This is a genomic window from Pseudoalteromonas sp. NEC-BIFX-2020_015, assembly GCF_012952265.1.
GTDB lineage: Bacteria > Pseudomonadota > Gammaproteobacteria > Enterobacterales > Alteromonadaceae > Pseudoalteromonas > Pseudoalteromonas neustonica.
In genome coordinates this window covers 1-47,297 of record NZ_JABCJL010000033.1, presented here as the reverse complement: position 1 = coordinate 47,297, position 47,297 = coordinate 1, and the positions used below count along the sequence as shown (strand labels likewise).

34 protein-coding genes are annotated in these 47,297 nt (G+C 38.4%); 14 read left to right on the top strand and 20 right to left on the bottom strand.

Going from position 1 to position 47,297, the window contains the following annotated elements; translation table 11 throughout:
• Positions 1–174: 174 nt before the first annotated feature.
• The 5 genes from HH219_RS19165 to HH219_RS19145 form a co-directional block, all read right to left on the bottom strand.
• Positions 175–1,392 carry a M23 family metallopeptidase gene (locus tag HH219_RS19165; protein ID WP_054205491.1) on the bottom strand — a complete coding sequence of 406 codons (1,218 nt, stop codon included), beginning with the start codon at positions 1,390–1,392 and terminating at the stop codon, positions 175–177.
• A 223-nt stretch (positions 1,393–1,615) separates the two neighbouring features.
• On the bottom strand, positions 1,616–4,513 hold the full coding sequence (locus HH219_RS19160) for a ligand-binding sensor domain-containing diguanylate cyclase (RefSeq protein ID WP_169328356.1): 2,898 nt from the start codon (positions 4,511–4,513) through the stop codon (positions 1,616–1,618).
• 162 nt (positions 4,514–4,675) lie between these two features.
• Entirely contained in the window at positions 4,676–5,317 is a 642-nt protein-coding gene (locus HH219_RS19155; protein WP_054454151.1) for a CatA-like O-acetyltransferase, read from the bottom strand.
• 92 nt (positions 5,318–5,409) lie between these two features.
• On the bottom strand, positions 5,410–6,450 hold the full coding sequence (locus tag HH219_RS19150) for a Glu/Leu/Phe/Val dehydrogenase (protein WP_169328355.1): 1,041 nt from the start codon (positions 6,448–6,450) through the stop codon (positions 5,410–5,412).
• A 400-nt stretch (positions 6,451–6,850) separates the two neighbouring features.
• Positions 6,851–8,377, bottom strand: a complete 1,527-nt coding sequence (locus HH219_RS19145; protein ID WP_169328354.1) for a fumarate hydratase — start codon at positions 8,375–8,377, stop codon at positions 6,851–6,853.
• Between the two features lie 164 nt (positions 8,378–8,541).
• Between HH219_RS19145 and pabB the strand changes: the two genes are divergently transcribed.
• From pabB to HH219_RS19130, 3 genes are all read left to right on the top strand, one after another.
• Positions 8,542–9,888, top strand: a complete 1,347-nt coding sequence (gene pabB, locus HH219_RS19140) for an aminodeoxychorismate synthase component I (RefSeq protein WP_169328353.1) — start codon at positions 8,542–8,544, stop codon at positions 9,886–9,888.
• 5 nt (positions 9,889–9,893) lie between these two features.
• Positions 9,894–10,484 carry a CoA pyrophosphatase gene (locus HH219_RS19135; RefSeq protein ID WP_054205497.1) on the top strand — a complete coding sequence of 197 codons (591 nt, stop codon included), beginning with the start codon at positions 9,894–9,896 and terminating at the stop codon, positions 10,482–10,484.
• A gap of 100 nt (positions 10,485–10,584) precedes the next feature.
• A complete protein-coding gene (locus HH219_RS19130) occupies positions 10,585–11,961 on the top strand; it encodes an L-serine ammonia-lyase (protein ID WP_054205498.1) in 1,377 nt (458 codons plus the stop codon).
• A gap of 47 nt (positions 11,962–12,008) precedes the next feature.
• Here the strand turns inward: HH219_RS19130 and cysB are convergent, their stop codons facing one another.
• Positions 12,009–12,986: an HTH-type transcriptional regulator CysB gene (cysB, locus tag HH219_RS19125; protein WP_054205499.1), complete on the bottom strand. Its 978-nt coding sequence runs from the start codon at positions 12,984–12,986 to the stop codon at positions 12,009–12,011.
• A gap of 322 nt (positions 12,987–13,308) precedes the next feature.
• Between cysB and HH219_RS19120 the strand changes: the two genes are divergently transcribed.
• Positions 13,309–14,067 carry a hypothetical protein gene (locus HH219_RS19120; protein WP_054205500.1) on the top strand — a complete coding sequence of 253 codons (759 nt, stop codon included), beginning with the start codon at positions 13,309–13,311 and terminating at the stop codon, positions 14,065–14,067.
• A gap of 24 nt (positions 14,068–14,091) precedes the next feature.
• On the opposite strand, the gene HH219_RS19115 is transcribed toward HH219_RS19120, so the two are convergent.
• Positions 14,092–15,384, bottom strand: a complete 1,293-nt coding sequence (locus tag HH219_RS19115) for an NCS2 family permease (RefSeq protein ID WP_054205501.1) — start codon at positions 15,382–15,384, stop codon at positions 14,092–14,094.
• A gap of 128 nt (positions 15,385–15,512) precedes the next feature.
• Between HH219_RS19115 and HH219_RS19110 the strand changes: the two genes are divergently transcribed.
• The 3 genes from HH219_RS19110 to HH219_RS19100 all read left to right on the top strand — a co-directional run bounded on the left by HH219_RS19110 (position 15,513) and on the right by HH219_RS19100 (position 17,126).
• Positions 15,513–15,968, top strand: coding sequence for a sel1 repeat family protein (locus HH219_RS19110; RefSeq protein WP_054205530.1), 456 nt, complete (start codon positions 15,513–15,515; stop codon positions 15,966–15,968).
• 204 nt (positions 15,969–16,172) lie between these two features.
• Positions 16,173–16,607, top strand: a complete 435-nt coding sequence (locus HH219_RS19105) for a SulA-like leucine-rich domain-containing protein (RefSeq protein WP_169328352.1) — start codon at positions 16,173–16,175, stop codon at positions 16,605–16,607.
• Between the two features lie 39 nt (positions 16,608–16,646).
• Complete coding sequence (locus HH219_RS19100; protein ID WP_054205503.1) at positions 16,647–17,126, top strand: YchJ family metal-binding protein; 480 nt, start codon at positions 16,647–16,649, stop codon at positions 17,124–17,126.
• A gap of 134 nt (positions 17,127–17,260) precedes the next feature.
• Here the strand turns inward: HH219_RS19100 and HH219_RS19095 are convergent, their stop codons facing one another.
• Together HH219_RS19095 and HH219_RS19090 are read right to left on the bottom strand one after the other, a co-directional pair.
• Positions 17,261–20,542: a PAS domain-containing hybrid sensor histidine kinase/response regulator gene (locus HH219_RS19095; RefSeq protein ID WP_249118561.1), complete on the bottom strand. Its 3,282-nt coding sequence runs from the start codon at positions 20,540–20,542 to the stop codon at positions 17,261–17,263.
• Positions 20,543–20,569: 27 nt separating this feature from the next.
• Positions 20,570–21,799 carry an ABC transporter substrate-binding protein gene (locus tag HH219_RS19090; protein ID WP_169328350.1) on the bottom strand — a complete coding sequence of 410 codons (1,230 nt, stop codon included), beginning with the start codon at positions 21,797–21,799 and terminating at the stop codon, positions 20,570–20,572.
• A 206-nt stretch (positions 21,800–22,005) separates the two neighbouring features.
• Here HH219_RS19090 and HH219_RS19085 point away from each other — a divergent pair, with 206 nt between their 5' ends.
• Entirely contained in the window at positions 22,006–22,407 is a 402-nt protein-coding gene (locus HH219_RS19085) for a YkgJ family cysteine cluster protein (RefSeq protein ID WP_054205505.1), read from the top strand.
• A 117-nt stretch (positions 22,408–22,524) separates the two neighbouring features.
• On the opposite strand, the gene HH219_RS19080 is transcribed toward HH219_RS19085, so the two are convergent.
• Positions 22,525–23,283: an EAL domain-containing protein gene (locus tag HH219_RS19080; RefSeq protein WP_169328349.1), complete on the bottom strand. Its 759-nt coding sequence runs from the start codon at positions 23,281–23,283 to the stop codon at positions 22,525–22,527.
• 645 nt (positions 23,284–23,928) lie between these two features.
• On the opposite strand from HH219_RS19080, the gene HH219_RS19075 reads away from it, so the two are divergent.
• Positions 23,929–25,077 carry an extracellular solute-binding protein gene (locus tag HH219_RS19075; RefSeq protein WP_231659050.1) on the top strand — a complete coding sequence of 383 codons (1,149 nt, stop codon included), beginning with the start codon at positions 23,929–23,931 and terminating at the stop codon, positions 25,075–25,077.
• Positions 25,078–25,086: 9 nt separating this feature from the next.
• Complete coding sequence (locus HH219_RS19070) at positions 25,087–27,348, top strand: response regulator (RefSeq protein ID WP_169328348.1); 2,262 nt, start codon at positions 25,087–25,089, stop codon at positions 27,346–27,348.
• Positions 27,349–27,913: 565 nt separating this feature from the next.
• On the opposite strand, the gene HH219_RS19065 is transcribed toward HH219_RS19070, so the two are convergent.
• Positions 27,914–31,426 carry an ATP-binding protein gene (locus HH219_RS19065; protein WP_169328347.1) on the bottom strand — a complete coding sequence of 1,171 codons (3,513 nt, stop codon included), beginning with the start codon at positions 31,424–31,426 and terminating at the stop codon, positions 27,914–27,916.
• A gap of 48 nt (positions 31,427–31,474) precedes the next feature.
• Positions 31,475–32,407, bottom strand: coding sequence for a diguanylate cyclase (locus tag HH219_RS19060; RefSeq protein WP_054205510.1), 933 nt, complete (start codon positions 32,405–32,407; stop codon positions 31,475–31,477).
• Between the two features lie 152 nt (positions 32,408–32,559).
• Between HH219_RS19060 and HH219_RS19055 the strand changes: the two genes are divergently transcribed.
• Positions 32,560–35,016 (top strand): EAL domain-containing protein, encoded by a 2,457-nt coding sequence (locus tag HH219_RS19055; protein WP_169328346.1) that lies wholly within the window; start codon positions 32,560–32,562, stop codon positions 35,014–35,016.
• 61 nt (positions 35,017–35,077) lie between these two features.
• On the opposite strand, the gene HH219_RS19050 is transcribed toward HH219_RS19055, so the two are convergent.
• The 7 genes from HH219_RS19050 to HH219_RS19020 form a co-directional block, all read right to left on the bottom strand.
• The gene (locus tag HH219_RS19050) at positions 35,078–35,818 is read right to left on the bottom strand and encodes a hypothetical protein (RefSeq protein ID WP_169328345.1); all 741 of its coding nucleotides are present in this window, start codon (positions 35,816–35,818) and stop codon (positions 35,078–35,080) included.
• A gap of 228 nt (positions 35,819–36,046) precedes the next feature.
• Complete coding sequence (locus HH219_RS19045) at positions 36,047–37,117, bottom strand: porin (protein ID WP_169328344.1); 1,071 nt, start codon at positions 37,115–37,117, stop codon at positions 36,047–36,049.
• A 402-nt stretch (positions 37,118–37,519) separates the two neighbouring features.
• Positions 37,520–37,825 (bottom strand): hypothetical protein, encoded by a 306-nt coding sequence (locus HH219_RS19040; RefSeq protein WP_169328343.1) that lies wholly within the window; start codon positions 37,823–37,825, stop codon positions 37,520–37,522.
• Between the two features lie 105 nt (positions 37,826–37,930).
• Positions 37,931–38,305 carry a RidA family protein gene (locus tag HH219_RS19035; protein ID WP_054205515.1) on the bottom strand — a complete coding sequence of 125 codons (375 nt, stop codon included), beginning with the start codon at positions 38,303–38,305 and terminating at the stop codon, positions 37,931–37,933.
• Positions 38,306–38,453: 148 nt separating this feature from the next.
• Entirely contained in the window at positions 38,454–40,013 is a 1,560-nt protein-coding gene (locus HH219_RS19030) for a BCCT family transporter (RefSeq protein WP_054205516.1), read from the bottom strand.
• A gap of 87 nt (positions 40,014–40,100) precedes the next feature.
• Positions 40,101–41,093, bottom strand: a complete 993-nt coding sequence (locus HH219_RS19025; protein WP_169328342.1) for a dipeptidase — start codon at positions 41,091–41,093, stop codon at positions 40,101–40,103.
• Positions 41,094–41,107: 14 nt separating this feature from the next.
• On the bottom strand, positions 41,108–42,553 hold the full coding sequence (locus HH219_RS19020; RefSeq protein ID WP_054205518.1) for an aldehyde dehydrogenase family protein: 1,446 nt from the start codon (positions 42,551–42,553) through the stop codon (positions 41,108–41,110).
• 93 nt (positions 42,554–42,646) lie between these two features.
• Here HH219_RS19020 and HH219_RS19015 point away from each other — a divergent pair, with 93 nt between their 5' ends.
• The 3 genes from HH219_RS19015 (at position 42,647) to HH219_RS19005 (ending at position 46,598) form a co-directional block, all read left to right on the top strand.
• A complete protein-coding gene (locus tag HH219_RS19015) occupies positions 42,647–43,546 on the top strand; it encodes a LysR family transcriptional regulator (protein WP_169328341.1) in 900 nt (299 codons plus the stop codon).
• Positions 43,547–44,140: 594 nt separating this feature from the next.
• Positions 44,141–45,850, top strand: a complete 1,710-nt coding sequence (locus HH219_RS19010; RefSeq protein ID WP_169328340.1) for a hypothetical protein — start codon at positions 44,141–44,143, stop codon at positions 45,848–45,850.
• Positions 45,851–45,860: 10 nt separating this feature from the next.
• Complete coding sequence (locus HH219_RS19005) at positions 45,861–46,598, top strand: DUF3726 domain-containing protein (protein WP_054205521.1); 738 nt, start codon at positions 45,861–45,863, stop codon at positions 46,596–46,598.
• Between the two features lie 101 nt (positions 46,599–46,699).
• Here the strand turns inward: HH219_RS19005 and HH219_RS19000 are convergent, their stop codons facing one another.
• Entirely contained in the window at positions 46,700–47,023 is a 324-nt protein-coding gene (locus HH219_RS19000; protein WP_054205522.1) for a DUF2834 domain-containing protein, read from the bottom strand.
• Positions 47,024–47,297: the final 274 nt, after the last annotated feature.

Genomic DNA, 47,297 nt, shown 5'->3' with positions numbered 1-47,297 from the left:
TATATTTGTGATCTTCATGGCTATTGTTTTAAGTTGTTTTTGGCGAAGTAATTTGATCACAATTAGTCATGAAGGTCGATCCCCTTTACTCATCTTTTTTTAATTCATTTCGTGGGGATTCGTCAGGCTTGGGTATATAAGCGGTCTGTCGATTATTGCGCTAAACCCATAAACTTAACGATATAACGGTTGCCATGCACACGTGCGATAACCATAGCGCTCAAAATAGAAATTGTTGCAATTGCTATCATAATTGCTGTTACCAACATCAATACGATGACCACTTATATATTGATTATGCAATGATACTTGCTGGCCATTGTATAATAAAGTGAAGTGCACATGAGGGCCGGATGACTGTCCTCCTTCGCACAATGCCTGCCCCTTACTATTAGCATAACGGCCAAGCCATGCGCCTGGCTGAACATAATCGCCGCTGTTGTATTGCAAATTCGACATATGATAATAACTAGTTGAATAGCCACTTGAATGCGTCACACGGATATTACAAGAGGAAAAACGCGTAACGGTACCACCATGAGCCGCCTGCACATATGGTGTATTGCTACCCCAACCACCTGAGCCATTATTAAAATCAAGGGACGAGTATGGATACCCAGAACCGGTATTTGAATGTGCACCACCACTGTACCAATAACCAGATGGCCAAGGGAGGTTCATTGAAAAACTCGCTGCTGCTAACCGTGTATCATTATTTTGTACTGCGTGTATTGAAGGGGTTTGTAATTGCGCGTAACTATCTGGAAATAAACTATCAAAAGTAGTTAAAAATGCCGTGATTGCACTTTTCGAATTGCTTACTTCATCTTTATCCAACGTCAATTTTGAACGTTTTGCTAACACACTCACTAACGCTGCAGTGGCAGCAGTACTGCTACTTATGCTCGCGTTGCGAGTGATTTCAATACCTGTAGATTGCACATCTTGCCATTGTTTATACGCGTAGAAACGTTGAGCTAATTTAGTTACCACATCTTCTATTTGTGCATCAAACCCTTGTTTATCTGATAAGCCTCTTAATGGCTTATTGATATCTGCATCTAGGTTAGAAAGTAAGCCACTTTGCTGCTCAATCAAGGCTAAAATAATTTTAGGATTAATGCTCGCATAACCAGCCCAATGCAATATGAGCTCTTTTTTTTCGTTAAGCGCTGGCGCATACAGGGTAAAGAAACTATCCCAATCTTCATTTAATAAGGTGTTATTAAATACAAATTGAGTATCGTCGACAGCCACCAAAGAGTTTAACTTTAGCGATTTAATTGATTGTTCTGAAAAGCTAAAATCTGCATGTCCGTGACCTTTTGCTGATACTACAGACGAGATACCTAAAACACTCACTAATGCGATATTCATTATTTGATTTTTCATCTTTCATTTCCTTTTATATAGTAAAAAGATCCCAAAGAGGGAACAAAAGATATAGCACCAATGTTAATAAATAGTTAATTATATGTTTTTATGTTTGTATTAATAAAATTTATGTCCCTTATATAACCTCGTGTGTAGGTTGTTTTTCACTCCAACAATTTGTACAAAAAACAAACTAAAATTAAATTATTGATAAAATGTAAAAATCAATGAGTTTTGAGCGTTAACTATTATTAACTTCGACACGGTTACGGCCGTGATTTTTTGCTTGATAAAGCGCCTGATCTGCCTGCGCAAGCAAACGGTCATAATCATTAACAGTTAATGAATCTGCAACACCAAAACTCACTGTGACTGTTAAATCACTGGCAATATTTGAAAGGTCGTAGTTTGCAATTTTCATCCGTAGCTCTTCACAAACTAGAGCAGCTTGCTGTGCAGTTTTATTAGGGAAGAATAATGTAAACTCTTCACCTCCCCATCGAGCTATCTGGCTCGTATCAACCTCACTACATTCACTCAACAGATGAGCAACGACGCAAATTACACGATCACCAATAATATGTGACCAGCCATCATTTATGCGTTTAAAATGATCAATATCCATTATCGCAATAGCCAAAGGTAAAGATTGCTGCTTGAAATCCGAAAAATTATCTGCCAACCAAGTATCAAATGCACGACGATTTGGTAAGTCCGTTAACTGATCATGTGTGGCCTGATGTGCAAACGCATCAGCTTGCTGCTGTAGATCTTTAGTTTGCTGTATTACTCGCAGGGTAAGTTCTTTTTCAATTTTTTTAAAGTGATATAGGCGGTATTTGTATAATGCAAAAGACAAAATAACCAGCGCTAAAAAAAGCATAACTTTAAAGCTTAACTTTTGCCAAAAATAGGACTGAATTACAAATGTAATACTCTTAGAATTATTTTGCCACTGCCCATTAGGGTAACCTGCACGGACAATAAAAGTATATTTGCCCGGTGCTAAATTGGTGTATTCGGTAATTGTTAACTGCTGGCGGTTTACCCATGTGTCATTGTAGCCGAGTAGTTTCGTCTGAAAGTTTAACCGCTGCGGCATAATAAAGCTCAAACCAGCATAATTAAACGATAACCTTGAAGCCCCTGGCGGTAGTATTATGTCCTTACCATCAAAAGCCAATGGTGTACTTTTACCATCAACATACAAGCTTTCTATGACTGTTGGTAATGATATTTGCGCTGCTTTTTTTAACCGTTCAGGCATAACAGTGCTTACACCATGCGCGGTTGCAAACCAAATACTGCCATCTTGGTGAAATGCAGCTGCCGGGTTTGATCCCCCATTAGCTTGGGCGCTGAGCATGCCATCACCTTCATCATATAGTTGATACTGAAGTCGTTTATTTTTACTTGTTTGGGGGTTATCAAGTAACTCGTTAACTTGTTGTTGTTTAACCTCAAGAATACCGCGATTACTCGATAACCAAAACGAATCCCCTTGCGCAACTAACTGGAAAAGTTTATCAACCGGTAGACCTTGTTCGCGTCCTAGAATAGCGATATCGCCAGTAACAATATTAAACCGTACTAACCCCCTATCAGTGGCCATCCACATTAAATCGTTCTGGGCATAAAACCCGAATGCATATTGAGCGTTAAATTGCTTAGGAAATGCTTGCTCTTTAAACTGACCTAATACGTTATTAAACATAGCAGCGCCCACACCCGTTCCGGCCCAAACATTCCCAAGCCCATCCAAAGCTAAAGCAATTATAAACTCACCGGGCAAACCTTGCTTAGTGGTATATTGCAGTGTTGTTCCATCGGGATCAATCCGGCTAAGCCCTGTCGCAGTCCCCACCCACAGGCGCTGTTGCTTATCAAATAATAAAGCCCTAACTTCATTACTTGATAAGCCATTATCACGACTCTTAACCGGGTAAATCTTGCCATCAATTACCCGCATTAAGCCGCTGGTATAAGTGCCTATCCAAACATGTCCGTGTTGATCTTCAGCCAAACTTAAAATAGATAAAGGGTCGCCCTTATTCGCAAGTGAAATTGATTCAACCTTATCACCCAGGATTCGGTTTAATCCTGTGCTACTGCCAATCCAAACACTGCCATCTGAGTGAGGCAGTACCGTTCTGACATAATCACCACTTAGCCCACGCTTTTTTGTCCATGCTGAAAATGGCGCTTCACGTAAACGGTGTACACCACCATTAGTCCCGATCCAAATACTGTTTTCACGATCTTGAAGTAACGATAAAATACGGTTGGCGGGCAAACCTGCGTCTGAATCAAGTCGTTCTAATCCCAGTTCACTGAGTCGAAATACACCTTTATTAATAGTCCCAAACCACAGAGCATTGTGGTTATCTTGCAATACACTTGAAATAGCAATGCCATCCAGCTGTTCATCAATACTAACAAACCGGTTACTCACATATCGCCATGCCCCCTTTTCTCCAGCGACGATTAATTGCCCTTCTTGAGACATAAATAATGTATATATTGGCCCTGTAGGTAAACCACTCTTAGGGGTAATTAATTTGGCTACTTTATTTTTTATTTGATATAAACCATCACTGGTTCCAGCCCAAATAACGCCCTCGCCATCTTCAACCAATCGATAAGCACTTAAATTAATTAATACACTTTTATCTTCTTCATTCTCATCACGATAAGCCACCCCATCGCCCTCTAAGGCTAACCATATTTTGTTATCACTTGTTTTTAAAACATGATTAACCATTGCTGAGGCATTTTTCTGTGCAGACCAATGCCCTTTGCGTAGATGGCTAATGCCACCACGTGCGCCGCTAATGTAGAGGCTACCATCAGCTTGAGGAACTAAACTTCGAAGCCCTGAGTCTGGTAATCCTGTAATTTCTGAACGGGTGAATAGTTTAAACTCTCGGCCATTGAAGCGAGCAAGCCCTTCCCACGTTGCTATCCATATATAACCATCTTTTGTCTGTACAATACTGTTGATACTGTTGTGAGGTAATCCTGAACGTGTATTCCACGTTTCAGAAAAATAGTCATTAAGAGGCAAACGAGTTGCTTGCGCAGCTGCGCATTGGGGCGCTATCAACATCAATAAGAATAAGAATAAACACACTCGTATCATTTTACTCAACGCCTTCGAATCCATGAATGACTACTTTGTTTGCAGCCGTAAAGTTATTGATAATGATTTGTAAACGCTTATGGATCATTATTTTTCTGTATAAGAATTATATTAACATACCACTTATTTTACTTTCATTAATTTAATTAATAACTTTATTTACTAATTCGTGTTTATAAACTGTGTAATCGCAACTTGCAGTTCATTAATAAACTTTGCAACGTGTAAACCATCCATTAGTGCATGGTGCACATCTATTGATAACGGCATTTTCCCCGTTAATTTATTTAACTTTCCAAATACCAATTTTGGAATACCTAAATTCGTCCCTTGCGTAAAAGCATGAGAAAAGCTCATAAAATCGAGCCATGGCAATACTGAGATATGAATTAAATCAGCTTGCCCTTCAGTTTGTGAAAAAGCATGTGAAAATAACGGCTGCAATTTTGCCGCTGTACTTACGTGTGTTGCATGAGTTTGAAAAGCAAAAAAACTATCTTGTTGTGTAAAATAACTAAATCTAAATGTGTCATCTTGCGCGAGTTCGACTACGCTTGCACGCGCCGTGTTTAGTTGCCAAGGTGCATCATTAATAACTCGCTGCAACATAGGTTGATATCTATGACAAGCTTGTAGTGTTAAATAAATATAAGATTGAAAAAAAGAAATTTGCTGCGCTTTGCAATAGTTATAAAGTGGCTGCATATCTAGTTGCACACAGACATTAAAATACGGTTGAGTAAAGTCTTTAAACAGTGAAAAGTGCTGTTGCCGCGGCCAAGTGGTTAAGTCGATAGGTGTCATTACAAATTACTATACAAGTCAGAGATAATTGTATCGTGAGGGATTTGTTTACTAAAGTAAAGGCGTGCAGAGCACGCCCAAAGCTCGATTTGTTATAAACCGTTTTTAATAATTTCTTGCGCTAATTCATCCGCAATTAAATGCGTTGATTTTTGCTCTTTTTCACTGCGCGCAAAAATTTCAGTCAAGGTATTAAAAATTCCCTCAACATGTTTATTTGACGCTTCTGCGCTGTAACCTTCAGGTGCTGTTTCATAATAAACATTGATAATACCACCAGCATTTATCACGTAATCTGGCGCGTATAAAATACCTTTTTTACGGATGATCTCACCATGGCGAGATTCAGCTAATTGATTATTTGCACAACCAGCAATAATTGTCGCTTTAATGCGTGCAATTGTCGCATCATTAACTGTTGCACCAAGTGCACACGGTGCGTATACATCCACATCAAGATCATATATCTCATCAATGCTCACTGATGTTGCAGCAAAATCATTGACTACACGGTCAATGGCGGCTTGGTTTATATCAGTTACAAACAATGTTGCACCGGCTTCATATAAATATTTACATAAACTATAAGCCACAGCACCTAAACCTTGTACCGCCACTTTAATGCCCGTTAAATCTTGATGACCACGTTGATGCTGTAAAGCCGCTTTAATACCTAAAAATGTACCATACGCAGTGAACGGTGATGGGTTACCGCTTTTACCTTCTAGGCCTAATACATAGTTAGTTTCTTTATTCATAATAGCCACATCACCGCAGGTAATGTTTACATCTTCTGCAGAATAATAACTACCATTTAAGCGCTCTAATTGGCGACCAAAAGCACGAAATAATTGTTCTGATTTTATTTCTTTCGCGTTGCCAATAATCACAGACTTTCCTCCACCAAACGGTAAGCGTGCTACTGCATTTTTGTAGGTCATACCTTTTGATAAGCGCAGTGCATCAACGACAGCGTCATCGTCACTTACGTAATCCCACATTCTGCAACCACCTACAGCAGGGCCTAAATTAGTATTATGAACGGCAATAATTGCACGAAGACCTGATTCTTTATCCGAACAAAAAACCACTTGCTCATGGTTATCAAAATCAACTTGATTAAACACAGCCACTTTATCTTACTCCGAAATTTGTAACCCGTGAGAGGGTATGCGCGCTGAAATTGTCGAGACTCTATCACTTCATATTAGTGCTTGCCACTATATGAGATGATAAACCCAATCTAGATATACCAATACAATAAAAACATTAAATACACCTCACAAATAGCATATTAAATTCAAAAATTAACAGTATATGGAATAATTAATTAACTTATTTAATGTTGAAGCATGAAACCGTTGACGTGAACGTCAACTTAAATATTATTGTAAAGTAAAAATTACAAGGTCAGATCTGGAATAATCGAGGGATTTTAAATAGTTGCGAGAAGTTCGAAAGCTTACATCCAACTGGTCAGATGTGAAGGCGGTATTGAAAAGTATTTAAATACCGCCAAATATAACTCAAATATTACTGTAGTTTAGAGTTCAGCTCTTCTATTTTAGCTTTCCAAATTGCTGGACCTTGCGTATGCGCATTAGCGCCTTCACTGTCGACTGCCACTGTTACTGGCATATCTTCAACTTCAAACTCATAGATAGCTTCCATACCTAAATCTTCAAATGCCACAACACGGGCTTTTTTGATTGCTTTAGACACTAAGTAAGCAGCGCCACCTACAGCCATTAAATAAACCGATTTATTATTTTTAATAGACTCTACGGTAGCAGGGCCACGTTCCGCTTTACCAATCATGCCAATAATGCCAGTTTTCTCTAACATCATGTCAGTAAATTTATCCATGCGTGTTGCTGTTGTTGGGCCTGCTGGGCCTACTGCTTCATCGCGTACTGCATCAACAGGGCCAACGTAATAAATAAATTTATTATCAAAATCAACACCTGCAGGTAAACCTTCACCTGAATTGATCATATCCTGCAGGCGCTTATGCGCAGCATCACGGCCAGTCAAAATAGTACCTGATAGCAATACTGTGTCACCCATTTTCCACTCGCGCGTGTCTTCTTTAGTCAACGTATTTAAATCAACACGGCGTGTGCCTTCACCTACTTCAAATGTTACTTCAGGCCAATCTTCAAGCTTCGGCGCTTTTAGGTTAGCTGGGCCTGAGCCATCAAGAGTAAAATGTACATGGCGAGTTGCAGCACAATTTGGGATCATAACCACAGGCTTAGAAGCTGCATGGGTTGGTGCTGTTTTAATTTTCACATCAACAACGGTTGTTAAACCACCCAAACCTTGTGCACCGATACCTAGTTTATTGGCACGTTCAAAAATATCTAAACGCATTTTCTCTTCGGTCGTTTCAGCACCACGCTCTATAAGTTCATGAATATCAACCGGATCCATTAACGATTCTTTTGCCAGTACGGCTGCTTTTTCGGCTGTACCGCCAATACCTATACCTAGCATGCCTGGTGGGCACCAACCCGCGCCCATGGTTGGTAAGGTTTTTTCAACCCATTCAGCCACATCATCAGACGGGTTTAACATCACCATTTTGGTTTTATTTTCAGAGCCGCCGCCTTTTGCTGCAACCATCACTTCAATATTACCGCCTGCCACTAGATCAATGTGCACAACTGATGGCGTATTATCTTTTGTGTTTTTACGGCTACCAGCAGGATCTGCAACAATCGATGCGCGTAACGGGTTATCTGGATTCAAATAAGCACGACGCGTCCCTTCGTCAACCATTTGCTGTACAGTCAAATCTGTTTTATCCCATTTAACATCCATACCTACTTTTACAAAACACGTAATAATGCCGGTGTCTTGACACAGTGGACGCTTACCTTCTGCCGACATACGCGAATTAATAAGTATTTGTGCAATCGCATCTTTAGCCGCTTTACTTTGCTCTTTGTGATAAGCTTTTTCAAGCGCTTGAACAAAGTCAAGTGGATGATAAAACGAAATATATTGCAAAGCATCTTCAATGCTATCAATAAAATCTTGCTGACGAATAGTACTCATAGGGGTTCCTTAAATTACCGTTACGTGTAAACACGCAACCTTGGTCAAACCGGTGACGGTGGTTTGTATAGCGCATAGGCGACGTCACGAAACGCTGCCAAAAAATTATAACTTATGATACCCTCCCAGCCCGTTTCGAGCCAGTTTTACAGGGTAAAAAATAGATGATAAACCAACAAAAAACCTGCATTCAATTAGACATTTCGCTCAACTGCATAGAGCTTTTCACCTATTTTGCTCATTTACCCTACGCAATACTATTAGATTCGGCCAATAGCCATCATGTGAACAGTCGCTATGATATTATAGCTATCGCACCAAAAATACGCTTAGAGGTTAAAAATAACCTCACTTATATTGATGGCCAAGTAACGTCTCAAGACAGCTTTGCTATTATGCAGCAAGAGCTTAATGAATTAGATAGCAGCAAAATTCAACCCGCCTTACCTTTTAGCGGTGGTTGGCTTGGCTATTTTGGTTATGACTTTGGCCGAGTTATTGAACAAGTTCCTGAGCAAGCCATTAACGATATTCATATGCCACAGCTTAGCCTTGGACTCTACCCAGATGCGCTTATTTACGATAAACAACGCAACAGCTGGTTTTATGTCGCCCAGCCTGATACCGACAGGCTTGCTCTGTATTTAACGCCTTTAAATGATGTACCAACACAACAGCAAGCATTTAAAATAACCCGTGACTGGTTATCTAATATGAGCCGAGATCAATACGGCGCTAAATTTTCAAAAATTCAAGCTTATTTAAAAAGTGGCGATTGCTATCAAATAAATCTTGCTCAACGTTTCGAAGCGCAATACCAAGGATCACCATGGGAAGCTTACTGCCTATTAAGAGAAGCCAATAAAGCGCCGTTTTCAAGTTTTATCAATCACCCTGATGGCGCTATTTTATCTATTTCCCCAGAACGTTTTATTGCCATCACTGACGGGCACATAGAAACCAAACCAATCAAAGGCACGCTACCACGCAGCCTTGATGAAGTAACAGATGTTCAACAAGCAACGCGCTTACAAAAATCATCCAAAGACCGCGCTGAAAATGTCATGATAGTTGACTTGCTGCGCAACGATTTAGGCAAAGTTGCAAAGCCTGGCACAGTGCAGGTCCCCTCTCTATTTGCTATTGAAAGTTTCCCCGCAGTGCATCACTTAGTCAGTACAGTCACTGCGCAATTAGCTGATGATAAAACAGCCGTTGATCAACTTCATGCGGCATTTCCCGGAGGTTCAATCACTGGGGCTCCCAAAATTCGAGCGATGGAAATTATTGAAGAACTAGAACCACATCGTCGCAGTATTTACTGTGGTTCAATTGGTTATTTAAGCGCCTGTGGCAATATGGATACCAGTATCACTATTCGTACTTTAGTATGTCATAAACAACATATTTATTGTTGGGCTGGCGGCGGAATTGTCGCTGATTCTCACGTTGATTTGGAATACCAAGAAACTTACGATAAAGTAAACAAAATTCTACCTTTATTGAAGTAACCTGTGTGAATAGTCAACAGCTTATGGCGCGTTTTCAGCTAAGCGCACCTATTAATGAGCATGCGCAGCAAATTCAGAGTATACGCTCTAAACGTCCACAACGGGCCAGTGCAGTCATGTTGCCATTAATTGATATAGACAACAGCGCACATATATTATTATGCAAGCGCCCTACTTTTTTAAATCATCACCCGGGGGAAATTTGCTTACCTGGCGGTAAACATGAATTAACCGATACAAACTTACGCCATACCGCACTGCGGGAGCTAAATGAAGAGCTTAATATTGCCCCATCGAATGTAACTATCGTTGGTCAATTAGCAGATTACTCCACCCTCACAGGTTTCACGATTACGCCCTATGTAGGCTTGTTAGCACCCAATACATTTTGGCAAGCTGATAAAAATGAAGTCGCTGCAAGTTTTTTGCTGCAAGTTAGTGCACTCGCTAATGTAAATAATTGGCATCCTATAAATTTTGAGCGTTTTGGTAAGATAATCACTTTACAAGGGTTTTCAACCCCTTATGGATTACTATGGGGCGCAACTGCAAGCATTATAAAAAACTTTACAAAACAGCTCGCCATACCAGTTTAAAACTCTGTTGCAAATGGTTACAAGGGTATAATTACGCGTTATTATGTGCGACCGTTCAAAGGCAGCAATCGTGCTGAGTAAAAAGTAGAGTAAAGTAATTATGATCAGTGCATTTGATATGTTTAGTATTGGCATCGGGCCGTCATCATCTCACACCGTCGGCCCAATGCGCGCATCGCGTTTATTTGTTAACGAACTACAAGAACAAAACTTATTAACCGATGTCACCAGCGTTAAAGTCGAGCTGTATGGCTCATTAGGACAAACAGGTATTGGTCATGGTTCAGGTAAAGCCGTTATTCTAGGTCTTGCGGGTTATGACCCAGAAACGATCGATGCCGATTTAGTCGATGATATTCTCACTAAAATCGAAAATGAACAAGTTATCCACTTAAATCAAGTACATCAAGCCAAATTCCCGAAACAAGGTGCGATCGTATTTCATCGTCGTAAAACCTTACCAAAGCATTCAAATGCAATGGAAATTATTGCATTTAAAGGAAGCGATAAACTCCACAGTAAAGTTTATTATTCAATCGGCGGTGGCTTTATTGTAACCGATGAAGAGTTTGATAACGAAAAACAAGCTGCACTTGATATTCGCGAAGAAAATCCTGCACCTTTTCCATTTGGCAGCGCTAAAGAATTACTCGAAATGTGTAAAGACTCCGGGTATAGCGTATCAAGCTTAATGATGAAAAATGAAAAAACACTTCGCACTGAAGATGCCATAAAAGATGAATTATTCAATATTTGGCAAGTAATGAAAGCGTGTATTGAACGCGGCATGCGTACTGAAGGTATATTACCGGGTGGTTTAAAAGTAAAGCGCCGCGCACCTAGTCTGTATTTAAAACTCAATATTGAAGTCAGTAATGATCCACTTCGCGCGATGGATTGGGTTGATTTATTTGCCTTAGCCGTCAATGAAGAAAACGCCGCAGGTGGTCGTGTAGTAACCGCTCCTACTAACGGGGCAGCAGGTATATTACCTGCGGTATTAATGTACTACCATACATTTATTAAAGAGGTGGATCGCGATATCGCGACTCGCTACTTGTTGACTGCTGCTGCTATTGGCATACTTTATAAAAAGAATGCATCAATTTCAGGTGCTGAAGTTGGCTGTCAGGGCGAAGTAGGCGTTGCCTGTTCAATGGCCGCAGGTGCACTTACTGAAATTGTTGGTGGTAATGTATTACAAGTTGAAAATGCGGCTGAAATTGGCATGGAACATAACTTAGGTTTAACCTGCGATCCTGTAGGTGGGCTTGTTCAAGTGCCATGTATTGAACGTAATGCAATGGGCGCAATTAAAGCGATTAATGCCTCCCGTTTAGCAATCCGCGGCAGTGGCGAACAAAAAGTATCATTGGATAAGGTAATTAAAACGATGCTTGATACTGGTAACGACATGAAAACAAAATACAAAGAAACCGCACGTGGTGGCTTAGCTGTCAATATTATCGAGTGTTAAGTTTTACGCATTAAAAAAGCCGCTTTTGCGGCTTTTTTAATGCTTCATCACTTAACAGGTAAATCTATACCTTCAAACAATTTGTCTACATCATCTTGATTTCGTAATAAGCTCGCCCGTTCAACACGCTCTTTTGTTAAGTGAGGTGCAAAGCGCTCTATAAAATCATACATATAACTGCGTAAAAAACTGCCTTTTCTGAAGCCGATTTTAGTCGTACTGGCTTCAAATAAATGACTCGCATCAATACACACCAAATCAGTATCTGAGACTTGATCTATTGCCATTGATGCAACTACACCGACCCCTAGCCCAAGGCGCACATAAGTTTTAATCACATCGGCATCCGTTGCTGTAAAAACAATATGGGGGTCAAGCCCTTGTGCATTAAATGCTTTATCAAGCTCTGAACGCCCAGTAAAACCAAATACATACGTAATTAATGGGTACTTTGCAATATCAGCTACGGTAAGTGAATCTGCTTTTTTAGCTAGGGGGTGATCTTTTGCAACTACAATACTGCGATTCCAGTGGTAACACGGTAACATCACTAAATCTGAATATAAATGCAATGCTTCAGTTGCGATTGCAAAATCCGCATCCCCTCTAGCTGCAGCATCAGAAATCTGCTGCGGCGTTCCTTGATGCATATGCAACGATACTGCAGGGTACTTCTTCATAAAGCCTTGAATAACACTAGGCAGCGCATAACGTGCTTGCGTATGCGTTGTAGCAATATTCAGCTTACCTTGATCTGGCAATGTGTGCTCATTTGCGACCGCTTTAATTCCTTCGACTTTAGAAAGAATCTCGCGTGAAATATTAATAATTTCAGTCCCAGCACTGGTCACATGAGTTAAATGTTTGCCACTTCGTCCAAAAATTTGCACGCCGAGTTCATCCTCCAACATACGAACTTGTTTAGAGATGCCTGGTTGTGAGGTAAATAAACTTTCAGCTGTTGCTGATACATTAAGCTTATGGTTTTGAACTTCGACGATGTATCTGAGTTGTTGTAATTTCATGGCTGCATTTTTAGTGTTGTTATACTGCTTATTTATAAATGTTACACCGCTTCAAGCCAAGCTTTATTTCTTCTTAAAGAAAATAAATACAGCCACAGGTACATTTATAAGACTAATGCATCAAGGCTAGCATAATCCTACGCCTTGAGGTAGCCATCATTTGACTGGTATTCAAATTGGAAAATATTATGAACGTGCAATTAATAGTAATAAATAACCACAATGCTAATTTTATTTTGTATAAGCTGCGCAAAACTACCCAGTTAGCATATATTTAATGTAAGATAAAAATTATTAGTTTGAGAAACCAGAGACCAAAACCATGATCGTTTCTATTATTATTATGTTAATTGTTGCGCTGATCGTCATTGCCCTTTGGGTTAGTGCTGTACAACAACATAAAGAGAAACAAGAGACTGAGCGTCGTAAAGACCTTACAAAACAAAAAAAGATCATCGAAGAGTCTGAAGATGTGCTTCTTAATAGCGCCAATATCCCCATGTCAGATCACATTTTATATGTTATTCAGCGTCGTATTTATGACGCGCTATCTTCAATGGTACAATTATCCCCCACTTCAAAAGAACTAAAAAACCGCCTAAAAGAATCAAAAGAACGTCTAGCAAACAAGCCTGAAGGGACAAACGGTGAGAACTTAGCGTTACCGGATAACGACAAGCAACTCATTGCATTGATCCAAGGTATAAAAAAATTAAGAGTGATACTACGTTCTGAACATGGAAAAGGGAAAGTAGATAGCCAAGTATTCGTTGCCGAAGACAAACGCCTAGAAAAACTCCAACTAAAAATAAATATAGAAAGTCAAATAAAGCGAGGTTTATCAGCACGTTCAGCTAATATGGTCGGCTCAGCTAGGCAATACTTTGAAAAAGCTTATGCGACTATTTCTGCAATTTCCTACACCGATGAGTATGTAACAACCAAACGGGCTGAGCTGGAAGGTTACCTGGAAACAATTAGTACTGAACTTAAAGCTTCAAATGCAACGGCATTAAAAAAGAAAAACGAAGAAGAACAAGACGACTTAGATATTTTATTTGCACCGAAGAAAAAGTGGTGATCACTTTTTCTTCGTTTTATCTTATTAGGACAAAAATGCAAATTTAATAACAAACATCGCTGTTAGTATCCATACACTGATACTAACTTCATCACGTTTACCACATAATACTTTAACAGCCGTATAAGAAATAAAACCAAGTGCAATCCCATGCGCGATTGAAAACGTTAAAGGTGTCATTAACAGCACTACACTGACCGGAATGGCATCTGTCATATCATCCCAATTTACAAACTTTAAATTTTGCAGCATTAAAACTGCAACATATAAAATTGCACCAGCGGTAGCATAAGCAGGGACCATTTTCGCAAGCGGTGCAAAAAACATCATCAATAAAAAACACAGCCCGACCACAACAGCGGTTAAACCAGTACGCCCTCCAACAGACACACCCGCCACCGATTCTATATATGACGTTGTCGTAGATGTGCCAAGTACTGAGCCTGCAATTGTTGCCGTACTATCAGCACTTAATGCTCGTCCTAAGCGAGGCATATTGCCTTTTTCATCGGCTAAACCTGCTTTTTGAGTTACAGCAACTAAAGTACCTGAGGTATCAAATAAATCAACAAACAAAAAAGCAAAAATAACACTGAGCATAGAAAGCTCAAACGCAGCAGCAAAATCCAATTGCATAAATGTAGGAGCAAGTGAAGGCGGCATAGAAATTACGCCTTGGTATTGCACTAAGCCTAAACTCAGAGAAATCAATGTCACTAATAAAATACTGATCAATACACCACTTTTGAAATCACGAAATAATAACGCCGCGATGACAAAAAAGCTTAAAATTGCAAGTAATGGACCCGCAGAAGTTATATCTCCAAGCTGAACTAACGTGGCTGGACTCGCGACAATAATTCCAGCATTCTTTAACGCAATAAGCGCTAAAAAAGCACCAATGCCTGTCGCTATAGCTTGTTTAAGAACAAGCGGAATCGCGTTAATTATCCACTCCCTCACTTTAAATAAACTTAAAAGCAAAAAAATGCAGCCCGATATAAACACGGCACCTAACGCAGCCTGCCAAGTATGGCCCATACCAAGCACCACACCATACGTAAAAAACGCATTCAATCCCATACCTGGCGCTAACGCTAATGGATAATTAGCCCAAAAGCCCATAATAAAGCAACCAATTGCAGCTGCGATACAAGTAGCAACAAAAGCCGCACCTTGATCCATACCGGCCTCAGCTAACATGGCCGGATTAACAAAAACAATATAAACCATGGTGATAAAGGTCGTTAAACCAGCAATACATTCACGGCGCACAGTCGAATTGTGCGCGCTAATTTTAAATAACGCATCAAGCATAATGATAATTCATTTTCACAGGGGAATAATTTCGTAATTTTATCACAGATTAAAAGAATAATAGGACAAATCACCCGGTCTTAGACTAAACTTACGTAGTGTATAAAAAAAATAACATGCGTGGCATTATGACTGATACATCTCCAATTGGCCTTGATCTTGAACAACAACTTGAAAACGTGTTGTCATTTATAACTCAACCAACAACAGTTGAGAATAAAGACCCCACACCTGAAACATCGGACAAAACAGTAACGAAAGCACTTTACTATTTAAAAAATGAACAGGTCCCTCTGGCCGCTAAATGGATGCGTCTAGCTGCGATGGCAGGCAATCACAAGGCACAGTTTTATCTGGGCTTATTTTTTATTAAAGGCCAAGGCGTACCCAGTAGCATTTTTCATGGTGCGGTATGGTTAACTTTAGCCAGCAGCCAAGGCTATGAACCTGCAACGATCACATTAGCAGACTTACGTAAACACATAACAACACGTCGCTTTAAAGATGCACAATGTTATGCAGCATCATTGTATGAACAAATTCATCAACAACAGTTTTCTCACCTAATCCCATCACAATCCTAGCCAAAGGAATTAAACGATTTTTTAATTCACTAAAAAATAAATATTTGAAATTTAAAAGATTTAAACTTTTCACTTCCGCATTTGATCTATTAAAAAAAATTAAAGGCAGTAATCGTATAAAAAATTGGCAAAAAACGCTTGCACACAAACACTGTATAAACTACTGTATACACATACTGTATAAACAACCAGTGAGTAGAACCTATGTTACAGCCAATTACTGTTAGAACCGTTAAAAGCTATCAACAAGATAACCTAAGCTCGTCAGTAAATTTAATTCAAATTGAGGATGAGATATCAGCTACTTTTGAACTACTAAAGGTTCTACATCATTATAATAATAAAAATGCATGGACATTATTAATAGCACCAGATCATGTACCAAGTAAAGCTCTGCTGGATTCATACTCAATTGATACAAGTAAGCTCTTAGTAATAAGACAAAAGCATCTTGTGAATTTAGAATATGTTTTAAATTCTGCATTACATAATGGTAATTTTGCAGCGGTGATAACATGGACTGATATCGTAAAAGATAATCAAATTAGTAATCTCTCACTAAAATTAGACCAAGCTAGCGCAAAGCTATATTGCTTTACTAAGACACAAAACATGACAGAGATAGCATTAGCTCAATAAACTGCTAAAATGCCGTTTTTGAATAAACATATTTGAACTATGACTACACATACTGACAAAACTTGCTTGTGTGGGAGCCTTCAAAGCTACCAAGACTGCTGTGAAAAATTACACTTAGGAACAATACAAGCAACTAGCCCAGAACAGCTAATGCGCTCTCGATTTGTTGCATATGCCCTAAAAAACGCAAAATATGTTTACCAAACTTATGCACAAGAAAAACAAGCCGAAAACCCTGTAATAGAAATTGCTGACTTTGCTAATAGTTGTCGCTTTATATCATTAAGCGTCATTAGTACTGACCACAACGAAGAAACAGGCTATGTTGAATTTTGCGCTAGTTATTTTTATCAAAATTTATATTGTCAGTTACATGAAAAATCACAATTTATCAAAGAAAATAAGCTATGGCGCTATTTAGATGGCGAAATTTTCCCTGTTACTGATATAAAAGTAAATCGTAATGATGAGTGTCCATGTGGTAGCAATAAAAAATATAAAAAGTGCCATAGCGTGTGATCTGACTCTATAAACTTAGCGCTAAATAACTAAATTGCATATAAATAAATCAACATTTAAATACAGAATGTATTCTAAACGAGGGCGTTCAAAAATCAGCTCAAGCACTGCTTGTATGTTAGCTTATCTTATTTTCATTTTAAGGAATGGGGTAACCATAAAAGCAGTTTTTCGAGTAAGTTATCTTGCATAATGGGTTTGGGTACATAATCATCCATCCCAGCTTCAATGCACTTTCTTTTATCACCTACCATGGCATTTGCTGTCATCGCGATTATTGGAACTTTTGCGTATATTTTTCCACACTTTAGTTCTCTAATTTGCCGCGTAGCCTCGTAACCATCCATTACTGGCATCTGACAATCCATAATCACTGCGGTATATTGTTCAAATTGCTGGGCGTTTTTTAGATAACTAATCACTTCTTCGCCATTTGCTGCTACATCTATTTGATGTAATCCTAGTTTGTTCAACATACTTATTGCAACAATCTGATTAACTTGATTATCTTCAGCAAGTAAAATTCGAATTGAAGGTTCCCATATTATATTTTCCACAGCGCCATTGCTGCGCAGTGTTTTTGTGAATTGTTGTGACAACTGGCTCGCTCTATCAGAGTAAGCTCCGCTGCCTACCGTGCTCGCAAATACCGCAAATAAATCAGATGTTATTGCTGGCTTTTTAAAGCTACCTGAAAAACCCATTTTTTCAAAGTATGCATCATCGCCCTTATCATTTATTGTCGTCATAACAATCAATTGAATACTTTTGTGACTCTCATTAGCAAGCAATCCTTTTGCTAATTCAATACCATTCATACCCGGCATATCCATATCTAGAAAACCAATATCAAAAGTACGCTTATTTTTTTCATAGAAGGTATTTGCGACCGTGAATGCATCCGCTGAAGACATCGCCACCTTAACATTCGCCCCCCAATGTTTAAGCTGTGAGCTTAATACATTAAGGTGCGTGCAATTATCATCAACTACCAGTATATTTAATTTGCTGATATCCACATTAGGTATTATGGGCTGTGCCTTATCAGATTTTGAAAGTTGTACATAAAAACTAAAACAACTACCTTTTCCATCATCGCTTTCAACACTCACATCCCCATTCATAAGCACACATAATTTTTTAACGATCGCTAAGCCGAGCCCTGTACCACCAAATTTTCGCGTTGTTGATGCATCAACCTGTGAAAATGATTTGAATAACTTAGTTTGCTGATCCTGCGTTATGCCTATGCCAGTATCTTTAATATTGCATCTGAGTTGCCAGTTTTCTATATCCAATTCACTTAGTATGACCTCAACTAATACCTCCCCTGAAGCAGTAAATTTAACTGCATTACTGACTAAGTTAGTTAATATTTGTCGTAACCGCCCTGGATCACCTTGAACACACGAAACATTTACTTGAGTCATATCTAAAATAAATTCAAGACCTTTATCATGTGCGGGCACCGCCGCAGACTGAGCAAACTCACCTAGCATATCTCGAATATCAAACTCTAATATCTCTAGTTCAAGTTTTCCTGCATCAACCTTAGAAAAGTCTAAAATATCATTTATCAAAGTCAGTAAAGAATTCGCACTACTGGAAGCAACCTTTACTTTATAATATTGATCTTCATTCAGCTTTGAGTGTTTCAATAAGTTTAACATGCCGAGTACACCATTCATCGGTGTTCGTATTTCATGACTCATTGCTGCTAAAAACTCACTCTTTGTCACATTAGCCAACTCAGCCTGCCCTTTAGCTTCAACAAGTTCTTTTTCAGCTTCTACTTTTTCAGTAATGTCTTGCTGTATTCCAACAAATGCACTAAGTACACCTTCATTGCTAAATACGGGAGATATTTGTAAGTCATTCCAAAATGGTTTATTTTCTTTTGTGTAATTTAAAATCTCTACACGATGAATTTTTTTAGCTTGCAGCGCCTCTTTGATTTCTTTAATCGTTTCAGCACAAGTGTCGACTCCTTGGAGAAATCGACAGTTTTGTCCTAAAATTTCATTACCATAGCCCGTGATCCGAGAAAACGCACTGTTAATGAATACAAGCGGTGAGCCCTCTAAAGTTGCATCGGCTATGCAAATTCCCACATTGCATGATTCGATCGCATTCGCTAATAAATCATTTTGCTCTTTTGCAGCCTTTAATGCCTCTTGCCCAGTCTTTTGTTCTGTTATGTCAGTAAGTGAACCCGCCATACGAATAGCGTTGTTTTTATCGTTCTTTAACGCAATGCCTTTAAGCCTAAAGTGTCTTATTTCACGTGTTTTTGTGTACAATTTCAACTCAATGTCACATGGTTGATTATTCTCTAAATGCAAAGTAAAAACATCTAACACCCTATTCTTATCTAATTCATGTATTTTTTGTTTAAAACTTTTTAGTTTATTTGGAAACCCTTCGATATCATGATGTTGATAGCCTAATAGCTCTCGAAAGCGGGGGGAGTAATAAACCGTTTTATTGGCTATATCCCAATCCCAAATTCCGTCTGTAGTGCCACTGATTGATAACTTATACCGCTCTTCACTTTCGGCTAAGACTTGCTGCGATCGCTCCAAGCGTTTAAATGGATTAAGTAAAAGTTGCTTACCAAATATCAATAAAATTGCAAAGGATAATATGAGGCTAACAATCACAGCTAAAAAAATATCTCGCGTAAAGCCTGATACTTTTTCTTCTAAAACGCTTGTGCTGATTAAATATTCTAATTGAATCCCGGTGTCACCTATGTATTGCTTATTAATGCTCAAATATTCTTTATTAGCATCTAAGTTCGAGTATAAAACCAATGGTCCCTGCAAGGTTAAACCATAAGCATTACTCTCAATTGCTGAGGATAAAAGCTCCTCTAAGCTTGTGCTAAACTCGACCAATAAGACCCCTTCAGTAAAGTCACTGTATTTAACTGACACTGCAATTTTAAAGAAATTTTCATTGTTGCGCGTTGACAATATAATCGCTTGCTCTGCTTTCTCATCAAGTATTTTTTGAACCCAGCTATTTTCGTCCTCAGTTTCCGTTATATCTATCGCAGGAAAGTTTTCATAAATAGGCACTCTTAATATATTAATAAGCTTTATTGATTCTGTATTGCCCAATATTTTGTAGTCATTCAAAAAATCAGCCACGGATGCTTGAGATAGATCTGTCCCCATTACACTGTTTGATAAAATAGGATGGCGAGATAAATCCCGTAGTATTTGCTGGCGGGTATCTAAAAACTGCCGTAGATAACTAACTGCTAACTCTGACTCAACTTGATTGGCTTTGCTATACAGCTTATTGACTGAATCTTCAGCTCTGCTTCCAACTAAGTAAGTACTAACTAAAATAGACAGTAATAAACTAGTAATTAAAAAAGCATAAAATGCTTTATTTGATGACATAGTCATTATTTTTTTTATAGCCACCAGCATACTTTATATCTCACGCTGAGGAGTAATGATGTGTATTTGTCCGGTGTTATTAAATTGCGCCATACAGATATCTTCTGCACCGAGTGCTTCGTGCGCATCAGGATTGTCCTCGCTCCATATTGAATAAGGCCTCTGATAAACTTTCATTAATCCTGTAATGGGTTTATCTAACTCTTCCAGCTTCTTTCTAACTCTATCTCTTACGATATTTACCTGTGCAACCAAATCAACATCATTCATCGCTGCTATCAATATTTTGCCTATATCGTAGCCATGTACAAAGCCTGCGGGCGCTAATAAATGCTTTTTTTGTTTAAATTCATCAGGGAATAACTTTGCAGCTATGTCTAGCACCTGCTGTGTATGTAGGTCCAAATCGGGGCGATTTAAATCAAAACAACTTTGTAAAAAATATAACGGTAACCCATTATTTAATTCACCACTGACTGAGTTAAAAAAATCACCGCCTGTGATACCCCAGTGGCTCACTATCGGCTTTTGTTTTTCTTTTGGTAGATTTGCCATTGCTTTAACGAAATACTTTCCTTCAACAGCATTGCCAACAAACAGCACACAGTCGCTTTTTGATTGCTCAATTTCTTTTAGTAAAATGCTGGCCTGAGATAATTTTACATTCCAATTAAACCAATAAACGTTATTAGGTATCGCACTGCCCAATGCATTCGTCATGGTTTTATGATTAGATATCCCCCATGGTGTATTTTCTAAAAGTAAATCAACTGAGTTACACTTTAATGTTTGCGTTGCGTACTCTACCATTTTCATGCCAGCTTTAGTGTCATCTAGTGATAATCTAAATACCCAATTTTTAACCTTTGGGTAGCGGGTAATTGGCCCTCCCGCAGCCCACGGTACAAGTAGCAACAACCCATTTTCATTAATAAAATCTCTATATTTTATATATGGTGGGGAATGCAAGCCTCCAAGAATAGCAAGACCTTTGGGGTCGTTTAAAAAACGTTTCATCGTCAAAAAGCTACGGTTACTATTCCCACGATTATCTTTTCCTAAAAAATCAATTTGATAGCCATTAACTGTATTGCCAATTTCATTAAGTGCAGTCATAAACCCCATCTGCATAGCAACTGCAGATGGGTTATGGGTGGAATAGTCTGAATCATGATAGATATTAAACACGCCAAGTTTTTCAATAGAATCTTGCGCAAAAGCACTACAATTAAAAACAAAAAACAACCAAAAAACAAGCCTCATAAGTGACCTTTAATTTCCATTTATCGAGAATAAAATTGATACTTTATGTTAACATGACCAACACCTGTATTAACAATATACCAAAGTATCAAAATCGCCAGTCTTTGCTACAACCTGAGCTGGAGCTAGTCAAGTGATTCAGTAATGCTAAAAAAAGACTATCAATGCTAATATGTGTATTTGTATAGCCTGATAATCAGTGAACTATGAAAGACTGTAACCAATGCGGTAAATGTTGTATAAAATACGGCGGTGGAGATTTGTGTGCGACAAAGGAAGAAATCGATCTTTGGGAAATATTTAATCCTGATATTTTTGAGTTCGTCAAAGGTGACGAAATATGGTTTGATCCTAAATCAGGCGAAAAATTATCAAAATGCCCTTTCCTTGAGGTTGAACCAAAAAAAAATGCAACTGCACCTAACAAGTACACCTGCAGCATTTATTTAGATAGGCCTGAAGATTGCCGCCATTACCCTAGCCTCATTGCTGAAATGGTAAGAGATGAATGTGAAATGATTGAAATTGTCGATTTAGAAAACTATAAAAAAGCGCAAAAAAAACTCGATCTATTAATGCAAGATAGTCGCCCTGCTGGCTACTCGTAAGTGAATGATGTTAATTCATTGTACCAATAATGGCATGCCCTTGTAATAAACTATAACATCAGGAGCTGCCTGCACAGTCATTAAACCTTGGTATAAAAAATTGATTCGACCTAAAATTCAACTAAAACTCACTGAAGGTAAACTTTCAAAGCCGGGTTTTGCAAAGAAATACCCTTGCATTAATTCCACCCCAGCATTACTTAACCATTGATACTCCTCAATCGTTTCGATCCCCTCCGCCAAAACTAAAATATTCAATTCAGTTAACATATTTAAGCAATGCCTAACAACAATTTGCCGCTTGTGGTCTTTATCTATGCCCCTAATCAACCCCATGTCTAACTTAACAATATCAGTTTGAAAATCTGCTAATAAATTAATACCCGAATACCCAGCACCAAAATCATCGGTTGCTGTTTTAAACCCAAGTGATTGATAGTATTCAACCACACGTTTTACATGATTAGTATCTTCAATTTTTTCGACTTCCGTAAATTCGAACATGATGTTCTGTGTAGGGAAATTATGTTTTTTAGCGGCTTCAAGTGTCGTTCTTATACAACGCTCAGGTTTGTAAATTGCATTTGGTAAAAAATTGATGCTCAACATGCCATCAAGTTTAAGTTCAGCGGCAAGTGCGATTGCTTTCACTCTACAAAGCTGATCAAATAAATAACGGTTATCGTCATTAACTTTAGAAATAACAGAATAAGCTGACTCATTATTTAAACCACGAGCAAGCGCTTCATAACCAAAAACACGCTTAGTTTTACAGTTAACAATAGGCTGAAAAGCCATTGTAAAATCAAAGTCTAAACCGTTAATATCGCTACAATTATTGCAATATTCCCTATTGCAATCTATTGATTCACTCATCTATAAGCCCTATTATATCTGTCTTGCTTGGATACCTAGAAGATTAGCTGTCATAATGAGTCTATGCAATGAATTGTATATAAATTAACTAAATATACCCAAGTCACCTCAAGATGTGAGTTTCAGTTGGAATTAAAAGGGATTTAGACAAGGCATTGATTGCAGGCAATGGTAATTCCCTTATCAAAATCAATAACGCAGTATAAATCGCTTTTAAACCAACCCTCTGGGCGTTTCACAGGCACTTACTCTCAGCGTTGTTACTCCTTAAAAGGGACCGCCATTATTGCGAAGTAACGCCTTAATATTAAGCCCCTGTAAAACGCTGAATCCTGCATTTTGAGGTCACTTGGGTATATACGTAAACGTCATGCAATTAAAGTCCATTGCATTTTTTGTTTAGTCAATAACTCTCAAAGTCCATATAAAACAACCTCATTTCATATGGTTATTACTATTAAATTATCTCATTAATATCTAATGTTAACTATACTTAAAAAAACATAACTACTGAGCGAAAACATGACTAAACAAAAAATTACTCGCCGGCACTTTCTTAACACGCTGACCGTTGGTGCAGCAACAACCGCACTTGCTTTTAAAGCCCCTTATGTTTTTGCTAAAAAGCCTATAACTCTGCGCGTAATGGGCACACATGTCACCTTGCAAGAGGAGTTACGCCTAAAAGCCATGCAGGAACTGGGGATAAATCTTGAATTTACACCAAAAGGCAGTGCTGCGGTTTTACAAAAAGCTGCCGCGGATCCATCTTCTTTCGATTTATATGAGCAGTGGTCAGACTCTATCAATATTTTATGGCAAGCTGGGGCAATCCAGCCTTTAGAGATTGATAGATTAAAGTACTGGAATGAAATTAATTCTTTGACTAAAACAGGGAAATTAACCCCTGACGCAAACATAGGCGCAGGTGATGCACCTAATAAAATTCTCTTTGTCCAAAGTGATGGCAGCCTAGGCACAACGCCCACATCAAAAATCAGTTTTATGCCTTATGTGCATAATGTAGATTCTTTTGGCTATAACACTAACTTTATAGCCCAAGGAGTCCCCTATCAAACTGAATCATGGGGGTGGTTATTAGACGATAAAAATAAAGGGCGTGTTGCACTTGTTAATGCACCAACTATAGGTATTTTTGATGCCGCGCTAGCCGCACAAGCACAAGGCTTAATGACCTTCAAAAATATAGGCAATATGACAATAGCCGAAATAGATACCCTGTTTAAAATACTTATCAGCAAAAAACAGTCCGGACATTTCGCAGGGTTTTGGACCTCAGTACCACAATCTGTTGATTATATGGTAGATAAACGAGTGCACCTTCAAAGCATGTTTTCGCCCGGTGTAAGTGCTTGTAGAAGCAAAGGGCTACCAATTGTGTATGCATCTCCTAAAGAGGGGTATAGGGCATGGCACGGCGTTATGTGCCTATCAGCAAATACAACTGGACACGTTAAAGATGCCGCTTACGATTATATGAATTGGTGGCTTTCAGGCTGGCCTGGTGCGTTTATAGCTAGACAAGGTTATTACATCTCTAACCCTGAACGAAGTAAAGAGTTAATGAGTAAGCCTGAATGGGATTACTGGTACCAAGGAAAAGAAGCTACATCAGACTTATTAGGCACTGATGGTAAAGTCTCAGTTAAACAAGGTCAATTGCGTGATGGCGGCAGTTACGAAAAACGTTTCTCGAATATTGCAGTATGGAATACCGTTATGGATAACTATGACTATAGCCTTGATAAATGGTATGAACTACTTAATGCATAAGGGATATTCATGCTATCAAAATTGACTAACTCTATCGCGGCTAAAGTACTTTCAGTTTTAGCTTTATTTATTCTAATTCAGTTAGTTGTATATATTGTTATCACAAAACGTATCGCAATTGTCGATAAGTCTGTTGACGAAATATTTAATATTACCAACCTTTCAATCAACGTTTTTGAGATCAACAAAGACATTTTAGAAATACAACGCGATACATCCGTTTTTGGTAGTTCAGGTAACCAAGTTATCTTCGATAAAATCGAAAAAAATTACGCCATCATTAAACAACGACTTGCAAGTACACAGCTACAAGTCGAAAATGAAAAAATCACCTCTTTGCTATCATCAATGCAGGCATTAGTCGTACATTTTGGAAAAAGTTTAGATGTTGTTAATCTGCGCTACAATGAAAAAGCAATGTTGATCGATCAAGAACTACCAGCGATTTATGAATCAGCAATCAATACACTAACTCAAGTTATGGCTGAGAGTACAACAACACAAAGCAAATTACTCGTCGCTAATTTAACCAACGTCTGGCATACACTTAATAGAAACGCATTTCTTTTTTTGAATAACAGGGAATATCAGAAACGCCAAGAAGTTGTAAAAAACCTCAAAAATATTGATCTCTTATTAGTGCAATTAAAGACAACCACATTGCAAAACCAGCCAGCATTAACGCAGATCAGCGAGCTTAAAGTACAATTTAGTAAAACTTTTACTAAAAGTATTCAAGCAAACCGTAACTATCTCACATTAGTAAATGTTGTAATTGCTGGAGACACCATGGAGTTTAGCGCTTTAGCTGCGCAATTAAGGGAAGAGTCAATAAATCTATTAAGGGAGATTAAAAATACCAGCGAATCAAGTATCACTCAAGCTGAGAGTATAATTAAAGGATCATTGTTTTTGTCTATTGTACTGTTTCTTATTTTTGCTCTATTTTTTCACTTACACATCATAAGAGCAATAAAAGGACTAACAAACGATTTTAAAAGCTTACTTCAGGGTGACTTATCGATCAATTTATCAGAAACACACCGTAATGATGAAATTGGCGTATTAGCTGAAGCGGCAAACCAATTTAGGGTATTAAACGAAAACTTGCTGTTAGCAAAAAAAGAAGCCGAAGAAACATCACGCATAAAGTCTGAATTTTTAGCTAACATGAGTCATGAAATACGCACCCCAATGAATGGCATATTGGGCATGATACGGTTACTTGAAAACACAGAATTAATGCCTGAACAACAAAAAATGCTTAATTTAGTCAACTCCTCCAGTAAAAGTTTACTCGTTATTTTAAATGACATACTTGATCTGAGTAAAATTGATTCTGGTAATATCAAGCTAGAAAAAAGCACTTTTCAATTAAGTTCAATATTAAATGAACTAGAGCAAATGTTTAATCCGCTTGTACATTCAAAGCAAATTAAGCTGCTTATACCAAAATCTATTGATAACTCCTTCGACTTTCTTAATGGCGATGAAACGCGCTTAAAACAAGTTTTAATCAATTTACTTAGTAATGCCGTTAAATTTACTGAATCTGGATATGTAAGCTTAGCAATTGAACTAAAAAGCAAAAGCACATCAAGTGTTAACCTCATTTTTAGCATTTCTGATACCGGTATAGGTATTGCGCCTGACAATATCAGTTCATTATTTGATGCTTTTTCACAAGCTGACTCTTCCATAACCCGTCGCTTTGGTGGAACCGGGCTTGGCCTGACAATCTCAAACAAGCTTCTGAGCTTGATGGGCAGCACTTTAGAGGTCAATAGTGAAATCAATAAAGGGTCTACTTTTTATTTTAATATTACGTGTGACCTCGCATCAAAAGTAGAGCCTTTTAAGAAAAGTGACACTAATATTAAGCTAAATTTTGATCCAGATAATATTACGATTCTGATTGTTGAAGATAGTCCTATAAATCAAATTGTACTAAAGGGCTTGCTGGCTGAGTTAAACATTAAAAATATAGAAACCGCTGAGAATGGTGAAATAGCACTCAACAACTGTAAAACTAACCACTACGATATAATCTTGATGGATATGCAAATGCCCGTAATGGATGGCATCACAGCTACACATCTTATTCGCTTACTTGCTGCATACACACACACCCCTATAATAGCTATCACTGCCAATGTTATGGAAGAAGATCGTCAACGTTGCTTTGATGCAGGCATGAACGACTTCTTAAGTAAGCCTATTATATTCAAAAATTTAGTGAGTATATTAAACAAGTATAACTTGCGTCTGTGACCTTTACGGATGAAAATTTGTTTAAACTCCGGGCGGTTTAATCGCAGCACGAGGTTTGTAACCGAGTGGGCTCGATAACTGCTCCTGCGTTATTCTACTGGCTCACATCCATGTGAGAATAAGTAAAAACCGGGCAAAGCTTGTGTGTCCTGATCACGCCCATTGTCTACATTCATGTAGGTATCCTAGAGGCAAAACCAAAAGGGCAGCGCATGTTTGGCATTTATACTGCGTTATCCCCTATTTATGGGGAACAACCACACTACACAGGCTCTGTCTTGCCTAAATACCAAATAGACTGCTGCAAAATCAATCACGAAAGGTCAACACGCCCTAGAGCTTTTTGATCTTTCATTAATCTAGGAGCAGGTTTAATAGCGGCGTAAAACAATCAGCTAGAAACAACGCTTGGGCTGCAACACTACACCCTAATTTATACTGCAAGAGAGGGGCTGGGTTACCAAAACTAATTTACGTACCAATTACTGGCTTATTGCAAGCCAAGATGATTTTATTATCCAAGCCCATGGTGTTTTGCTCATGAACAACAAAATAATCATAGCCATTATTGAGAATCTAAATACGCATGCATCATTATAGCCAGTTCAGCGTAATTTACTTCAGCCGTCTCTATTTTAGTATTTAATGCTGCCAATTTGTCAGTCTCCTTATTTAAAGATATCACCTCTATTTCACTAAATATTTTATGGAGCATAATAGCCCCTACATCCCCTGATATTCCCTTTAAGGCATGACTTAGCTTAGCTGACGATTCATAGTCATTTGCTAAAATTGCATTTTTTAAGTTGCTAATTTTTTCTTCTGTTCGCTCTAAAAACATCACACACACTTTAATAAGCAGATCTTTATTCCCCATCAAACGCGTCAATGCAGCATCTTTATCCCAACTTAATGTATGTATTTGAACATTTTCTAAAGAATTATCATCCATGAAAGTGATTGCCGATGGCTCTACCGTAGAATTATCGTACGTTGAAGCAATCCACTTAGCTGTAATTGCAATCAGTTTCTCCGCTGATATAGGCTTAGTAATATAATCACTCATCCCAGCATCTAAACATTTCTTTCTCTCTCCTAACATGGCATTTGCAGTCATTGCAATAATAGGAAGATCTTTATTTAATAAACCAGCCTTACCCTGCCTTATTTGGCTTGAGGCGTCGTAACCATTCAATATAGGCATTTGGCAATCCATTAAAATACAATGAAAAGGCTTATTAATAGCGGTTGCTTCGAGTATCCGTTCTATTGCTTCTTGTCCGTTTGATGCGAGCGTAAAGTTTAGTTCCAAAACTGATAAAATCCCTTTTGCAACTTCTGCATTTATATCATTATCGTCTACCAGTAATACATTAGCGCCTGCAATACCTTCTTCAGCAACATGTTTGATGTCTGTTTCTCGTCGCATACTTTCTTTCGACTCGCCAGAGTTATCACGACCGTTCACAACCTTATGTAAAAATTCTGAGACTAAAATTGGTTTGGATAGTAGTAATGGCTTCATATACTTTAAAAGTGGCTTAGGTTCACCACTGTCTGCAATCACAACTACTTTTTTAGATAACTTAAAATGATCAGTAACCTTAGCAAAGCGACTATCAAGCGCTTTTAAAAGTAATGACGTTTGTTCAATAATGACTAAATCAGGGAAGTCTTGCATAACTTCATTACCTGACTCTACTAAGCTAACAAATTCGTCTTTTATGTAAATTACACCACCAAAACCTTGTACTAATTTTTCTAAGCTTACTTTAAGAGGCTCACTTGCTACAACCAAAGCGACTGATTTCCCAGCCAACCTTTTCTCACGTGCAAAAATCGCAGAATCAGCCTCTTTAAGGTTAAGTTTAAAATGAAAAATACTACCTTGCTCTTTTGTTGACTCAAAGCTAATTTCACCATTTAGCAGCTGTGACAATTGCTTACATATTGATAATCCCAGGCCTGTTCCGCCATATTTAGACGCAATAGAACTGTCCTCTTGTGAAAATGCATTAAACAATTTGTTTTGATTATCTTCAGCAATCCCAACACCAGAATCTGCGATATCACAATGGATTGTCACCGTTTTATCATTGTGTACCTTTGAGTATGCCGTAACTTTTATATACCCATTAGGCGTAAATTTAATTGCATTATTTATTAAATTAGTAATTATTTGTGAAAATCGATGCGGATCACTTACAATGGATTGGCAATGTAAATCTATAACATCAAGAATAAATTCAAGCCCCTTATCTTGTGCTTTGACAGCCATGCTGCCGCATAAACTTTCTAATAATTTAACAGGATTAAATGCTTTGAAGTCTAAATCGAGCTTGCCCGCCTCTATTTTTGATAAATCTAAAATATCATTAATTAAAACGGATAAGTTATTTACGCTCACCTCTGTCATTTCTAAATAATGGTGTTGCTGCTCACTAAGGGATTCTTTTTTTACTAAATTTAATGTACCAATAATTCCATTTAGTGGGGTTCTCATTTCATGACTAACATTAGATATAAATGCACTTTTAACTTCACTCGCTTTCTCTAATGCAGCTGTCCTGCTGGCAACTTTATCTTCTAGATCAGCATTAGCCTGACGTATTTTTTCTTTTGCTAATTTCTCTATAGTAATGTCCCTAGCTATAATAGCCACCCCTTTATATTGACCACTGTCATCAATAATTGCTGATAATGAAAGTGACAAGTGTTTCTCTATATTTCCATTAATTTTTTTCGTTGTTTCTAAAGAGCTCTGATGAACACCTGAAGCTAATTGCCCGATTAAATCATCAAGCTTTAGATCGGGGAACAATGACAATTTTTGAAGCGATTTTCCCAATGACTCATTGCTTTGATAACCGAATAAAGAGCAAGCAGCACGATTCCAGCTAGTTACTATTCCTGCTTTTGTAATACCAATAATGGCATCCATAGAGCCACCAACTATGGCATCGGATTCTGCGCGGGCATCTGCAAGCGCTTGCGTATTTCGTATGCTGCGATTAAACACACTTAGAATAAATAATAAAAGTATCACTACAACCAGTAAAAATGCGTACACACTGGTTCTTCTTTCACTTTCTAACCCCTTTACGTATGCCAGAGGGTTTAATAAATACGCTGTAAAATACCCTGACTCTACATCTGAGCTAATTCTTATTTTCCTTGCAAAAGTAATCACCCCTTCTTTATTTTCACGTTTTGGTGTAGCAATGGTTAACCCACTACTTGTATTTTTTTCTAGAGTATAAAAAGTATCCCAGCGTAAATCGCTTGCCAAGTCTTTGCTAAACATTAACTCTTTATTTGGGTGCAGTAAAAAATAGCCTTCATTATCAACTAACGCTAATTGATTTGGCTCGTTTACAATTGTCAGAAGAGACTTAAATAAATGACTGGCGTTAATATTAACAATAACAAAACCAAATCGCTGCATATCATCATCAAAAATAGGAATCGATAACCTCAACATCGGCCGATAGGGAAAATCTATCTTTCCAAATTCACGGTTAAGTGAAATATTAGACATGTAAATTTCACCATTTGAAAGCTCATTACTTGCCTTCGCATAGTCTCTATCGCCTTTTTTTTGTAACTCCGCATCCATCATAACGGTTATTCCACCTCCGGTGCGGTCTACCCTAACAAGCTCGATGCCTTCCTTTTGTGCACTAATTACACGTAATTGTTCATACTCAGAGTTATTTTGAATAAACGCAACAAAAATAGTTTCAAGCCTTTGCTTCCACTGTGCTGAGGTCGTGTTATCTAAAGGATCAATGCCGTTATGATTGGCGGCTCTAGCAAGCCCTGAAATTGGAGGTGTAGTGAATAAAAAGCGTAAGTCATTTCTATAGCCCTCTATCTCTTTTTGTATTTGTGTATAAACCGAATGGCTTTTGTCTGTTAAATTTTTCTCAATTGAAGAATTAATCGATTTACTTAATTGCGTCTCAAAAACGACAACTGTAATAGTAAAAACAAGCAATATTACAATTATAAAAACAGGGAATAAATAGCCAACCTTCTTACCGAATAATTTATTCGCCTTATGAAATAAATTTAACATTAAGTTTAATCCTTCAATAAAATCAACCCAAAAACACCACAGCTCATTCTAAATAGAGCTAATGGTGCACTGGTTTCGGCCTTGTTGTTTTGCTTTATATAGTGCATCGTCTGCATGCTGTATTAGATCATGAGGGGTCATTTTTGTGCCAGCATCAATTGAATGTAAACCAATACTAACGGTCACTATTTTTAAGGGAGAGTTTTCATGGGGAATACTTAGCTTAACTAGCCCGTTTAATATTGTTTTGGCAAGATGCAATGCACCACTAGTGTCTGTATAAGGTAAAATACATAAAAACTCTTCTCCTCCAAACCTAATTGCCATGTCCATTGGTCTATTTAGAGTGAGTTGTATTTCTTTTGCTACACATTTTAAACATTTGTCACCTTCTAAATGGCCATATGTATCATTAAATTGTTTAAACCAGTCAATATCTATCATCAGGACTGAAAGTGAACTCCCGCTTCTATTTACTTGTAAAACACTTTTACTTAAAACGTCGCTTATCAAATGGCGATTGTACAACCCTGTTAGCTCATCAATTAATGACATTTTTCTTAGTAAATCAGTTTGTAGTTTTATTGTTAAATGAACTTTAACTCGATTCAGTAGGGTGACTCCGTTCACCGGTTTTTCAACAAAATCTACCCCCCCCGCTTCCCAACACATATTTTGGTCCGCTTCACTTTTAATAGAAGTAACAAAAATAATTGGTATATGGCATAGCTGCACATCTTCTTTTATTTTTTTACATACATCTAGGCCCGACATTCCATCCATTACAATGTCCAAAAGAATAAGATCTGGATTTTTTTGTAAACAATACTGGAGTGCCTCCTCCCCAGAAAAAACCACATTCACTTTAAAGTCATCAGACAAAATGTGTTCTAACACCATTGCATTTAGAGGCTCATCATCAACAATAAGAATATTACAATCGCTTAACACTAAGTCCTTTTCTTGTTGCAATTGAATCAAAATATAACCTCATTTAAGTTTATAAATTTAAGAGTAGACTATAATTAAAATAGCACTAAAGAAATAATATTTTTCTAATCTAATAAGGCAAAATCACTATGCACTACTACACTGACCTCATAGCTCAAATGAAATGAATCCAGAGGGACTTTATGCTTTTCAACCATGATTTAGAGGCTAAGCGGACTATTTTAATTGTGGATGACGAACCTGCAAGCCTAATGATATTAGAGGATTCAATTACTGATCTTGCCAATGTAATTACTGCTAAAAATGGTACTGAAGCTATTGAGAAAGCCACCCATTTTTTGCCCGACGTAATTTTATTAGATATTGAATTACCCGATATAAATGGGTTTGAAGTATGTATAAATCTTAAAAACAACCCTCGCACATGTAATGCCACAGTTATTTTTGTCACGTCCCATAGCGGTAATCAATTCGAACATCAAGCACTTGAACTCGGCGGCATAGATTTTATTCAAAAGCCTATTGATTTAAGAATTTGTCGCTTAAGAGTTAAAAATCATCTTAAAATGAAGCAACAAGAAGCATTACTTCATATTGCAGAAAAAGATCTCCATACGCTTGTTTCACAAGTGCCTGTTTACATATCTTACTGGTCAAAAGAGTTTATTAATTTATTCAATAATGATTTTTCTGGTCAATGGTTTATAAAAAAAACAGAGCAATCGATTGGCCGTTTCTCTGAAGATATTCTGCCTGCAGAGCTAAACTCTGAAATAATTTTACGTGCATCGAGTAACATTGAAAAACATATTTTTGAAGTGAAATTAGAGACAAGCCACAACAAAATAGAACATGTGCAAGCCCACCTTAATATTGGTAAAGATGAAAATGGTATTCAGGGAATTTTACTTACACTTACAGATATCACCTCTATTAAACAAGCTAAAAAGTCACTTGCTACTGAGTCTGAACGCCTTCGCGTGACATTAAACTCCATTGGCGACGCCGTGATTGCAACTGATGAACACGCTAATATCACATTTATGAACCCCATTGCTGAACGTATGACTGGGTGGGTAATACATCAGGCAATCGGTAAGCATATCGATCAAATAATGAATTTGTGTGATGCGACAACAAAACATAAGGGGGTTAACCCTATTGTTATTGCTCTTCAAGAAAAGCGAATTGTAGCCATGGCATTAAATTGTCAATTAACCAGCCTTGACGGTCGTATCTATCGTGTTGAAGACTCCGCCGCGCCTATTCGTGATGATGAAGGGCAAGTAATTGGCGGCATTATTGTTTTTCATGATGTGAGTGAATCGATTGCGATGGCAGTAAAAATGAGTCATTTAGCTAATCATGATCAACTCACCGATTTACCAAATCGTATTCTGTTACATGATCGCGTATCTCGTGCGTGTTATTTATCAACCAAAAATGGGCTTATTGTTGCATTAATGCTGATAGACATTGACCACTTTAAATACCTCAATGATACACTTGGGCACCACCACGGCGACTTAATCATTAAACAGGTCGCTAAGCGCCTCGAATCGATTGTCGATGTTAATACCACGCTCGCACGTGTCGGTGGTGATGAATATGTTTTACTTCTACCCGATCTAAAATCAGCAAATCATGTTGATGCAGTAGCCGCTGATATTGTCCATTCTATGAATCAGCCATTTAGAATAGAAGGGGAAGAGTTTAATTTGTCTGTAAGTATTGGCATTAGCATAAACCCAACTGACTCTAGAACTGCAGAAGAGATGATGGCTCATGCTGATGCTGCAATGTATAAGGCAAAAGAACAGGGCAGAAACCGTTTTTGTTACTATAGTGATGACTTAGAAAAACTGTTTCACCAACGCCAATCTATTGATAAATTATTAAGAGCGGCTATAGAAAACAATTCATTAGAGATATTTTATCAACCAAAGCTAAAACTAAGCCAAAAAGAAGTTGTTGGTGCAGAGGCGTTAGTAAGATTAAGAGATAATGTTGGTCATTTAATTTCACCTATAGATTTTATACCCCTTGCAGAAGAAACAGGGCTAATACATGCACTAGGACATGATGTGCTAAAGAAAAGTTGTATCGCTGCAAAAAGATGGTTAGATAAAGGAAAGCCACTGAAGATTGCCGTAAATATTGCCGCAAAACAATTTTCAAACCCAAAGTTTACCGAAAGTGTTGCACAGGTACTTGAAGAGACTCAGCTACCAAGTCGCTATTTGGAGCTTGAAGTTACAGAAAGTGCATTAATGCATAATTTTGACGATACAATAAAAACACTCAATGATCTTTGTGCATTAGGCCTAACAATTGCCATTGATGATTTTGGCACAGGCTACTCAAGCCTTTCTTATTTAAAGTTGTTTCCGGTTGATGTATTAAAAATTGATCAGTCATTTGTTCGCGATATGGTGAGTGATGACCAAAGCAAGAATATTGTTCAAGCAATAACGCATTTAGCCCATTCACTGAATTTACAGCTCGTAGGTGAAGGTATTGAAGAACAAGCACATTTAGATATGCTGATTAAGTTTGGCTGTCAGGAAGGTCAAGGGTATTTATTTAGTAGACCTTTACCGGAGGCTGAATTTGAAGCGTTATATGTATTTACTCAATAATATAGTTATTTAAACACCGTTCACATTTACAGTGTTTAAATAACTACTAATAAATAATGAATTAAAAGGTGAATTTAATATCCTTTATTTCTCTTACTTGATAGGCGCTAATAAAACTTGAGTCTGCAAGTTCTTTTGATATTGTGCCTTCTCTGTATCTATTTACGACAACATCTACCTCACAGTTTTTGTAACTGTTTTGCGCATTCGCATCTAAAATGTCTTTTTCACTTAAATTAAAGTCAAAGCTGGCAACATTTGCAATTGTGGTACTTGCAGATCCTGTAAACGTGCCGCCATTTGAATCATCACACCCGTAGTTTAAAACAAGCTCTGTTTTACTGGCCGGATCTAAGCCATCTAATTGAACAGTTACACGTTGATTGTACTTAATTGATATACCATTACTCGGTGCTAGGATGATAAAGTTAAGTGGTAACTCAACCTCAGACTCCGCATTTTTCTCATCTTTTCTAACCAAATCGATACTAAATTTTGTATTCCCTTGCGTTATATCAAACTTCCCTTCGTAATCAATATCTAATAAGTCGGTGTCTTCTGTAAGCGTAATGCGTTTACCTGCCGCTTCAGCATATAACTTATCACCATTTGACAAGCGGATATTAGACCCAAATGAGTTACCTGTATTTAGCTCAGCGTTTATTTTAGTGTGCTCACCATCAGAGCTAATTCGATACTCAGCCTGAATTGCCTTTGTTTTTAAAAGATCAGATTCAGTTTCGCTTGTACAACCACTTACTAACAACCCTAAAAAAATTAAACTTACATTAAATTTCATCATTATAAATATACCAACAGTTAACATTTTTGCAGAGTTTACATTTAAACTTACCTTTAACAAGAACAAAAAAGTAAAAAAGTGTAATAATTATGTTTAAGATCAATTTTCATAATTAAACCAATAAAAAAGGATTGAAAAACCCGTGAGCTTTATCGTTTTTATTAATTTTATGAACAAAAATCACCACTTATTTAAGCGGTGACTTGCCATTTTAAATTATTAAGAATATTAAAAGTCAAACCTATAACCTATTAAAATTTTATCTTCAGCTTCATAGACCTTTTCAGCTTCATCTCCCCATATACTATATTCAATATAAAAACTCCCCGCTTTATGATTATATATCACATCAAAGATGGCTTGATTAGTATCGACTGTTAAACCACTAACAGAGTCCATTGTTACATCGGCATACGTTGCTTGAAGCTGAAAATCCCCTATTTTATAACCCGAATATACTTCTATCACTTTTTCGTTAACAATTTCACCCGTTGCTTTTAAACCAGCGTAAAAACGAACATCGCTGGAGTCCTGATAGCGGGCAGCTAGGCTCAACGAGCCACGATTGTAAGCAACTTGAACTGCATCTACTTTATTATCTCCTACCATACCTGTTAGGTCATAACGCGATGCTGAAACAGTGAAATCGCCTATAATATATTTAGCTGCTAAATTGTAACCAACGATACTTTCATCTTTATCACCTGCAAGACTTGCCTTTACGTCACCATTATTAGTAACCACCATGAGTGCTGCTTGAAAGCCATTCATATCAGGTGTCATGTACGTAACAGCACGATCAGGGCGCAAATATTCGATATAATGCCCATTTCCAGCGGCATCTATGGCCCACAAACCATAGCGATGAGTATGACAAATAACGCCTGTTGATTCGTTTGTGCATCCTGCTGATTCGTCAATATCTGCAAAAACATCAATGGCATTATCTGTAAAATTCCAATGCGGTGAATATTGCTTACCTATTAAAATAGAACCAAACTTACCTTCTAAACCCACGTTAGCAAGACGAGCACGTGTATCATTTCCAGCAAATGAACCATCATCTGTAAACAGCCTAAATTCAAAGTTGTACGTAGCCTTTATACCATCCATAATTTCAGCGCTACCAAATGCACCTAAACGAGAATAATTGTCCTTATATTCTACATTGCCTTTATTAGTGTCTTGTATTTGTACACGAATACTACCGTACCAATTAAATAGGTCACTATTTGCCTTTGCTACTGCGGGTGTTACAAGTGTTGCTACTACTAATAGAAGTTGTGTTACTAATTTCATAATATTTCCCCAGTGTTAAAATTATTTTCCAAACAAGACTTAGTCAAGCTGGTTTAAACCATTCATTTTTATTATTAATTACGTTGATTATAATAAGAACAACAAGACAAATAGTGAAATCAATAAATTTAATAAATTAATAAGTAATCCTTATTAATAACACCAGAAATATAATATATTAGATTCAATTAAATAATTTACATTTAAATAATAATTATTATTTTTATTTTATTTTTTCCTCTACATGGTTAATCCGAAGATCAAAGGCAATAATGGTTGAAATAGCAGCGCATGTTTGGAATTTATACTGCGTTATCGCCTATTTATGGGAAGCAACCGCACACCATAGGCGCTGCCTTACCTAAATACCAAATAGACTGCTGCAAAATCAATCTCGAAAGGTCAACACGTCCTAGCAATAAAGTACTTGGGTAAAATACTGCAAATAAGAATACTCATAGCCCCTAATGCAACACATCCGGCAAACATTCGAATGTGTCCCACACGGCGAATTAAATTAGTGCTGTAAATAGCGCCCACTAACAACCCAACAAAATAAAGCGACAGCACCATACCAATTGTGTCTAAATCAACACCATCAAACCCCATTCGAACAGGCAATAGCACATTGATCAAACCATTCCCTAATAACAAGATAAAGCAGCTAGTAAACAAAGCGAGAAAGATATAAACGTGGTTCGCATGCATTATCCTTTTAAAAAATTTGCTGATTGAGCAAGTAAGACGGGGGGAATACTGTACTTTGACGTTCTGTAGGTATTAGGCCTGTATGGGCAGGCCTAATTATTCGTTTTAAGGAACAGCTGCGTAGGCAACAATTTCACATAACATTTCTTCACGCGCTAAACCTGCCACAATCATTGCGGCGCGGTTTGGGTATGGCGCTTGGAAATACTCAGCGTAAACCGCATTAAACGCTGGCAGTTGTGAACGGTCAGTAACATAAATAAGTACTTGCGTTACATCATTCATCGTCAACTCTGCGGCTTCAATTGTATGCTTAAAGTTCTCCATTGTTTGGCGGGCTTGAGCTGTAATACCGCCATCGACAACGTTGCCTTGTGAATCAATCGGGATTTGCGCCGTCGATAATGTGCCATTTGCAATAATAGCCCACTCTAACGGCGCCTTTGATGCAAATAAATTAGTTTTAACAGGTGTTTTCATTTTAATTTCTGCTCTGGTTATTTAAGTAAGTAATTAACATTACAGTTGGTTGTGGTTGGTTATTTGCCCATGCTGTTGGGACAACATAGGACTTTGTAATTATTTAATTAATAAAAGAGGCCGTTATATTTGCCTCTTTTATTTGAGTTTATAAGCCTTGTTCATCCGCCATTTTTTTAGCAATTTGTGGCGCTGTCCAAAGTGACGGTAATAGTACAAACGACACTGGCACCGCCGTGACCACAATAAAAGACTGCAATGCAGAAATACCGCCTGAGCCAATTGAAATTAATAAGGCTGCCATTACCCCCATCATAATTCCCCAAAATACGCGAATTGAGGTTTGCGGGTGATCTGTGCCTGTCATAACCATTGACACCGAATACGTCATCGAATCGCCCGTTGTGGCAACAAAGATAGTGGTGAGTATTAAAAATAATACCGAGATAACAAAGCCCATGGGTAGCTGCTCTGTGATTGCTAATAAGGCGGCAGGTAGATTAAAACCAGTAAACGGCACAGAAATAACACCAGGGTTAGTCAGCTCAAAAAACAAGCCTGAACCACCCACTATAGTAAACCAAAAACACGTGATCACAGGGGCTACAACAGAAATCAATAAGATCATTTCACGAATCGTTCGGCCACGAGAGATCCGTGCAACAAACATCGCCATTAAAGGGCCATACCCTAAAAACCAACCCCAAAAGAACACTGTCCACCAGTCTAACCAGCCTTTATCAGCACGAAAGGTCGCCATAGGGATAAATTCATTTAGATACAGACCAAAAGAATGCAAGTAACTATCAACAATAAAAGCGGTTGGTCCCATCACAAGAATAAACACCATTAGCGCCACAGCTAGAATCACATTAAAACGGCTCAATAATTGAATACCTTTAGTAACACCACTGACTGCCGATAAAGTGTAAATACCGATTAAGCTAAATAAAATAGCAACTTGCGTTGTATAAGTGTTAGGTATTCCAAATAACTTTTCTAAACCAAAGCTCACCTGTAGACCAAGAAAGCCAATCGGCCCAACAGTGCCCGCAACAACCGCTAACACACAGCACGAATCAACAATAGCGCCAAAAGGACCTGTCATTACGCGATCACCAAACACTGGGTATAATAAAGTGCGTGGCTTTAGCGGTAAGCCTTTCTCATAATGTAAATGCATATAAACTATACCAGTCAAACTCCCTAGAATTGCCCACGCTAAAAACCCCCAATGCATAAAACTTTGCGCTAACGCATTATAAGCAGCTTCTTTGGTGCCTGTTTCACCGCCAAAATGTGGTGGCGGCGAAGTAAAATGTGCCATGGGTTCGGCGGCAGCCCAAAATACACCGCCACCAGCCAAAAGTGTGCACATAATGATGCAAATCCATTTAAAAGTAGAAATTTCAGGCGCTTTTAATCCCCCTAAAACAACTGATCCCGTTCGACCTACGGCTAAGAAAATACCAATCACAAAAGTTAAAAGTAAAAGTACTTGCCAAAAAGCACCAAAGGTCTGAGTAGAAAAAGTAAAAGCCGCGTTGATCCAACCCGACATAAGCTGAATATCGTAAAGTGCTAACGCTGCAAACAGCACCAACACCCCGCCGCTAATTAAAAACACGGGCATATCGACACCCGCCAAAAACTTAATTTTGGTTTTATCTTCCTCACTCTGTTCTATTGCTGTTTTAGAGGTATTCATTATCGTCTCCTGATGGATCTCTTTTAGTTATAATTTATCAAGATGTTACGTTGATACTATGCTATTGCTCCTTACACCAAATCCGTTTTATACCTTTTGTGCCTGTAGTCCTTGGTCAAGGAAATTCAACCAATTCAAGCCCATTATTTTTGCTACTTCTTCATCATGAAAGCCACGCGCCTGTAAACCTTGAGTGATATTAGGAAAGTCGCGACTATCTTTAAACCAAGACAAAGGTTTTGGCCAATCAGCATCTGATTTAGACCCTTCCCCATAATCCATTTCTTTTGACCAGCGACCGTTGCGCATCCACTGCAAAATCGAGATCGGTTGTTCTTGGCATAAATCGGTGCCAATTCCAATATGATCAATCCCCATTAGATCAGCGGTATTAGCCACCATGTCGCAAAACTCATCGAGAGTGCAATCTGGGCCATTTTTTAAATGAAACGGATACAAACTAAAGCCCAGTAACCCACCAGACTCTCCCAATGCTTTTAATACCTCGTCTGATTTATTACGCTTTGCAGCATGAAAATTACTGGGGTTTGCATGCGAAATAACAATTGGTCGCTGCGATATTTCAATCGCATCAAGCGTACTACGCTCACCGCTGTGGCTCATATCAACAATCATCCCTACGCGGTTCATCTCTTTAATAACCTGCTGGCCAAAGCGCGTAACACCACTATCAACGGCTTCGTAACAACCACAAGCTAATAAACTTTGATTGTTGTAAGTTAACTGCATAATCATCAAGTTTAGCTCACGCATGATCTCAATCATTGCAATATCGTCTTCAATCGCAGAGCAGTTTTGTGCACCAAACATAATGCCTACTTTGCCTAGCTTTTTTGCTAAGTAGATATCAGCCGTGCTTTTAACCGGCATAATTAAATCGTGGTGCAGCTCAAAAAGACGGTTCCACTGCCCTATTCGAAGCAATGTTTCGCGAATTTGCTCGTGGTAAACAATGGTCACGTGGACCATTGTTACACCGCCACTTTTTAACTGTTCAAAGATAGCCCTATTCCAATTAGAATATTGCAAGCCATCAATAACTATTAGGTTGTCATGCATAGCACTTTCCTTGGTTATGAACGGATATAAGTGGTTTTAACCACAGTGTAAAATTCTTTAGCGTACGTGCCTTGCTCGCGTGCCCCAAAGCTAGATTCTTTACGGCCACCAAAGGGCACATGGTAATCAGTACCCGCAGTTGGTAAATTGATCATTACACATCCTGTTTGTGCGCGACGCTTAAAATCGGTCGCATATTTAAGAGACTGAGTACAAATTCCACCGGTTAAGCCGTAGTTTGTATCGTTTAAGGTCGCAAGCGCTTCTTCATAGTCTTTAACCTTGATCACACAAGCAATAGGCGCAAATGCTTCTTCACGGTTGATGGTCATATCATTTGTAGTATTAATAAATAATGCCGGTTTTAGGTAGTAACCTTCGGTATCCTCTGTCACAACTTCACCGCCAATAGCCAAGGTAGCACCTTCATTTTTAGCAATGTCTAAATAGCGAAGGTTCTGCTCCATTTGGCGGGCATCGGCTACCGCGCCAATATGCACGCCCTCTTTAAGTGGGTGGCCAACAACCAACTGTTCCATTCTTTTGATAACAGCCGCTACAAAGCGGTCATGGATCCCTTCAGTTACAATTAATCGTGAAGACGCGGTGCACTTTTGCCCTGTACCAAAGAAAGCGCCGCCAACTGCACATTCCACAGCATTGTCTAAATCTGCATCATCCAATATTACTAATGCATTTTTACTGCCCATTTCGAGCTGACACTTGACTAAGTTGACTGCGGTTGCCGCTGCTACTTTTCGGCCAGTTTCCAAAGAGCCTGTAAATGTTAAAGCATTAATTTTTTTGGAATGAATAAGTAAATCACCCACCTCAGCACCTGGGCCCATTACTAAATTAAATGTACCTGATGGTAAGCCTTGGCGAGAAATAATCTCAGTTAGCGCCCAGGCACTTGCAGGCACTTGATTTGCAGGTTTAAATATAATCGCATTACCAAATGCTAATGCAGGCGCAATTTTCCATGCTCCGGTTGCCGTTGGAAAGTTCCATGGTGTAATAATACCCACAACGCCCACGGGTTCACGGTGCGTTTGAATTTCAACACCAGGGCGAACCGAGTCAGCAGTTTCGCCCATTTGACGCAACACTTCTGCTGCATAGTAATGAAAAAACTGCCCTGAACGATAGGTTTCACCAACACCTTCAGCCAATGTTTTACCTTCTTCTCGTGCTAGTAACTTACCTAATTCATCTTTACGAGCGATTAACTCATCACCAATTGCCATTAATACGCGGTAGCGTTCTTCAAGGCCGCTTTCTTGCCATTTAGGCTGAGCAGCGAGTGCGGCATCAAGGGCAGCCTCGGTTTGGGCTTTATCGGCTTGGGCATAATGTCCAATCGTGTCGCTTAAATCTGCTGGGCTAACATTAGCAATAGAGCTTGCACCTTCAACCCATTGACCTGCGATGTAATTACAAAAAACTGAAACTGATGACATAAATACCTCCATTAATTAATTGGATTCAGTATAAGAAGCATGCTTTAATAACTAAAATTAATAATTAATATCTTTTGATAAGGAAAACTTATCGTGTTACCTGAATTTAAGATTGCTCAACTTCGTCACTTCGTCTGGGTTGCTGAATTAAAAGGGTTTCATTATGCTGCGCAAAAGGCGTGTCGTACGCAGCCTGCTATCTCCTTATCAATACGCGACCTTGAAAATAAATTAGGCGCCGACGTTTTTGAAAAGCGTAGCACTAAAAGTACGATGACGGAGTTAACCCCTTTTGGTAAACATTTTTTACCTAAAGCAAAGGAGCTAATTGCTCATCACGACAGCATTTCGCAAGACATGATGTTAATGCGAAACAATAAATCAGGACATTTACGGCTCGCCTCTGTACCTTCTATTGCATGTCGGCTATTACCTAATTTATTGTCTAAATTTGTTGCTGATTCACCGGATCTTCATATCAGTTTTTACGATGACAACTCAGAAGCAGTACTAAGAAAAATTGAAAAGCAACAAGTGGATATTGGTATTGCCAGCCTCCCTCATGGTCACGAACATAATAATATTTTATTTACTCCAATTTGGCAGGACGAGATTGGCGTGGTATGCCACAACGAAAACCCACTTGCGAGTAATAGCGAGCTGCACTGGCAGGATTTACATGATCAACGCTTAATTAGTAATGGCACATCGCGCTTGTTAGAAGAAACCGAAGCAGCTCCTTTACTTGACGGTTCACAATTTTATATTTCCAATATGCTCTCGTTAATCGCCATGATCGAAGCAGGTATTGGTATTACAACATTGCCACGCTTTGCGTTTCCAGAGCACAATAAAACACTGTGTTTTATTCCCTTAAAAACACCTCATGTGATACGTCAAATTGGTATCGTGCAACTTAAAAACTCATCACTTTCACCAGCAGCTCAAGCATTCGCTGATTTCATTTTAAAACAGGGGGCGGCGCAACAATAAAGCAGGCCTATCAAATTCCATTTTATAGGCTATATGCTAGGGCGTGTTGACCTTTGTGGATTGAAATTTGTTCAATCTAGGGGCGATTTAATCGCGGCGCGAGGTTTGTAACCTAGCGGGCTAAGTAAAAATCGAGCAAAGCTTCCGCGTCCTGCTCACGCCCCTTACCTACATCCGTGTAGGTAACAAAGAGTCAATCGCCCCTAGGAAGAACCCTTTGGGCAGCGCATGTTTGGCATCTATACTGCGTTATCGCCTATTTATGGGGAACAACCACACTACATAGGCTATACCTTGCCTAAATACCAAACATACTGCTGCAAAATTAATCACGAAAGATCAACACGCCCTAATGTGTTTTAGCAAGACTTGAATTCAAGCAATAAGTTTTACTTATCAACAGATAGACTTTTTTGACTTGTAACAATGTAAATTTTGGTTCAAAAATGAAGAACCATTTATATAAAAACCAGTTTTGAACACACATTGCCTAAACATTCTAATAAATAAAAACTAAGGTGGTTAACAGCCATAACTGAGTTGCTATTATAAAAAGATTTTAGGTATTAAAACTGTATAAAAGAGATCATTAACATGACTAAACATGCAGATATCCGCGCCTCACTTTGGGGTGATAACGCACTACCACTTCGCCCCCCAAGCCAAGTAATGAACCTTGAACGATTGGGTTCTTTGCACCAAAGCCGGTTAAGTTTTATGCGTACTTTAGTACGTAGAATTTTTCGTGAACGGTGGAAGATTGAATTGGCCACTTTTGAGCTTAACAACGACGGGTTTGGTACTGTTGTTTATGAAGTGAACGCGCCTGATGGGCTGTTTAGTTTTGTATTATTCTCAGACTTATTATTACCTGAAGAGCGCAACGACCGCGTAATTGCAACGAAGTGGGATTTAACCATGGCGTTAGTTGAAGGCCGTGTTAATCCTGAGTACATTGCAAAGTTAAAAGAAAATGTACCAAAACAAGAGGCTGGGCGCGTAGACTCCCGTGTATTTGTATTATCACGTGCAAACCGCAGCGCTCGCAATTTTGATTACGTAGTAAATCAATTGGCTACAGGACAACAACCCGATGTAAGTAAAATTGCCGAAGTGGGTTATCTCTATCGTACTACAGCCGTATATGGTAGTGGTAAGCTAGGTATGGCTGATTGGGAAAAAGTACAACAAAAACATCGCGATTTTGCACGTCCATTTGCCAGTGAAATGTTTGTTTGCTTTATGCTACGTAACTTTAGTTTGCTACAAGTGGAGCATATTGCACGTCACCGTAACGAACAAACATTCACACCAATGCGCGCCGATATTAAACGTTACTTTGGCATAGGTAACTCAACTGGCCTTGGCATGGCACCCTACTTAGTTAATCATCCTGTGTTAATTAACCAATGGATTGAAATGCGCGAATTAGCACTCGCCCGTATTCGCTCACTCGGTGCTATTACATCACAAATCAAAACAACACTGCTTGAACTACTAAAACGTTGTGCGCAACATACACATGAAACAATCACCGAAGATAAGCAGCAAACTCAACACAACATCATACTCGCCCAAGAAATGAATAAGCTAACTGAGCAGGTAGTCACTAATTTTACTAGCTGGAATGAATTAATTGCCTTTAGTGAGCAGCACTGCTCGCTGCAAAGCCAAGAAATCCTTGTCTCAGTTATGCTCGAACTTTACCCTGAACTGGTTGATGATCTAGAAGATTTTCACTGCGCTGATGAAAACCTTGATTTAGATCCACTGATGCCACTACACCAATTAAAAGCGGTAATTGAACGCCGTTATGACTGGGCGTTGGCGATTGACTTTGACGCAGAAGGCGCGCGCGAAACCTACTGGTATCGATCAGAAGAAAAAATGGAGCCGCGCCTAGGCAGTATTGCTGACGTAGAAGGTAAAAAGAAAGCCATGGCATTAGCCGTCGGTTACGCTGTACGAAAATGCTATAACATCTTGGTTGACTACATTACAGCAAACCCAAGTCAGATAACCGCCCGCTTCATGGTTGCTCACCCAAAATTACGCGGAATTGTTAGACGCATTCAAGGTATGGACCGTTGTGTGTATGGTGATATCCAGGCAAATTTACTTGATAAAAACGTACTGCCAATGCATTTACTGCGCTGCAAACTCGCTTTTTTTGGTGTAAGTAAGTTTGACCCTCGTTCACGATTATGGGTTAGAAACACTATGTTTCAAGGTGCACCATTACTTGAAGACATCGGTAAACCATTTAGTGATGATTGGTTTATGCCATTGATCCCAAAGCAATGAGGAAAATACTGTGAATATTTCAATGAATGAATTTAAAGCCTCTTTACGCAGGTGCTTTGAAGCAAGCGGCTATTTTGTTGGCAATTACGAAGACGCTGCAAACATGGTGCTATGGCTAGAAAAACATGGTTTAAATGGTTTAACTGAACTTAAACATGCGCTCCCCTACATTTGTAATGATTTTGACAAACCATTAAGCAATGTAATTTATGAAGATAGCACCTCAGCCATCATCGATGCTCATCACCGCAGCGCACTTAATTGCATTGCCGCCGCCGTTGATCTTGCTCATGCAAAAGCACTTGAGGTAGGAATTGCAACAGTCACAGTACATAACTGCCATAACCGGATGTTTGTTCTCAAAGCACTAACAGACCGAGGTCGTAGAGGGATCAGCGCAGCCGCTTATTGGAAAAATGGCAGCGATACCGTCACCGAGCACACCGCAGCTATTTGCTCAGGCAAACGCTACCCAAGTTATAGTCAAGCAGTTACTAATCTCATAACCAATGGTGAAGATAAGCAAGCGCTCACCATTATATGCAGCTCACGTGTTGACCTAACCTCGTCGTTGCAAAGCAGTGATAGCTTGATTATTACACCTAAGCAAATTGAAAAAAACAAAGAAAAATCAGTCGATTTTGGTATTGAGATAGATGAAAGTACATGGCAAAAAATAAATAAACTAGGGGCTGGTGTTTTAGTAGAAAATACCGAACGCTCAAGGTTAGATGCCGGCGGGCGCTAATTTAATAATACAAACCTCTCAGCCTAATTTCAGGTTAAGAGGTTTGCTTACCTGTGGAGTAAAAATATAAAAACTCACCCAACTACACCCCCCACAACTACTTAGGCCTTTTTTAAATCTAAATACTGCTTTTCTTTTAAATATAAATACAAAGGAAAGCCAAATGACACGCCAATAGATAACGTTCCAAGAATTGCCAACCAGCGGTATTTAACTTTGTTTCTTTTACCATCTACAGCGATAAATATTAATAATACCAAAGCAGCAACTAACACATCTAACCAAGCAAAAATGCTAATTGGGTTAATGACTGCAGCATAAAATAAAGCCGTAAAATCTAACCCATTATTTACCAACCAAGGAATAAATGCACCAAAAGGAATAGCAATGCCAAGCACCGTTAAAAATAAATATAATTTAGACAAAACTTGCTCCTACCTATGGAGTGTAATAATTACTATTGACTTACACTACGCAGAGCCATTTTTTGTCGCTATAAAAAGTAGCATAAGATTTGGGCTTACGAACCCGAAAGCCCGAAGTACCAACTCCTTAAAAAACAAGGAGTATCATATACCCAAGCCGCCTCAAGATGCAGACTTCAGCGTTTCACAGGTGTTTAATATCAAGGCGTTACTTTGCAACAATGGTCATCCCTTTTAATAAGTAACAACGCTGAGAGTAAGCGCCTGTGAAACG

Bases quoted from the DNA above. Each gene is read 5' to 3' on its own strand.
- HH219_RS19165 (WP_054205491.1), bottom strand. From the start codon at position 1,392: ATGAAAAATCAAATAATGAATATCGCATTAGTGAGTGTTTTAGGTATC.
- HH219_RS19160 (WP_169328356.1), bottom strand. From the start codon at position 4,513: ATGATACGAGTGTGTTTATTCTTATTCTTATTGATGTTGATAGCGCCC.
- HH219_RS19155 (WP_054454151.1), bottom strand. From the start codon at position 5,317: ATGACACCTATCGACTTAACCACTTGGCCGCGGCAACAGCACTTTTCA.
- HH219_RS19145 (WP_169328354.1), bottom strand. From the start codon at position 8,377: ATGAGTACTATTCGTCAGCAAGATTTTATTGATAGCATTGAAGATGCT.
- pabB (WP_169328353.1), top strand. From the start codon at position 8,542: ATGATAAACCAACAAAAAACCTGCATTCAATTAGACATTTCGCTCAAC.
- HH219_RS19130 (WP_054205498.1), top strand. From the start codon at position 10,585: ATGATCAGTGCATTTGATATGTTTAGTATTGGCATCGGGCCGTCATCA.
- cysB (WP_054205499.1), bottom strand. From the start codon at position 12,986: ATGAAATTACAACAACTCAGATACATCGTCGAAGTTCAAAACCATAAG.
- HH219_RS19120 (WP_054205500.1), top strand. From the start codon at position 13,309: ATGATCGTTTCTATTATTATTATGTTAATTGTTGCGCTGATCGTCATT.
- HH219_RS19115 (WP_054205501.1), bottom strand. From the start codon at position 15,384: ATGCTTGATGCGTTATTTAAAATTAGCGCGCACAATTCGACTGTGCGC.
- HH219_RS19110 (WP_054205530.1), top strand. From the start codon at position 15,513: ATGACTGATACATCTCCAATTGGCCTTGATCTTGAACAACAACTTGAA.
- HH219_RS19105 (WP_169328352.1), top strand. From the start codon at position 16,173: ATGTTACAGCCAATTACTGTTAGAACCGTTAAAAGCTATCAACAAGAT.
- HH219_RS19100 (WP_054205503.1), top strand. From the start codon at position 16,647: ATGACTACACATACTGACAAAACTTGCTTGTGTGGGAGCCTTCAAAGC.
- HH219_RS19095 (WP_249118561.1), bottom strand. From the start codon at position 20,542: ATGACTATGTCATCAAATAAAGCATTTTATGCTTTTTTAATTACTAGT.
- HH219_RS19090 (WP_169328350.1), bottom strand. From the start codon at position 21,799: ATGAGGCTTGTTTTTTGGTTGTTTTTTGTTTTTAATTGTAGTGCTTTT.
- HH219_RS19085 (WP_054205505.1), top strand. From the start codon at position 22,006: ATGAAAGACTGTAACCAATGCGGTAAATGTTGTATAAAATACGGCGGT.
- HH219_RS19080 (WP_169328349.1), bottom strand. From the start codon at position 23,283: ATGAGTGAATCAATAGATTGCAATAGGGAATATTGCAATAATTGTAGC.
- HH219_RS19075 (WP_231659050.1), top strand. From the start codon at position 23,929: ATGGGCACACATGTCACCTTGCAAGAGGAGTTACGCCTAAAAGCCATG.
- HH219_RS19070 (WP_169328348.1), top strand. From the start codon at position 25,087: ATGCTATCAAAATTGACTAACTCTATCGCGGCTAAAGTACTTTCAGTT.
- HH219_RS19065 (WP_169328347.1), bottom strand. From the start codon at position 31,426: ATGTTAAATTTATTTCATAAGGCGAATAAATTATTCGGTAAGAAGGTT.
- HH219_RS19055 (WP_169328346.1), top strand. From the start codon at position 32,560: ATGCTTTTCAACCATGATTTAGAGGCTAAGCGGACTATTTTAATTGTG.
- HH219_RS19050 (WP_169328345.1), bottom strand. From the start codon at position 35,818: ATGATGAAATTTAATGTAAGTTTAATTTTTTTAGGGTTGTTAGTAAGT.
- HH219_RS19045 (WP_169328344.1), bottom strand. From the start codon at position 37,117: ATGAAATTAGTAACACAACTTCTATTAGTAGTAGCAACACTTGTAACA.
- HH219_RS19040 (WP_169328343.1), bottom strand. From the start codon at position 37,825: ATGCATGCGAACCACGTTTATATCTTTCTCGCTTTGTTTACTAGCTGC.
- HH219_RS19035 (WP_054205515.1), bottom strand. From the start codon at position 38,305: ATGAAAACACCTGTTAAAACTAATTTATTTGCATCAAAGGCGCCGTTA.
- HH219_RS19030 (WP_054205516.1), bottom strand. From the start codon at position 40,013: ATGAATACCTCTAAAACAGCAATAGAACAGAGTGAGGAAGATAAAACC.
- HH219_RS19025 (WP_169328342.1), bottom strand. From the start codon at position 41,093: ATGCATGACAACCTAATAGTTATTGATGGCTTGCAATATTCTAATTGG.
- HH219_RS19020 (WP_054205518.1), bottom strand. From the start codon at position 42,553: ATGTCATCAGTTTCAGTTTTTTGTAATTACATCGCAGGTCAATGGGTT.
- HH219_RS19010 (WP_169328340.1), top strand. From the start codon at position 44,141: ATGACTAAACATGCAGATATCCGCGCCTCACTTTGGGGTGATAACGCA.